This is a genomic window from Ewingella sp. AOP8-B2-18 (assembly GCF_052376015.1).
GTDB lineage: Bacteria > Pseudomonadota > Gammaproteobacteria > Enterobacterales > Enterobacteriaceae > Ewingella > Ewingella allii.
Window position 1 is genome coordinate 173,015 of record NZ_JBQSVB010000006.1, and the last position, 57,671, is coordinate 230,685.

General features: G+C 55.3%; 46 protein-coding genes (1 of these 46 cut by a window edge). 26 read left to right on the forward strand and 20 right to left on the reverse strand.

Going from position 1 to position 57,671, the window contains the following annotated elements; all coding sequences use genetic code 11:
- Both speE and ACT3RR_RS13955 read right to left on the reverse strand, forming a co-directional pair.
- On the reverse strand, nucleotides 1–340 hold the 5' end (the start) of the coding sequence (gene speE, locus ACT3RR_RS13950; RefSeq protein WP_396131712.1) for a polyamine aminopropyltransferase. Its footprint begins 524 nt before the window's first position; 340 of the gene's 864 nt are visible here — the first part of the coding sequence; its start codon is at nucleotides 338–340; its stop codon lies beyond the left edge, outside the window.
- Between the two features lie 225 nt (nucleotides 341–565).
- Complete coding sequence (locus tag ACT3RR_RS13955; RefSeq protein WP_034787248.1) at nucleotides 566–913, reverse strand: YacC family pilotin-like protein; 348 nt, start codon at nucleotides 911–913, stop codon at nucleotides 566–568.
- Between the two features lie 204 nt (nucleotides 914–1,117).
- Between ACT3RR_RS13955 and cueO the strand changes: the two genes are divergently transcribed.
- The 3 genes from cueO to hpt all read left to right on the forward strand — a co-directional run bounded on the left by cueO (nucleotide 1,118) and on the right by hpt (nucleotide 4,460).
- Nucleotides 1,118–2,734, forward strand: a complete 1,617-nt coding sequence (cueO, locus tag ACT3RR_RS13960) for a multicopper oxidase CueO (protein WP_353501017.1) — start codon at nucleotides 1,118–1,120, stop codon at nucleotides 2,732–2,734.
- A 110-nt stretch (nucleotides 2,735–2,844) separates the two neighbouring features.
- Complete coding sequence (gene gutQ, locus ACT3RR_RS13965) at nucleotides 2,845–3,810, forward strand: arabinose-5-phosphate isomerase GutQ (protein WP_496200531.1); 966 nt, start codon at nucleotides 2,845–2,847, stop codon at nucleotides 3,808–3,810.
- 113 nt (nucleotides 3,811–3,923) lie between these two features.
- A complete protein-coding gene (gene hpt, locus ACT3RR_RS13970; protein ID WP_353501019.1) occupies nucleotides 3,924–4,460 on the forward strand; it encodes a hypoxanthine phosphoribosyltransferase in 537 nt (178 codons plus the stop codon).
- 118 nt (nucleotides 4,461–4,578) lie between these two features.
- Here hpt and can read toward each other — a convergent pair whose 3' ends face one another.
- Nucleotides 4,579–5,235 carry a carbonate dehydratase gene (gene can, locus ACT3RR_RS13975; RefSeq protein WP_034787270.1) on the reverse strand — a complete coding sequence of 219 codons (657 nt, stop codon included), beginning with the start codon at nucleotides 5,233–5,235 and terminating at the stop codon, nucleotides 4,579–4,581.
- Nucleotides 5,236–5,383: 148 nt separating this feature from the next.
- Here can and ACT3RR_RS13980 point away from each other — a divergent pair, with 148 nt between their 5' ends.
- Nucleotides 5,384–6,307, forward strand: coding sequence for an ABC transporter ATP-binding protein (locus ACT3RR_RS13980; RefSeq protein ID WP_353501020.1), 924 nt, complete (start codon nucleotides 5,384–5,386; stop codon nucleotides 6,305–6,307).
- Nucleotides 6,307–7,077, forward strand: a complete 771-nt coding sequence (locus tag ACT3RR_RS13985) for an ABC transporter permease (RefSeq protein ID WP_353501021.1) — start codon at nucleotides 6,307–6,309, stop codon at nucleotides 7,075–7,077. Before ACT3RR_RS13980 ends, ACT3RR_RS13985 begins: the two co-directional genes overlap by 1 nt.
- 191 nt (nucleotides 7,078–7,268) lie before the next feature.
- Here ACT3RR_RS13985 and panD read toward each other — a convergent pair whose 3' ends face one another.
- The 3 genes from panD to panB form a co-directional block, all read right to left on the reverse strand.
- The gene (gene panD / locus ACT3RR_RS13990) at nucleotides 7,269–7,649 is read right to left on the reverse strand and encodes an aspartate 1-decarboxylase (RefSeq protein WP_353501022.1); all 381 of its coding nucleotides are present in this window, start codon (nucleotides 7,647–7,649) and stop codon (nucleotides 7,269–7,271) included.
- A 141-nt stretch (nucleotides 7,650–7,790) separates the two neighbouring features.
- On the reverse strand, nucleotides 7,791–8,645 hold the full coding sequence (gene panC, locus ACT3RR_RS13995; RefSeq protein WP_353501023.1) for a pantoate--beta-alanine ligase: 855 nt from the start codon (nucleotides 8,643–8,645) through the stop codon (nucleotides 7,791–7,793).
- Between the two features lie 14 nt (nucleotides 8,646–8,659).
- On the reverse strand, nucleotides 8,660–9,454 hold the full coding sequence (panB, locus tag ACT3RR_RS14000; RefSeq protein WP_485903104.1) for a 3-methyl-2-oxobutanoate hydroxymethyltransferase: 795 nt from the start codon (nucleotides 9,452–9,454) through the stop codon (nucleotides 8,660–8,662).
- A gap of 174 nt (nucleotides 9,455–9,628) precedes the next feature.
- On the opposite strand from panB, the gene qseB reads away from it, so the two are divergent.
- Together qseB and qseC are read left to right on the forward strand one after the other, a co-directional pair.
- Complete coding sequence (gene qseB / locus ACT3RR_RS14005) at nucleotides 9,629–10,303, forward strand: quorum sensing response regulator transcription factor QseB (protein ID WP_396131645.1); 675 nt, start codon at nucleotides 9,629–9,631, stop codon at nucleotides 10,301–10,303.
- Nucleotides 10,300–11,667, forward strand: coding sequence for a quorum sensing histidine kinase QseC (qseC, locus tag ACT3RR_RS14010; protein ID WP_496200532.1), 1,368 nt, complete (start codon nucleotides 10,300–10,302; stop codon nucleotides 11,665–11,667). Before qseB ends, qseC begins: the two co-directional genes overlap by 4 nt.
- 27 nt (nucleotides 11,668–11,694) lie before the next feature.
- On the opposite strand, the gene folK is transcribed toward qseC, so the two are convergent.
- The 6 genes from folK to thpR all read right to left on the reverse strand — a co-directional run bounded on the left by folK (nucleotide 11,695) and on the right by thpR (nucleotide 17,021).
- Nucleotides 11,695–12,174, reverse strand: coding sequence for a 2-amino-4-hydroxy-6-hydroxymethyldihydropteridine diphosphokinase (gene folK / locus ACT3RR_RS14015; protein WP_496200533.1), 480 nt, complete (start codon nucleotides 12,172–12,174; stop codon nucleotides 11,695–11,697).
- Nucleotides 12,171–13,493, reverse strand: a complete 1,323-nt coding sequence (pcnB, locus tag ACT3RR_RS14020; RefSeq protein ID WP_353503899.1) for a polynucleotide adenylyltransferase PcnB — start codon at nucleotides 13,491–13,493, stop codon at nucleotides 12,171–12,173. The genes folK and pcnB overlap by 4 nt, the downstream gene beginning before the upstream one ends.
- Before the next feature lie 511 nt (nucleotides 13,494–14,004).
- On the reverse strand, nucleotides 14,005–14,919 hold the full coding sequence (gluQRS, locus tag ACT3RR_RS14025) for a tRNA glutamyl-Q(34) synthetase GluQRS (protein ID WP_485903108.1): 915 nt from the start codon (nucleotides 14,917–14,919) through the stop codon (nucleotides 14,005–14,007).
- Between the two features lie 76 nt (nucleotides 14,920–14,995).
- Nucleotides 14,996–15,451, reverse strand: a complete 456-nt coding sequence (gene dksA / locus ACT3RR_RS14030) for an RNA polymerase-binding protein DksA (protein WP_034787382.1) — start codon at nucleotides 15,449–15,451, stop codon at nucleotides 14,996–14,998.
- A 286-nt stretch (nucleotides 15,452–15,737) separates the two neighbouring features.
- Nucleotides 15,738–16,457, reverse strand: a complete 720-nt coding sequence (gene sfsA / locus ACT3RR_RS14035; RefSeq protein WP_496200534.1) for a DNA/RNA nuclease SfsA — start codon at nucleotides 16,455–16,457, stop codon at nucleotides 15,738–15,740.
- A gap of 18 nt (nucleotides 16,458–16,475) precedes the next feature.
- Nucleotides 16,476–17,021 (reverse strand): RNA 2',3'-cyclic phosphodiesterase, encoded by a 546-nt coding sequence (gene thpR, locus ACT3RR_RS14040; RefSeq protein ID WP_496200535.1) that lies wholly within the window; start codon nucleotides 17,019–17,021, stop codon nucleotides 16,476–16,478.
- A 79-nt stretch (nucleotides 17,022–17,100) separates the two neighbouring features.
- Here thpR and hrpB point away from each other — a divergent pair, with 79 nt between their 5' ends.
- Both hrpB and mrcB read left to right on the forward strand, forming a co-directional pair.
- Entirely contained in the window at nucleotides 17,101–19,542 is a 2,442-nt protein-coding gene (hrpB, locus tag ACT3RR_RS14045; protein ID WP_496200536.1) for an ATP-dependent helicase HrpB, read from the forward strand.
- Nucleotides 19,543–19,671: 129 nt separating this feature from the next.
- Entirely contained in the window at nucleotides 19,672–22,263 is a 2,592-nt protein-coding gene (gene mrcB, locus ACT3RR_RS14050) for a bifunctional glycosyl transferase/transpeptidase (RefSeq protein ID WP_496200537.1), read from the forward strand.
- Nucleotides 22,264–22,326: 63 nt separating this feature from the next.
- On the opposite strand, the gene ACT3RR_RS14055 is transcribed toward mrcB, so the two are convergent.
- Nucleotides 22,327–23,865, reverse strand: coding sequence for a peptide MFS transporter (locus ACT3RR_RS14055; protein ID WP_353501033.1), 1,539 nt, complete (start codon nucleotides 23,863–23,865; stop codon nucleotides 22,327–22,329).
- Between the two features lie 550 nt (nucleotides 23,866–24,415).
- On the opposite strand from ACT3RR_RS14055, the gene fhuA reads away from it, so the two are divergent.
- From fhuA to fhuB, 4 genes are all read left to right on the forward strand, one after another.
- Nucleotides 24,416–26,644 carry a ferrichrome porin FhuA gene (fhuA, locus tag ACT3RR_RS14060; RefSeq protein ID WP_496200538.1) on the forward strand — a complete coding sequence of 743 codons (2,229 nt, stop codon included), beginning with the start codon at nucleotides 24,416–24,418 and terminating at the stop codon, nucleotides 26,642–26,644.
- Between the two features lie 107 nt (nucleotides 26,645–26,751).
- Entirely contained in the window at nucleotides 26,752–27,579 is an 828-nt protein-coding gene (gene fhuC, locus ACT3RR_RS14065) for a Fe3+-hydroxamate ABC transporter ATP-binding protein FhuC (protein WP_496200559.1), read from the forward strand.
- Between the two features lies 1 nt (nucleotide 27,580).
- Nucleotides 27,581–28,483, forward strand: coding sequence for a Fe(3+)-hydroxamate ABC transporter substrate-binding protein FhuD (gene fhuD / locus ACT3RR_RS14070; protein ID WP_496200539.1), 903 nt, complete (start codon nucleotides 27,581–27,583; stop codon nucleotides 28,481–28,483).
- Nucleotides 28,480–30,468, forward strand: a complete 1,989-nt coding sequence (gene fhuB / locus ACT3RR_RS14075) for a Fe(3+)-hydroxamate ABC transporter permease FhuB (protein ID WP_485903116.1) — start codon at nucleotides 28,480–28,482, stop codon at nucleotides 30,466–30,468. The genes fhuD and fhuB overlap by 4 nt, the downstream gene beginning before the upstream one ends.
- Nucleotides 30,469–30,531: 63 nt before the next feature.
- On the opposite strand, the gene hemL is transcribed toward fhuB, so the two are convergent.
- Nucleotides 30,532–31,812 (reverse strand): glutamate-1-semialdehyde 2,1-aminomutase, encoded by a 1,281-nt coding sequence (hemL, locus tag ACT3RR_RS14080; protein ID WP_396131656.1) that lies wholly within the window; start codon nucleotides 31,810–31,812, stop codon nucleotides 30,532–30,534.
- Between the two features lie 173 nt (nucleotides 31,813–31,985).
- Here hemL and clcA point away from each other — a divergent pair, with 173 nt between their 5' ends.
- Complete coding sequence (gene clcA, locus ACT3RR_RS14085; RefSeq protein ID WP_353501038.1) at nucleotides 31,986–33,452, forward strand: H(+)/Cl(-) exchange transporter ClcA; 1,467 nt, start codon at nucleotides 31,986–31,988, stop codon at nucleotides 33,450–33,452.
- Nucleotides 33,453–33,540: 88 nt separating this feature from the next.
- On the forward strand, nucleotides 33,541–33,915 hold the full coding sequence (erpA, locus tag ACT3RR_RS14090; protein ID WP_072009848.1) for an iron-sulfur cluster insertion protein ErpA: 375 nt from the start codon (nucleotides 33,541–33,543) through the stop codon (nucleotides 33,913–33,915).
- A 109-nt stretch (nucleotides 33,916–34,024) separates the two neighbouring features.
- On the opposite strand, the gene ACT3RR_RS14095 is transcribed toward erpA, so the two are convergent.
- From ACT3RR_RS14095 to mtnN, 3 genes are all read right to left on the reverse strand, one after another.
- Nucleotides 34,025–34,273 carry a hypothetical protein gene (locus ACT3RR_RS14095; protein ID WP_353501039.1) on the reverse strand — a complete coding sequence of 83 codons (249 nt, stop codon included), beginning with the start codon at nucleotides 34,271–34,273 and terminating at the stop codon, nucleotides 34,025–34,027.
- 349 nt (nucleotides 34,274–34,622) lie between these two features.
- The gene (gene btuF / locus ACT3RR_RS14100) at nucleotides 34,623–35,435 is read right to left on the reverse strand and encodes a vitamin B12 ABC transporter substrate-binding protein BtuF (protein ID WP_485903118.1); all 813 of its coding nucleotides are present in this window, start codon (nucleotides 35,433–35,435) and stop codon (nucleotides 34,623–34,625) included.
- A complete protein-coding gene (mtnN, locus tag ACT3RR_RS14105; protein WP_485903119.1) occupies nucleotides 35,432–36,139 on the reverse strand; it encodes a 5'-methylthioadenosine/S-adenosylhomocysteine nucleosidase in 708 nt (235 codons plus the stop codon). Before mtnN ends, btuF begins: the two co-directional genes overlap by 4 nt.
- A 198-nt stretch (nucleotides 36,140–36,337) precedes the next feature.
- On the opposite strand from mtnN, the gene dgt reads away from it, so the two are divergent.
- From dgt to ACT3RR_RS14135, 6 genes are all read left to right on the forward strand, one after another.
- A complete protein-coding gene (gene dgt / locus ACT3RR_RS14110; RefSeq protein WP_496200540.1) occupies nucleotides 36,338–37,858 on the forward strand; it encodes a dGTPase in 1,521 nt (506 codons plus the stop codon).
- A 233-nt stretch (nucleotides 37,859–38,091) separates the two neighbouring features.
- Entirely contained in the window at nucleotides 38,092–39,540 is a 1,449-nt protein-coding gene (degP, locus tag ACT3RR_RS14115; protein ID WP_353501043.1) for a serine endoprotease DegP, read from the forward strand.
- Between the two features lie 186 nt (nucleotides 39,541–39,726).
- Nucleotides 39,727–40,884: a CdaR family transcriptional regulator gene (locus ACT3RR_RS14120; protein WP_496200560.1), complete on the forward strand. Its 1,158-nt coding sequence runs from the start codon at nucleotides 39,727–39,729 to the stop codon at nucleotides 40,882–40,884.
- Between the two features lie 116 nt (nucleotides 40,885–41,000).
- On the forward strand, nucleotides 41,001–41,921 hold the full coding sequence (garR, locus tag ACT3RR_RS14125) for a 2-hydroxy-3-oxopropionate reductase (RefSeq protein ID WP_496200541.1): 921 nt from the start codon (nucleotides 41,001–41,003) through the stop codon (nucleotides 41,919–41,921).
- A 95-nt stretch (nucleotides 41,922–42,016) separates the two neighbouring features.
- Entirely contained in the window at nucleotides 42,017–43,162 is a 1,146-nt protein-coding gene (locus ACT3RR_RS14130; protein ID WP_496200542.1) for a glycerate kinase, read from the forward strand.
- A 129-nt stretch (nucleotides 43,163–43,291) separates the two neighbouring features.
- Nucleotides 43,292–44,653 (forward strand): amino acid deaminase, encoded by a 1,362-nt coding sequence (locus tag ACT3RR_RS14135; protein ID WP_353501046.1) that lies wholly within the window; start codon nucleotides 43,292–43,294, stop codon nucleotides 44,651–44,653.
- Between the two features lie 80 nt (nucleotides 44,654–44,733).
- Here ACT3RR_RS14135 and celB read toward each other — a convergent pair whose 3' ends face one another.
- The 3 genes from celB to barA all read right to left on the reverse strand — a co-directional run bounded on the left by celB (nucleotide 44,734) and on the right by barA (nucleotide 49,660).
- A complete protein-coding gene (gene celB, locus ACT3RR_RS14140; protein ID WP_437342019.1) occupies nucleotides 44,734–46,083 on the reverse strand; it encodes a PTS cellobiose transporter subunit IIC in 1,350 nt (449 codons plus the stop codon).
- Between the two features lie 116 nt (nucleotides 46,084–46,199).
- Entirely contained in the window at nucleotides 46,200–46,550 is a 351-nt protein-coding gene (locus ACT3RR_RS14145; protein WP_353501048.1) for a PTS lactose/cellobiose transporter subunit IIA, read from the reverse strand.
- Between the two features lie 362 nt (nucleotides 46,551–46,912).
- Nucleotides 46,913–49,660 carry a two-component sensor histidine kinase BarA gene (gene barA / locus ACT3RR_RS14150; RefSeq protein WP_485903124.1) on the reverse strand — a complete coding sequence of 916 codons (2,748 nt, stop codon included), beginning with the start codon at nucleotides 49,658–49,660 and terminating at the stop codon, nucleotides 46,913–46,915.
- A gap of 66 nt (nucleotides 49,661–49,726) precedes the next feature.
- Between barA and rlmD the strand changes: the two genes are divergently transcribed.
- The 5 genes from rlmD to eno all read left to right on the forward strand — a co-directional run bounded on the left by rlmD (nucleotide 49,727) and on the right by eno (nucleotide 57,624).
- Nucleotides 49,727–51,100, forward strand: a complete 1,374-nt coding sequence (rlmD, locus tag ACT3RR_RS14155; RefSeq protein ID WP_496200543.1) for a 23S rRNA (uracil(1939)-C(5))-methyltransferase RlmD — start codon at nucleotides 49,727–49,729, stop codon at nucleotides 51,098–51,100.
- A gap of 27 nt (nucleotides 51,101–51,127) precedes the next feature.
- Nucleotides 51,128–53,371, forward strand: coding sequence for a GTP diphosphokinase (gene relA / locus ACT3RR_RS14160; RefSeq protein WP_353501051.1), 2,244 nt, complete (start codon nucleotides 51,128–51,130; stop codon nucleotides 53,369–53,371).
- 92 nt (nucleotides 53,372–53,463) lie between these two features.
- The gene (mazG, locus tag ACT3RR_RS14165; RefSeq protein WP_485903126.1) at nucleotides 53,464–54,270 is read left to right on the forward strand and encodes a nucleoside triphosphate pyrophosphohydrolase; all 807 of its coding nucleotides are present in this window, start codon (nucleotides 53,464–53,466) and stop codon (nucleotides 54,268–54,270) included.
- Between the two features lie 345 nt (nucleotides 54,271–54,615).
- On the forward strand, nucleotides 54,616–56,253 hold the full coding sequence (pyrG, locus tag ACT3RR_RS14170) for a glutamine hydrolyzing CTP synthase (protein ID WP_034787426.1): 1,638 nt from the start codon (nucleotides 54,616–54,618) through the stop codon (nucleotides 56,251–56,253).
- A 75-nt stretch (nucleotides 56,254–56,328) separates the two neighbouring features.
- A complete protein-coding gene (eno, locus tag ACT3RR_RS14175; RefSeq protein ID WP_353501053.1) occupies nucleotides 56,329–57,624 on the forward strand; it encodes a phosphopyruvate hydratase in 1,296 nt (431 codons plus the stop codon).
- Nucleotides 57,625–57,671 lie beyond the last annotated feature (47 nt).

Genomic DNA, 57,671 nt, shown 5'->3' on the forward strand with positions numbered 1-57,671 from the left:
CCACGCCGGCATCAATTTCTACCATAGTGACAGACTCAACCTGCGTATGACGGCACACTTCGCGCAGCATTCCGCCGTCGCCGCCGCCGATAATCAGCACTTTCTTAGCCTTACCGTGAGCCAAAATCGGCACGTGGGCCATCATCTCGTGATAGATGAACTCATCCCGCTCGGTGGTTTGCACCACGCCGTCGAGCGCCATCACGCGGCCCAGCTCGGCGTTTTCGAAAATGATCAGATCCTGATGCTCGGTTTTATCGCGATACAGCTCTTTTTCGACGCGAAAATATTGGCCAAAGTTGGCGTGCAGCGTCTCAAACCACATTTCTTTTTCGGACAATTTCTGTGACGGATTCTGGGACATTGTGCAATCTTCTCCTGAGTATTCACAGCCTTGGAAAATGGGGGCAACATGATAGCCAACATCGCCATTGTATGCACGATTGAATATTACTCAGACGTTTTAGGAATATAAGTGTAGCTGAGGTGGGGAAATACGCTGGAAAGCGGCCCGGCCAGAGGCGAAAGTCAGTGGGAAGATGCTAAAGCCGGGCGAGAGAGGGAGTTAGTTAGAGTAGGCCAGCAGGCTCAGGGAGTCGCGAGCCAGCGCCTTGCACTTGGTCGGCTTGGCGACGGCAATCCCGCTCAGGTCGCGATAGCTATCTTCACCCATCGCCTGCATGTTGAAGCTGCTGTAATTGGTTAAATCCCAACGGTTTTGTTGAGCGAAAAACACAATCGCGCGCTTAATTTGCGCGTTAGGAAGCTGTTCGTAGCCGCAATTATTTTTCAAATACACGAAGACGGCGGTCAAATCCGCCAGGTCTTCAGCCTCTGATTCGCTTAAAGCCTGGCTGGCGGAGGAGAATCCGAGCAGGGCGAGCAACATCAGGGTTAGCGTCGTTTTTTTCATGGAGTGGTTCTTTATAAAGAGAAAAAAGCAGGCTCAGATAGAATGAAACGACGTTAACATATTTGCCCTGAGTCACACTAAATTTCTTTTGTCGGCAATGCTGCTTGACCCTTCCCTTGGTGGAAGGTTTACCCTCTGTGTTATATCTGCCCGTTCTTTGCCAACCCCGACAGAGGCACGGAACATCGCCAAAAGGATCTGAACATGCATCGTCGTGACTTTATTAAATGGACAACACTGATGGGGGCGGCCACTACGCTGCCGGGCTGGAGCCGTCTGGCATTTGCTGCTGACAGGCCAGCATTGCCGATTCCCATGCTGCTCAAACCCAACGCCAAAGGCGTGATGGTGCTGAATTTACAGCGCGGGCAGAGCCAGTTTACGCCGGGCGTGAATACCGAAACCTGGGGCATTAATGGCAATATCCTCGGCCCCGCGCTGCGCGTCAAACGCGGCGAGCCGGTGACGGTCACGGTGAATAACCAACTGAATGTCGCCAGCACGGTACACTGGCACGGGCTGGAAATTCCCGGTCAGGTGGACGGCGGCCCGCAGGGCGTGATCGCGCCGGGTGCCAGCCGCACTGTGCAGTTCTCCCTCGACCAGCCTGCTTCTACCTGCTGGTTCCATCCGCATCCGCATCAGACCAGTGGCTATCAGGTGGCGATGGGGCTGGCCGGTTTGGTACTGATTGAAGATGACGAAAGCAACCAGCTGCAACTGCCGTCGCGCTGGGGCGTGGATGATATCCCGCTGATTCTTCAGGACAAGCGCCTGAACGACGCCGGGCAGATCGACTACCAGATGGATGTGATGACCGCCGCCGTGGGCTGGTTTGGTCAACACATGCTGACCAATGGCGTGGTCTTCCCGCAGCACGGCGTGTCGCGCGGCTGGCTGCGTTTCCGCCTGCTCAACGGCTGTAATGCGCGCTCGCTCAATGTCTCGACCAGCGACGGTCGCCCACTCTACGTGATTGCCAGCGACGGCGGCTTCCTCGCCGAGCCGGTGAAACTCAGCGAGCTGCCGATGCTACCCGGCGAACGTTTCGAAGTGCTGGTCAACTGCCCGGATGCCAAAGCTTTCGACCTCGTCACCCTGCCGGTCACTCAGATGGGCATGACCCTTGCGCCGTTCGATAAACCTCTGCCGGTGCTGCGCGTGCAGCCGACCCTGACGCAGGGCGAGCAGAACATACCGGATAAACTGATCACACTGCCGGAGCTGGTTTCCGTCGATGGCCTGCCAACCCGCTGGTTGCAGCTCTCCATGGATCCGCGCCTTGACCAGCAGGGCATGGCGGCGCTGATGGCGCGCTATGGGCATCAGTCCATGGCGGGCATGAGCATGGACCACGGCTCAGGCGACGGCGGCCACGATATGGCGGGCATGAATATGCAGGGCATGTCCCATGACGACCACGGCAACATGGCAGGCATGGACATGAGTAAGAAGGATGACGGCAAGTTCGACCTGATGACCGGCAACCGAATCAATGGCAAAGCTTATGACATGAACAGCCCGGCCTTCGATGTCAAACAGGGCCAGTACGAGAAATGGACCATTTCCGGTGAAGGCGACATGATGCTGCACCCGTTCCACATTCACGGCACCCAGTTCCGCATTCTGTCTGAGAATGGTAAGCCAGTGGCGGCGCACCGCGCGGGCTGGAAAGACATTGTGAGAGTGGAGGGCGGGCGCAGCGAGGTGCTGGTGCGTTTCAACTATCTGGCGAGCAAAGAGCAGTCTTACATGGCTCACTGCCACCTTTTGGAACACGAAGACACCGGCATGATGCTTGGATTTACGGTTTCCAGTTAAGGCCTCTGTTTGTTGAGTCGATATGTCGATCACTGACATTCGGCTCAGCAGACTGTATGGTAACGCGGCTGAAAACCATGATATTCACATCATTCTGAGGGGAGAATAAGATGAAAAAGTCGCTGCTGGGTTTTGCGCGGGAAACGCTGGAAATCGAAATCGAAGAGGCGCAACGGCTGCTGACTCGGCTGGATGACAATTTCGTCGACGCCTGCCAGTTGCTGCTCAACTGCACAGGCAAAGCCGTGGTGTCGGGAATGGGTAAATCCGGCCACATCGGCAAGAAAATTGCCGCGTCCCTCGCCAGCACCGGCACGCCAGCCTTCTTCGTCCATCCGGCCGAGGCGCTGCACGGCGACTTAGGCATGATTGGCAGCAACGACGTGCTGATCTTCATCTCCTATTCTGGCCGCGCCAAAGAGCTGGATATGATCCTGCCTCTATTAGCCGAAAACCAAACCAAGCTGATTGCTATTACCGGCGGCAAAGATTCCCCGCTGGCGCAGGCCGCCGATGCCATTATTGACGTCGGCGTAGAGCGCGAAGCCTGCCCGATGGGGCTGGCCCCGACCTCCAGCGCGGTCAATACTCTGATGATGGGCGATGCGCTGGCGATGGCCTTAATGCGCCATCGCGGCTTCGGTGCAGAGGACTTTGCTCGCTCACATCCGGGCGGCAGCCTCGGCGCGCGCTTGCTCAATCGGGTTCATCATTTGATGCGCACCGGCGACCGACTGCCGGTTATCGACAGCCAGGAAAATGTCATGAATGCCATGCTGGAGCTGAGCCGAACCGGGCTGGGCCTGATTGCGGTCTGCGACAAACAGCGCCACGTGGTGGGGGTATTTACCGACGGCGACCTACGCCGCTGGCTGGTGAAAGGCCATACTCTCGACGAGCCGCTGATGAATGCCATCACCCGCCCCGGCTTCCAACTGCCGGAACAGTGGCGCGCGGGCGAGGCGCTGGAAGCCCTGCACCAGCAGCACATCAGCGCCGCGCCGGTGGTGAACAGCGACGGCGTGCTGGTCGGGGCGATAAATCTGCATGATTTACATCAGGCGGGCATTGGTTGATCCGACGGCGTTACTCATTAACTGGTTCTTTGTTATAATCCCCGCGCTTTAAGGTCGCCATCACGGTCAGTGGTGGCGATGACTCTTTCAAATTCCAGGTGGTTAGGCTTTATATGAAACACAGAGTAGACGTCATGATTTCCGAGCAGGAAGTCAAAACCCGAATTGCTGAGTTAGGCCGTGAAATCACCGAGCACTACCGTGATAGCGGCAGTGATATGGTGCTGGTCGGGCTGTTGCGCGGTTCATTCATGTTTATGGCTGACTTGTGTCGCACCATTGACGTTTCCCACGAAGTGGATTTCATGACCGCCTCCAGCTACGGCAACGGCATGTCCACCACCCGTGATGTCAAAATCCTCAAAGATCTGGATGAAGATATCCGTGGCAAAGACGTGCTGATCGTCGAAGACATCATCGACTCCGGCAACACCCTGAGCAAAGTCCGCGAACTGCTGCAACTGCGCGGCCCGAAATCGCTGGCAATCTGTACGCTGTTGGATAAACCACAGCGCCGCGAAGTGGACGTGAAAGTCGAATATGTAGGTTTCGCCATCCCCGACGAATTCGTGGTGGGTTACGGCATCGACTACGCCCAGCGCTATCGCCACCTGCCGTACGTCGGCAAAGTAGTGATGCTCGAAGAGTAAGTGGCTGGCTGCCCGCCTTAGTCTTTCTAACGCGGGCAGTACACACAGAGCGACACGCCGGAAAAAGGCACAAAAAAAGGCACATAATGTGCCTTTTGCTTTTTATTCTTTTGTACAGTTACTGCGGATTGCCGTGCAGCAGGGCGGAGACGCCTTGGCGGTAACGTTGTTCCAGCGTTTCGCGGCTGGTGGAGGTCACTTCGAGGTCGCGCAGACGCCCGTCTTGAATGCCGTAAACCCAGCCGTGTAGCGAGACTTTTTGTCCGCGCTTCCACGCGGTCTGCATCACCGTTGAGTGGCCGAGGTTGTAAATCTGTTCCACCACGTTCAGCTCGCACAGCTTGTTCAGACGCTGGTCTGGGGAGAGCTCGCCGAGCAGTGAACTGTGTTTGTACCAGATGTCGCGAATATGCAGCAGCCAGTTGTTGATAAGCCCCAACTCAGGATTCTCCACCGCCGCCTGAACACCGCCACAGCCGTAGTGCCCACAGATAATCACGTGCTCGACTTCCAGCACGTCGATGGCGTACTGCACCACGGACAGGCAGTTAAGGTCGGTATGGATAACCAGATTGGCGACGTTGCGGTGAACGAAGAGTTCACCCGGCTCAAGCCCGGTCAGTTGTTCGGCAGGCACGCGGCTGTCTGAGCAGCCAATCCATAGAAAGCGGGGTTTTTGCGATTCGGAAAGACGTTCGAAGAAGCCTGGATCTTCTTCCACCATGGTTTTTGACCAAAGGGCGTTATTATTTTTAAGTGTTTCAATGTCATTCATGGACGTTAATAGCCTGTAACCGATCAACTGCGATGGGTTAATATAGGGCAACACTCCGCTATTTCATATCGATTCAGCATCCCATTAAGCAACAAATCATAACGCCAGAATTTATAACAAGGTTCTCTACACAAGGTAAGCTCCACTTATGACATACGCATTGGAACTGGAGAAGTTAACCAAGACTTACGCCGGTGGCGTGCAGGCTCTACGCGGCATCGACCTCAAGGTAGAAGCAGGTGATTTCTACGCGCTGCTCGGGCCAAACGGTGCCGGTAAATCGACCACCATTGGCATCATCAGCTCGCTGGTGAATAAATCTGCCGGTAAGGTTCGAGTCTTTGGTTACGACATCGATAAGGATATCGTCAACGCCAAGCGCCAGCTCGGGCTGGTGCCGCAGGAGTTCAACTTCAACCCGTTTGAAACCGTCATGCAAGTGGTGGTCAATCAGGCCGGTTACTACGGCGTTCCGCGCCCGCTGGCTTTACAGCGCGCTGAAAAATACCTAACCCAGCTGGATCTGTGGGGCAAGCGCAACGAGCGTTCCCGCATGCTGTCGGGGGGGATGAAGCGCCGCCTGATGATTGCCCGCGCGCTGATGCACGAGCCGAAGCTGCTGATCCTCGATGAACCAACCGCCGGGGTGGATATCGAGCTGCGCCGTTCCATGTGGGGCTTCCTTAAAGAGCTTAACGCCCAGGGGACCACCATCATCCTGACCACCCACTATCTGGAAGAAGCGGAGATGCTGTGCCGTAATATCGGCATTATTCAGGGCGGCCAGCTGGTGGAAAACACCAGCATGAAAGAGCTGCTGTCGAAGCTGAAATCTGAAACCTTCATTCTCGACTTGGCACCGAAAAGTAATCTGCCGCAGCTCGAAGGCTATCGCCACAAGCTGACGGATACCTCGACGCTGGAAGTGGAAGTGATGCGCGAACAGGGGCTGAACTCGCTGTTTAGCCAACTGAGCAATCAGGGCGTGCAGGTGTTGAGTATGCGTAACAAGGCTAACCGTTTGGAAGAGCTGTTTGTCACCTTGGTGAACGGCAGTGAGGAATCGAAATAATGTCGCAATTGTATTGGGTTGCACTCAAAAGTATCTGGCTAAAAGAGATTAACCGTTTCGGGCGTATCTGGATCCAGACGCTGGTTCCGCCAGTGATCACCATGACGCTGTACTTCATCATTTTCGGTAATTTGATTGGTTCGCAGATTGGCCAAATGCATGGTTTCACCTACATGCAGTTCATCGTGCCGGGCCTGATCATGATGGCGGTGATCACTAACTCCTACGCTAACGTGGCATCCTCTTTCTTTAGCGCCAAGTTCCAGCGCAATATTGAAGAGCTGCTGGTGGCCCCTGTGCCAACGCACGTGGTGATTGCCGGTTATGTCGGCGGCGGCGTGGCGCGTGGTATCTGCGTGGGGATTTTGGTCACCGCGATTTCACTGTTCTTCGTGCCGCTGGTGATCCACTCATGGTGGGTTATCGCGCTGACTCTGCTGCTGACGGCGATCCTGTTCTCCCTCGGCGGCCTGCTCAACGCAGTATTTGCCACCACCTTTGATGACATCAGCCTGATCCCAACCTTCGTGTTGACCCCGCTGACCTATCTGGGCGGCGTGTTCTACTCGCTGACGCTGCTGCCGCCAATCTGGCAGGCGGTTTCTAAGCTCAACCCAATTGTCTATATGATCAGCGGCTTCCGCTACGGCTTCTTGGGGATCACCGATGTTCCGTTGGTGTTCACCATGGGCGTGTTGGTGGCGTTTATTGCAGTGTTTTACTTGCTGGCTTGGTACTTGATTGAGCGTGGCCGCGGCTTGCGTAGCTAATCCACGTCATCCTTTGCGCTGTCTCTGCGTTGGCTGCCTGCGCTCACCCCAGTCACTTACCGATGTAAGCTCCTGGGGTTCGCTTAGTTGCCGCCTTGATACATCACAAATGATTTAGTGGATTCATTGCGGTTAAAAATAAAAAAAACGGGGCCAGTCAGTGGCCCCGTTTTTTTATGCCTGAATCAAGGTTATGCCACTTGAACAGGTACCGCCTTGGCGGTGCGTTTCAGTTGGTTTTCACCTTCGAAATAGGCGACTTTCGGCTGGTGCTTGCGGGCTTCGGCGTCTGACATCTGCACGTAAGAACAGATGATCAGCAGGTCGCCGACGCAGGCGCAGCGCGCTGCCGCGCCGTTCACCGATATAATCCGTGAGCCGCGTTCAGCTGCGATAGCATAGGTCGAAAAACGCTGACCGTTATCAACGTTATAAATGTCGATGGCTTCGTATTCCAGAATCCCTGACGCGTCGAGGAAGTCTTGATCGATGGCGCAGGAGCCTTCGTAGTGCAAATCAGCCTGAGTCACGTGAACTCGATGCAGTTTGCCTTGGAGCATAGTACGTACCATGTAGGTGACCCTTCATTTACCTTTAACTTTCACACTGTTGCTTCATTGCGACAGCGGGAAGGCTTGGGATAACAAATTGATGAAATACAAAAAATCCGATACCCAGATCGACCACATCTTTGCCGATTTAGTACCCGTTGTCTACTGCGTCAAATCAACCTGCTGATTATCAATCAGTCGCGCTTTACCCAGCCACGCCGCCATCAGAATCACGGCCGACGTGCTATCCACATTCAGCTCTTGCAGGGTCTTGGCGTCGCGAATAAACAGCTCGTCAGGGGTGAAGCCGGCGTCGCGTAGCTGCTGCGCCGTCTCTTCCAGCATCTCTTCGACGTGGCGCTCGCCTTGGCTCAGGCGCTTGGCCAGCTGGTTCATGATTTTCGCCAGCTCAGGCGCGGTTTTGCGCTCGTCGTGAGTGAGATAACCGTTGCGCGAACTCAGTGCCAAACCGTCTTTGGCGCGCACGGTCGGCACACCGATAATCTCGATGTCATAACCCATGTCTTCCACCAGCGTGCGGATCAGCGCCAACTGCTGGAAGTCTTTTTGGCCGAAGCAGGCGACGTCAGGCTGCACCAGATTGAACAGCTTGCTGACGATGGTCGACACGCCACGAAAATGCCCCGGACGGCTCGCGCCCTCCAGAATGGTGGAGATAACCGGCACGTCGACCTGAGTCTGGGTGGCCAAGCCTTTCGGATAGATATCCGCCGGCGACGGCGCGAAAACTAAGTCCACGCCGCGTTTGTTCAGCTTCTCGCAGTCTTCCTGCAAGGTGCGCGGGTAGCGTTCTAAATCGTCAGGGCGCTCGAACTGCATCGGGTTAACAAAGATACTTACTACCACCACGTCGCCCCGGGCTTTGGCTTCTTCCACCAGGGTCATGTGACCTTCATGCAGGTTGCCCATGGTGGGAACCAGTGCGATACGTTTGTTGTTCTGGCGGTAAAAACGAATTTCACGGCGCAGCAGCGGCACATTTTCAATAATCAGCACGTCGAAAACCCTTCTTATTTAAAACTGTGTTCTTCGCCCGGATAGACACCCTGAGCAACTTGTTCAACATACAGGCGCACCGCGCCGCGAATGTCGCCAGCCTCGGTGAGGAAGTCTTTGGCGAACTTCGGCGTGTGGCCGCCGGTGATGCCAAAGGCGTCGTGCATCACCAGAATCTGGCCGTCGGTCACGTTGCCCGCGCCGATACCAATCACCGGAATGGCAAGCTCTTCGGTCACGCGCTTCGCCAGCTCGACCGGCACGCACTCCAGCACCATCAGCTGTGCTCCGGCTTCTTCGAGTGCCAGCGCATCTTTCACCAGCTGGTTAGCCGCCACTTCGTCACGGCCCTGCACTTTATAGCCGCCGAACACGTTGACCGACTGCGGCGTTAAGCCCAAATGACCACAAACCGGCACCGCACGCTCGGTGAGCATTTTCACCGTTTCACATAGCCAGCTTCCGCCTTCTAACTTCACCATATTGGCCCCGGCGCGCATCAGCACGGCCGCGCTGGTGAAGGTCTGCTCTGGGGTGGCATAGCTCATAAAAGGCAGGTCAGACAGCAGCAGCGCCTTGGGCGCACCGCGACGCACGCAGCGCGTGTGATAGGCAATCTCTTCGACAGTGACTGGCAGGGTAGAGTCATGGCCCTGCACCACCATGCCGAGGGAATCACCAATCAGCATCACGGGGATACCCTGCTCGGCGAACAACTGCGCGAAGCTGGCATCGTAGGCGGTAATGGTCGCAAACTTGTGGTTCTCTTGCTTCCACTGGCGTAACTGGCTGAGGGTTGTAGCTTTCATGAGATCTTCCTATGAACAATTCATTCGGTGAATATCTTGCCGACATTCTACTGTATGACCGAATAAGCAGGTAGTGAAGTTCCTGCTCAGGGCACGGAACATCTTAAGAACTGCTTAAGGTGGTTGACGTATAATCAAAGAGTGGAGATTTCGGGCGAATATTAAGGAAGAGCAATGCGCATTTTACTGATTGAAGACGACAACATGATTGGCGACGGCATCAAGGCCGGGTTGGGCAAGCTGGGGTTTACGCTGGACTGGTTTACCGACGGTAAAATGGGCAAAGCGGCGCTCGACAGCGCGCCTTATGACGCAGTGATTCTGGACCTGAGCCTTCCGGGCCTCGATGGTATGCAGCTTTTACGGGAATGGCGGCGCGAGGGCAAAGACACGCCGGTGCTGATCCTTACGGCGCGTGACGCACTGGAACAGCGGGTGAGTGGCCTACAGGCCGGCGCCGATGACTATCTGTGCAAACCTTTTGCGCTCGTGGAAGTCGCGGCGCGGCTACAGGCACTGATCCGCCGCCGCCACGGGCAGATCACCCCGATTGTCACCCACGGCAGTTTACAATTCGACCCTGCCTCTCGCAGCGCGACGCTAAATGGCGAAGTCGTGGTGCTCACCCAGCGCGAAATCACCGTCATGGAGCTGTTTCTCAACAACAAAGGCCGGGTTCTGCCTCGCCCGCTGATTCAGGAAAAGCTCTACAGCTGGGACGATGAGGTCAGCAGCAACGCGGTTGAAGTGCATATTCACCACTTGAGGAAGAAGCTCGGCAACGGCTTTATTCGCACCGTCCACGGCGTGGGCTACACCCTGGGCGATGCCACGGAGGAGGGCCAGTGAGAGCTAGATTTGCGCGTCTCAGTTTGCGGCTGCGGCTGATTTTATTGTTCGGCCTTTTGGCGCTGCTCACTTGGCTGGCCGCCTCGGTTATCGCCTGGCAGCAGACTCGCCACAACATTAATGAAGTGTTCGACACCCAGCAGATACTGTTCGCCAAACGACTGGCAGGGGCGGGGCTGGCGGAGATGATGGCGGTGGAGCACGACGTGCGCCTGCCGGAAACCAAGAAAATCCTGCATAAAGGCAATCGCGGCCATACCGACGATGACGCGCTGACCTTCGCCATTTTTGATCGTCAGGGCAAGATGCTGCTCAACGACGGCGAGAACGGCAAGCATATCCGCTTTGACAGCAGCACGCAGGGGTTCACCGACAGCCAGCTGGAAGGGGATGACGACGCGTGGCGACTGCTGTGGCTGACCACCGCCGACGGGCAGTTCCGCGTGGTGGTCGGGCAAGAATATGACTATCGCAACGATCTGGCGTGGACGCTGGTCAGCGGGCAATTAATGCCGTGGCTGGCGAGCTTGCCTATCCTGCTTCTCGCGATGATCCTGCTGATCACTCGCGAGCTAAAACCTTTGCGCCGAGTGGCGGACGATCTTCATCGCCGCGCGCCTGACGACGCTGCGCCCATCTCCACCCAGCAGGTTCCCTCCGAGGTTTTGCCTCTGGTGACATCCCTTAACTCGCTGTTTAGCCGCACCGGCGAGCTGCTGGTGCGCGAGCGCCGCTTCACCTCCGATGCCGCCCATGAGCTGCGCAGCCCGCTGGCGGCGCTGCGCGTTCAAACCGAAGTGGTGCAGCTTTCCGGCGATGACGCCAGCGCGCGGGAACATGCACTGGGGAATCTCACTACCAGCATTGATCGCGCCACGCGGCTGGTGGATCAACTTCTGACCCTGTCGCGGCTGGAGTCTTTTGACGGTTTAGAGGAGCTTGAGCCTATCAGCTGGGCCAGCCTGCTGATGCAGGTGATGGGTGAGCAGGACGCCGCCGCGCACGCCCGCGGCATCGCGCTGCGCTTTGAACCTCTGGGCGAACCGGCGACGATTCAGGGCCAGCCGTTGCTGCTTTCGCTGATGCTGCGCAACCTGATTGATAACGCGGTTCGCTATTCGCCGCGCGGGTCGAACGTCACGGTGTGGCTCGACGAGCAGGGGATTCGGGTTGAAGATCAGGGGCCGGGCATTGATGAAGAGTACCTTGCGAGGCTGGGGGAGAGGTTCTATCGGCCGCCGGGGCAACAGCAGACCGGCAGCGGGCTGGGCGTTTCGATTGTGCAGCGTATCGCCCAGTTGCACGGCTTGCAGGTGAGTTATCGCAATCGCCAGCAGGGTGGCTTAGAAGTCGTAATCAGATAAGCAACGGCCAGATGAACTGGCCGCGAATTACCAGCGTTCCAGCCCGTTCAGCGGCACGCGGGTGAGAACAGTTTGCAGAGATTCGCCGTCAGGGAACACCACGTCTGGCGCGATTTCTGCCAGCGGATAGAGCATAAACTCACGGTTTTTCATGTCGTAATGCGGCACGGTCAGACGTTCGGTGTTGATCACCCGATCGCCATACAGCAGCAGGTCTAAATCCAGCGTGCGCGGTCCCCAACGTTCCAGCTTTCGCACCCGGCCCTGATTCTGTTCAATGGCCTGAGTGCAGTCTAGCAGCTCTTCTGGCGGCAGTTCGGTATCCAGTGCCACCACGGCATTGAGGAAATCAGGCTGATTTTGCGGGCCAAGGGGCTTGCTGCGGTAAAATGATGAGCAGACCACCAGCTGGGTGCGGGGCATGTGCGCCAGAGCTTCCAGCGCACAGTTAACCTGGTCTACAGGCTTGGCAAGGTTACTGCCGAGCGCAATGTAGACCCGAATCATTGCGCATTGTCCTTGCGCGGTGCCCGTTTGCGCGGACGACGCGGACGGCTGCGGCGCGGTGCGGCGTCATCACCCAGCGTACCCAGCATGTTTTTCTGCGAGGCCGGTGTCGCTTCCTGGAACTCACCCCACCATTCGGTCAGGCTTTGCAGTTCGCGATGCTGCTCGACTTCGGCGCGCAGCGCCAGCAGGTCGAAGGCGGCGCGGAACTTCGGATGCTCCATCAGCTTGTGCGCACGTTTACCCTGACGGCGAGACAGTCGCAGTTGCAGCGCCCAGATATCACGCACCAGCGTAGTAATACGTTTTGGGATCGCCAATGTGCGGCACTGCTCGTCGAGCACGTCGTTCATCGCCAGCGAGAAGGCATCGTAATAGGTCAATCCGCCTTCCTGCGCCAGCTTCTGCGCGTGTTCAATCACCGGATACCACAGCATCGCGGCGAACAGGAACGCAGGGTTAACGCGCTGATCGTTTTGCAGACGGAAGTCGGTGTTTTTCAGTACCTGAACCAGAATGCGCTCCATCGGGCTGTCACCCTCTTCGGTGAACTGGCGGGCAATCAGCGGGAACAGCGGCTGGAACAGCTGATATTCACGCAGCTTCAGGTAGGTCTGGTAGCCGTTGCCCGCTTGCAGCAGTTTTAAAGACTCTTCGAACAGGCGCGCCGGAGGGATTTCTTGTAACAAGGTCGCCAGTCGTGGAATAGGCTGTGCGGTTTCCGGGCTGATTTTCATGTCCAGCTTGGCGGCGAAACGCACGGCGCGCAGCATACGCACCGGGTCTTCACGGTAGCGCGTTTCTGGGTCACCAATCAGGCGAATAATGCCGTTTTCAAGGTCACGCAGGCCACCGGTGTAGTCACGCACGGTGAAGTCGGCCACGCCGTAATACAGGCTGTTGATGGTGAAGTCGCGGCGCTGGGCGTCATCTTCGATGGTGCCGAAGATGTTGTCGCGCAGCAGCATGCCGTTGACGGCCTGCTGGGAAGAGTTTTTGTCTTCCACTTCTTCTTGCTGCTCGTGATGACCACGGAAGGTGGCCACCTCAATGATTTCCGGCCCAAACATCACGTGAGCCAGACGGAAGCGACGGCCTACCAGACGGCAGTTGCGGAACAGTTTGCGTACCTGCTCAGGCGTGGCGTTGGTGGTGATGTCGAAGTCTTTCGGTTTCTTTTCCAGCAATAAATCGCGCACGCCGCCGCCAACTAGGTAGGCTTCGTAACCGGATTTATTTAAGCGATACAGCACTTTAAGGGCATTTTCGCTGATATCACGACGAGAGATGTTGTGCTCATCGCGAGGAATAATGGTCATGGCGCGGGTTTCGCCTTCGTAATCAAAGGAGACGCGGGCTTTCTTCGCCGGCTCTTCGGTCACGTAACGTTCAACGAATGGGCGATCGCCGCGTGGCGCTTCGCTGGCTGAACGGCGATTGTCATGGTTTTCGTTCTGACGAGGGGCAGAGCGGGATGGCTGTCTCGCGCCTTGCGCAGCGTTATTGCCGCGTCGATCGCCTCGATTGCCATTGTCATCCCGGCGATTACGGTTATCGCGATTGCCGCTGCGTTCGCGGCGTGGGGATGACGGCGTTCTTGGGTTGCCGTCGGCAACAGAAGCAGAGTCCACGGAGGTTGGGTCGCGGCGGTCTTTATCTTCACGAAGAGGGGCTGGTTCAGGCACCGCGTTTTCTTCACGGATGACTTTGTCTTCACGAACTAGCACCTTACGGCAAAAATTGGCTACTCGGGTAAAAATGGGACACCTCGATAGTGACTGATAAAAATGACGCGACGCAAAAACAGCGGCTAATCATAGCTCACACTGGCTACTTTGAGAATGCCGAAGTCAAATCTGGCGGAGCTTTCGCATGCTGACGCGGCATCTGCGCGGGGGACCAATGTTCAATCGCCCAGCGTAATAATAAATCTAATGGTAAATCCTGCCAGTTTTCCGGCAAGGTTTGACCTAAAAATTGTAACGCTTTCAACAACACGGGGCGCGGATCGCCGGGTGGCAGGCCGGGCGCGTGATTTTGTTTGGAAAGCTTATCGCCACTCTCATTGACCGCCAGTGGCAAATGCAAATATCCCGGCTGCGGGTAGCCAAGATGCTGATAAAGCGAAATCTGCCGTACCGTTGGCTCAATTAAGTCGGCTCCGCGCACCACGTGATTGACTCCCTGATAGTGATCGTCGACCACCACGGCGAGGTTATAGGCGAACAGGCCGTCTCGGCGGCGGATAATAAAATCCTCTTCGGCGAGAGTCTGGCTGGCGTGCAGCTGGCCCTGAAAATCATCGTCGAAGGCGTAAACCGGGCGCGTCTGGCGCAGGCGAATCGCCGCATTCTCAGGGCCAAGGCCTAAGTGCTGACAGTGGCCATCATAGGTGCCGCCGAGCTGGGCGACGCGCTGGCGGGTACAGGTGCAGTAATAGCTCAGGCCATTGTTGTGCAACGAGTCTAGGGCGGCGCGGTAGGCGTCATGGCGTTTCGACTGCCAAACCACTTCACCATCCCAGTGCAGGCCAAAACGTTCAAGCGTGGCAAGAATGCTGTCGGCGGAACCGGCGATTTCGCGCGGCGGGTCGAGATCGTCAATACGCACCAGCCACTGGCCCTGCGCGGCGCGGGCGTGCAAATAGCTACCGAGGGCGGCAATCAGAGAACCAAAGTGAAGTTCACCGGAAGGTGAGGGAGCAAAGCGGCCGATGTAGGGCGACGTGGCGTGGGTATCTGACATAAGAAGTTTGAAACGAAAGAGGGTGCTGCGTTGTTAAGGGAACGCGGTGCGTAATGCACCGCGTGGGACCCGAGACTTAACCTGCCATCTGCTTTTCGCGGATTTCAGCCAATGTCTTACAGTCAATGCACAAATCAGCGGTAGGACGTGCTTCGAGACGGCGAATACCGATCTCAACGCCACAGGAATCGCAATATCCGAAATCCTCGTCTTCCACTTTTTTCAGCGTTTTTTCAATTTTTTTGATCAGCTTACGTTCACGGTCGCGGTTACGTAGTTCAAGGCTGAATTCTTCTTCCTGAGCGGCACGGTCGACCGGATCTGGGAAGTTTGCAGCTTCGTCCTGCATGTGCGAAACGGTACGGTCAACTTCATCCCTGAGCTGATTGCGCCACGCTTCAAGGATCTTCTTGAAGTGGGTCAGCTGAGCGACGTTCATGTACTCTTCGCCTGGCTTCTCTTGGTATGGTTCTACCCCAGCGATGGCGAGAATGCTCAAGGACGATGTCTTACGGGTTTGCCCTTCTTGCATGATGCTTCTCCTACATAAAACGCACTATACTCTTCATCCTTTAAGCTACTGCTGCGTTGTCCGCCTTGCTGTAATTCAACGATGTTGAGTATTTCGATCCCCAAAAGGGGGAAAAAATCAGGCCGCTATAAATACCAGAAGGCAACGAGGTAAGCAATTAATCATCGCAGGGTCTTGACAGACCTGTGAGGAAAAGCGTATTCGCGACTCCTTAATCCTTCAAAAATTGAACAATTTAGAGTCTCTGCCCCCATGTGGTCGCCGCCGATGGCTTTAATAACAGGGGTTATCCGACAAACTGGCGGGTAGCCAGAGGTAAACGTTCTGTGAGGCGGATACCCTCGGCAGAAAGTTTTGCACCGTAACACATCACTTCGACACCGTTTTTCTGTACCTGCGTCAACAATGCTGCATAACGCGGATCAATATGGTGTGCCGGAGAGACGCTTTCAATGCCTGAATGCAATACAGCGAAAAATAAAACGGCTCGCTGTCCCTGTTCTGCCATCGCTTGAAGCTCGCGTAAATGCTTCTGACCTCGCAGGGTCACTGCGTCGGGGAAGAAGCCGCATCCTTGTTGCAACAAGGTGACAGATTTCACTTCAATATAGCAGTCAGAACCGTTATCCGCCTGTAACATAAAATCTATGCGGCTGTTTTCGGCGCCGTATTTAACTTCGCTAGAGATCTTACTGTAAGCAGATAATTCTGGAATGCCGCCTAATTCCAGCGCTTCTCGCACTAGCTGGTTGGCCCGCAGCGTGTTGACGCAAATCCAGTGCCCCTGCTGCGTTTCGGTAAGCTCCCAGCTATGGGCGTACTTGCGTTTTGGGTTGTCGGAGGTGGAATACCAGACGGTATCGCCCGGCGTAGCGCAGCCGGTCATCGCGCCGGTATTGGCGCAATGCAGGGTTAATTCCTTACCTTCTGGGGTGACCACGTCCGCCAGAAAACGTTTGTAACGTTTGATCAGGGTTGCGGGTTGAAGTGGTGGCTCGAAGTGCATGACATTTCCTGATTGAAATTAGTCGTTAGGCGCGGCGGGCGACAGCGGCCAGCTTTGCAACAAGGAGTATCGGGTGCGGCCACTCTCATAAAGGGACTGGTACAGACCAAACTCGGTGGCGTCCAGCGTCCAGTTGGGTGTTGTGGGAGGAATGGCGACCGGACGAGTGGCGGCGCGGAACAGCGAAATATGCGGATGAAACGGCAACGCGCTCTGGTAACAGCCGTTGCGCGCCGCGTGGGAGCGCAGCACCTCGGCCAGTTGCAGCAGCGCGCGTGGCGCACGCCGAGTGCCGAGCCAAACCACGCCGGCTCCGGGCCAGTGGCCCGCGTCATCGATTTGCACGCTGAAAGCTTTGGCATCGATTCGCCCGGCGACGCCGCGTAAAGCCGCCCCTTTTTGTTCGCTCACCTCGCCCAAAAAGGCCAGAGTGATATGCAAATTGGCCGCCGTCAGCGGGCGTCCTGTCTCGGCCGGGAAGTTATCAGCACGCCATTTAATCACCTGTTTTTGTAATTTCGGTGGCAGTGATAAAGCAAAAAACAGACGGCGTTGAGCGGACATTGCAGGTTCCCTTAAGGCAGAAGCAGGCCCAGATGCTACAATGCTGGCGCTTTAAATCAACTCATATGGGGCTTTTTCATTGTCATCTTCTTTGCCGGTCAGTGCCGTACTTGACCCTTTATTAGTCGCGCTAAAAAGCGCGCCGCAGGTACTGCTGCTGGCCCCGACAGGCGCGGGCAAATCGACCTGGCTGCCGCTACAGCTGCTGCAACAGGCTAACCTGCCCGGTAAAATCCTGCTGCTCGAGCCGCGTCGGCTGGCGGCCAAGAACGTGGCTTATCGTCTGGCCCAGCAGCTTGGTGAAACGCCCGGCCAGACCGTCGGCTATCGCATGCGCGCGGAAAGCAAAACCAGCGCCGCCACTCGTCTTGAAGTGGTCACCGAGGGGATCCTGACCCGCATGGTGCAGGCCGACCCTGAGCTGAGCGGCGTCTCACTGGTTATCCTCGACGAATTCCACGAGCGCAGCCTGCAAGCCGATTTGGCGCTGGCGCTGCTGCTCGACGTGCAAAACGCCCTGCGCGATGACCTCAAGCTGCTGATTATGTCAGCCACCCTCGACAATCTGCGACTCACCCCGCTGCTGCCCGACGCGCCGGTAATTGTCTCCGAGGGGCGTAGCTTCCCGGTGGATCGCCACTATATTTCTCTCGCCAGCCACGAGCGCCTCGACGAAGGCATAGCGCGGGTGGTGAGTCGCCTGATGAGCGAAAACGGCGGCTCGATGCTGCTTTTCCTGCCCGGCGTGGCGGAAATCACTCGCGTGCAGAACCTGCTGGCAGGGAGAGTGTCTGACGATATCGACCTCTGCCCGCTGTATGGCGCGCTGACGCTCGATCAGCAGCAAAAGGCGATTCAACCTGCGCCAGCGGGCCGCCGCAAAATCGTGCTCGCGACCAATATTGCTGAAACCAGCCTGACTATCGAAGGTATTCGGCTGGTGGTGGACAGCGGGCTGGAACGCAGCGCGCAGTTTGACCCGCGCTCCGGCCTGACCCGTCTGGTGACGCAGCGGATTAGCCAAGCTTCGATGACCCAGCGCGCGGGCCGCGCCGGGCGTCTGGAGCCGGGGCTGTGCTGGCACCTGTTCGCCAAAGAGCAGGCTGAACGCGCCAGTGCGCAGGGCGAGGCGGAAATTCTGCAAAGCGACCTGAGCAGTTTCTGGCTCGAACTGTTGCAGTGGGGCTGCCAGCAGCCGGAGCAACTGTCGTGGCTTGATACGCCGCCCGCCCCCGCGCTGGCGGCGGCCAAAACCTTGCTGCACTCTCTTGGCGCGACGGATAAGCAGGGCAAACTTACCTCGGCGGGGCAGCGCATGGCCAAGCTCGGCTGCGAGCCACGCCTTGCCGCAATGCTGATTGCTGCCGATGCTCAGGGTGCCGATGCCTTAGCGACGGCGGCGCTGCTGGCCGCCATGCTGGAGGAGCCTCCGCGTGGCGGCATGCCAGATATTGATTACTGGCTCAGTCGCCCACAGGGCAACTGGCAGCGCCGCGCTGGTCAGCTGGCTCAGCGAGTGTCGGCCAAAAAAGGGCAGGTGGATGCGGCACTGGCTCCGTGGCTGTTGGCCGCCGCCTTCAGTGACCGCATTGCCCAGCGCCGGGGAGCCGATGGCCGCTATTTGTTAGCCAACGGCCTCGGGGCTTCTCTACCGCAGGACGATGCGCTAACCCGCGCCGCGTGGCTGGTGGCGCCGCAGCTGTTGCAGGGCAATAACAGCCCGGACGCGCGAATTTTGCTGGCAGTGACGCTGGATGCCAGCCAGTTGGCCGAGCGTTTGCCGCAAATTGTCAAAGAGCAAACTGCGGTCGAGTGGGATGAAGAGAAAGGCACGCTACGCGCGTGGCGGCGCTGGCAGGTGGGGCGGCTGGTGTTGAAAGCTAACCCACAGGCCAAGCCGGATGACGCCGATTTACAACAGGCGCTGATTGACTGGGTTCGGCAGCAGGGTTTGGCGTCGCTTAACTGGTCGGTAGCCGCCGAACAGCTGCGCCTGCGCCTGACTTGCGCCGCCAAATGGATGCCCGAAGCTGACTGGCCCGCGATGGATGACCAAAGCCTGCTTGACGGCCTGGAGCAGTGGCTCTCGCCGTCGCTTAACGGCGTGCGTTCGCTCAAAATGCTGCAACAGGTGGATTTATATGACGCGCTGCTGCGGCTACTGGATTGGCATCAGCGCCAGCGATTAGATAAGGCGCTGCCGACCCATTACACCGTTCCTACTGGCAGCCGTTTGCCAATCCGCTATTATGCTGACCAGCCGCCGATTTTGTCAGTGCGGATGCAGGAAATGTTTGGCGAGGAGCGCAGCCCGATGCTGGCTGAAGGCCGCGTCGCCGTGGTGCTGGAGCTGCTTTCCCCCGCCCAGCGCCCGTTGCAGATCACCGCCGATTTGGCGGCATTCTGGCAAGGGACGTATCGCGAAGTACAAAAAGAGATGAAAGGTCGCTACCCTAAGCACCCCTGGCCGGATAATCCGGCTGTGGAAATGCCCACGCGTCGCACCAAAAAATATCAATGACCAGAAAACCCAAGCCGATAGACGCGAAATTGTCTGATTTTTTTCAGAGATTTCTTCTGGTCATAGCCACAACCGAGGCAGAGAGTAGGCCGCAATTTATGAACACAGCAGTTTTTATGGAGAGTTGTCATGTCTGGCGATGATCGCGAGCCGATTGGCCGTAAAGGCAAACCCGCAGGACGTAAGCCTTCGCGCTCGCGTCCGGTACGTCGCCGTAGGGATGACGATTATGAAGAATTCGATGATGACTATGAAGAAGACCGCGAAACGGATGACGACTATGACGATGAAGAAGAGACCCGTCGGGAGTCGCGTATGACCCGCAAAGCCGCGCCACGCAAAGCGGCGAAATCCGGCAAAGGGGGCAAGCCGCGCAGCAGAAAACGCTGGTGGTTCTGGCTGCTGTTTAAGCTGTTCATCATCTTCGCCATTCTGATGGGGATTTACGGTTTCTATCTCAATACTGAGATCCGTGGCCGTATTGATGGCAAAGTCTGGCAGCTGCCAGCGGCGGTGTATGGTCGTCAGGTCAACCTTGAGCCGGACATGCCGTACAGCAAAAAAGAGATGATTAACCTGCTGGAAGGCACGCAATACCGCCAAGTAACGCGTATTACCCGTCCGGGCGAGTTTACCGTGGCTGCCAACAGCATTGATCTGCTGCGCCGCCCGTTTGATTTCCCAGATGGTAAAGAGGGCCAGATCAACGCGCGCCTGATGTTCGAAGATAACCATCTTTCGGAGATTAAGAACCTCGACAACAACCGCGATTTCGGGCTGTTCCGCCTCGATCCGCGTTTGATCACCATGCTGCAATCTCCGAACGGCGAACAGCGCCTGTTCGTGCCGCGCTCTGGTTTCCCGGACCTGCTGGTGGACACGCTGCTGGCAACCGAGGACCGTCACTTCTATGAGCACGATGGCATTAACTTCTGGGCGATTGGCCGCGCGGTGGTGGCGAACTTAACCGCCGGACACGCGGTGCAGGGCGGCAGTACGCTGACCCAACAGCTGGTGAAAAACCTGTTCCTGACCAACGAACGCTCGCTGAGCCGTAAAGCGCGCGAAGCCTATATGGCGATTCTGGTCGACGCCAACTACAGCAAAGATCGCATCCTCGAGCTGTACCTGAACGAAGTCTATCTCGGCCAGAGTGGCTCAGATCAGATTCGCGGCTTCCCGCTGGCGAGCCTCTACTACTTTGGTCGTCCGGTGGATGAGCTGAGTCTGGATCAGCAGGCGCTGTTAGTCGGCATGGTGAAAGGCGCCTCGCTGTACAACCCGTGGCGTAACCCGAAACTGGCCCTTGAACGCCGCAACTTAGTGCTGCGTTTGCTGGTTAATCAAAAAGTTATCGACCAAGAATTGTATGACATGCTCAGCGCGCGCCCTCTGGGCGTCCAGCCGAAGGGCGGGGTGATTTCTCCTCAGCCAGCCTTTATGCAGATGGTGCGTCAGGAGCTGCAGGCCAAGCTTGGCGATAAAGTACAGGATATGTCAGGGGTGAAAATCTTCACCACCCTCGACCCGATTTCTCAGGATTCCGCCGAGAAAGCCGTGGAAGAAGGCATTCCTTTACTGCGTAAGAAGAGCGGGTTGAACGACATTGAAACCGCGATGGTGATTGTTGACCGCTATACCGGCGAAGTGCGTGCCATGGTCGGCGGCGCCGAAACCCAGTTTGCGGGCTTCAACCGTGCCATGCAGGCGCGTCGTCAGGTCGGCTCTCTGGCCAAGCCTGCGACCTACCTGACTGCCCTGTCGCAGCCGGATAAATACCGCCTGAACACCGTGCTGGCTGACCAGCCGCTGACCCTGAAACTGGCCAATGGCCAGACCTGGTCGCCGAAGAACGATGATCACCAGTTCCGTGGACAGGTGCTGCTGGTGGACGCGCTGGCGCGCTCGATGAACGTGCCAACGGTTAACCTCGGTATGGCTGTCGGTCTGGATAACATTACCAAGCAGCTGATTAACCTGGGTATTCCAAAAGAGTCGCTGAACCAGCTACCGTCAATGCTGTTGGGGGCTATTGCCCTGACGCCGATGGAAGTTGCGCAGGAGTACCAGACCATTGCCAGCGGCGGCAACAAAGCGCCACTGTCCGCCGTGCGTTCGGTAATTGCGGAAGACGGTACCGTGCTCTACCAGAGCTTCCCACAGGCGGTTCGCGTTATTCCGGCTCAGGCTTCTTATCTGACCATGTACGCGATGCAGCAGGTGGTTTCCGAGGGGACTTCACGCGCCTTGGCGAACAAGTTCCCGAACCTGCATCTGGCGGCGAAAACCGGTACCTCCAACGAACTGCGTGACAGCTGGTTCGCGGGTATCGACGGCAATCAGGTGGCGATCACCTGGGTTGGCCGCGATAACAACGGCCCGTCTAAGCTGTGGGGTTCTACCGGCGCGCTGGTGCTCTATAGCCGCTATCTGGATAACGAAACGCCGCAGCCGCTGACCTTGCAGGTGCCGGAAGGCATCACCACCATGAATATCGACGGCAGTGGAAACTTCGTCTGTAACAGCGGTGGCCTGACGGGCGGCGTAGCGCGCAGTATCCCGGTTTGGACCGATTCCCCTGACCAACTCTGTCAGGCGTCGCAAGCCGCGATTCAGCAGCAGCAGCAGCAACAACAACAGCAGCAGCAACAGCAATCTCAACAAGAAGATGGCAAAGGCGTTGCGGGCTGGATTAAGGATATGTTCGGCTCAAGTCCGTAGGATCAGATGCTGAAATGAAAAAGGGCGCGACTCAGTTCGCGCCCTTTTTTTATTAGGAGGGGATTAGCTGTTTTCAGCCGGTTTCTGTTGGTTTTCCATCATGCGACGGATAGGGACAATCAGCAGGATCAGCACCGCGGCACAAATCAGCAGCGCGATGGAGCAGCGCGCGAACAGGTTAGGGAGCATTTCCAGTTGGTCAGCTTTCACATGACCACCAATCAGGCCCGCCGCCAGATTACCCAGCGCGCTGGCGCAGAACCACAGGCCCATCATCTGGCCGCGCATTCTTTCCGGCGCCAGCAGGGTCATGGTCGCCAACCCGATTGGGCTAAGGCACAGCTCACCCAACGTCAGCATCAGAATACTGCCCACCAGCCACATCGGGGAGACACCCGCACCGCCGTTGCTCAGCACGTTTTGCGCCGCCAGCATCATCAGGCCAAAGCCCGCCGCAGCAAACAGGATGCCGATAACAAACTTAGTGATGCTGCTCAGTTGGATTTTTTTACGCGCCAGCGCAGGCCACGCCCAGCTGAAAATCGGTGCCAGTAGGATAATGAACAGGGCATTGATCGACTGGAACCACACCGCAGGGATCTCGAAATCACCAATCATTCGCTGGGTATAGTCATTGGCGAACAGGTTGAACGAGGTCGGTTTCTGCTCGAAGGCGGACCAGAAGAAGGCTGCTGATACTAACAGAATGAAGCAGACCAACAGGCGGGCGCGCTCTTTGCGGCTCAAACCGGCGAACACGAATAGATAGATGAAATACAGCGTGACCGAGGCGGCAATCACGTAAACCAGCATGCTGGCTACGGCCAACGGGTTAATAACGATAATGCCCTGAGCGATAAGCGTAACAATCACTGCCACGCCGACGGCCAATGCCAGCAACCAAGTGCCAACGCCATTCTTCTTAGCAACCGGTGTGTTCCAGGTGGAGTCCAGACCCACTTCTTTGTCATAGCGCTTCATCGAAGGCACGGCAAACAGGCGGAAAATAACCAGCGCCACCAACATTCCGATACCACCGATGCCGAAGCCCCAGTGCCAACCGTGGTCGCGAACCAGCCAGCCGGAGATCAGCGGGGCGATAAAAGAACCCATGTTGATGCCCATATAGAACAGCGAAAAACCGCCGTCGCGGCGGGTATCACCCTTCTTATATAGAGTACCGACCATCACCGAGATACAGGTTTTGAACAGACCCGACCCCAGCACGATAAACATTAAACCGATGAAAAACAGGTTGTCGCCCATTACCGCCGACAGGGCGATGGAGAGGTGGCCCAGGGCAATTAGAATCGAGCCATACCACACGGCTTTTTGCTGACCCAGCCAGTTATCGGCCAACCAACCGCCCGGCAAAGCGGCCAAATACATGCTGCCCGCGAAGATACCGACAATCGCCGAGGCATTCTCACGCGCCAGCCCCATGCCGCCGTCGAACACCGCGGCAGACATAAACAGAATTAATAATGGGCGGATGCCGTAGAACGAGAATCGCTCCCACATTTCAGTGAAGAACAGGGATCGAAGTGGGTAAGGATGGCCGAGGAACGTCCGGCTTTCTTGTTTGTTAACAGAGGATTGCATAATGTATTGCCTATTTGGTTTGCTGTATTAAATGCAGCTTTTATTGTCGATGTATGTGTATCTATAGCCTCGGCAATTTCCCTATTAGCCTTAATTATCCCGGTGCGGATTTAACTCCTTTGAGCCTGCTAAAACGCAGTATCGCGCGGGGGAAGGGCCGTACTGTATTTTGTTTTCACAGGATGCTCAACGTTGTTTTATTGCTCTCTTTAGTCCTTTTAACCATTTCCATACTGTGAAACCGCGATTTTAAACGCTTTTTCACCCCCGCGACGATGCATTCAGCGCTTTGAAATTGGGGCATACATTCAGCAGCTAATTTTTACCCTTGGGTAACATTAAAAATATTTATTCTTCATCGGCTTCACATGCCATTTCGAACATTTACCCATCGTATTTACCCCTGTATTACATAGGGCTATTTTCTATTCGTTCACACTTTGTCCGGTCTTAATGCGCTTGCAGAAGGACATCGGTTGCGCATATCATCCGACGTTCATAATAATAATTATCGTTTACATTCCCATTCAACATCTCCAGAGAACAGCAAATGGCACATCAGCGCACACTTTCAATGACTGCATCAAAAGGGTCTTTTCAGCGTGGAACTTTGGCATTAACTATCGCCGCCGCATTGGGAACGACAGCGTTTCAAGCCACCGCGGCTGAGACCAGCACCACCCCAGCGAAAAGCGATACTATCGTGGTTACCGGCAACGCCGCGGCTAACGTAGCGCCGGAATCAGCCTGGGGGCCTTCGCCGACCATCGCGGCGAAACACAGCGCCACCGGCACCAAAACCGACACGCCGATTGTTAAAACCCCGCAGTCAATTTCTGTTGTGACCCGTGAAGAGATGGACATGAAGCAGCCAACCACGGTGAAAGAGGCGCTAGGCTACACGCCGGGCGTGTTCGCCAGCCGTGGCAGCTCTGCTACCTATGACGCGATTGCCATTCGCGGGTTTACATCAGTAAACACCAACCAGTATCTGGACGGGATTAAGCTTCAGGGCGACAACTACTCTGAAGTTTCCATGGATCCGTACTTCCTTGAACGCGTTGAAGTGCTGCGTGGCCCATCTTCCGTGCTCTATGGCAAAAGTAATCCGGGCGGCGTGGTGGCAATGGTCAGCAAGCGTCCAACAACTGAGCCATTGAAAGAAGTGCAGTTCAAAATGGGTACAGACAATCTGTACCAAACCGGTTTTGATTTTAGCGATGCCATTGATGACGCGGGCATTTATTCCTACCGTTTGACCGGCGTCGCGCGTAGCCAAGATACTCAGCAGGTGATGTCGAAAGAGCAGCGTTACGCGATTGCTCCGTCATTTAGCTGGCGTCCGGATGATAAAACTGATTTCACCTTCCTGAGTAACTTCCAGAACGACCCGAATACTGGCTTCTATGGCTGGCTGCCGCGTCAGGGCACCGTGGTGCCTTACTATGATGCCAACGGCAAGCCACACAAGATTTCTACTGACTTCAACGATGGCGAAGCGGACAACAAACTGTCGCGCGATCAGAAGATGGTGGGTTACAGCTTCGCCCATGAATTTAACGATACGTGGACCGTGCGTCAGAACCTGCGCTATACCACGATCAGCAGCGATTTCCGTGGCGTCTATGGCAATGGCTATATTGCACCGGGCCAAATGAGCCGCGCATTTGTGCAGTCGAAAGAAGAACTTAACAACTTCGACGTTGATACTCAGGCGCAGGCCAAGTTCGCGACGGGTTCAGTGGATCACACCTTGCTGACCGGCGTGGACTACATGCGTATGCGTAATGACATCGACGCCTACTATGGCAGCGCGAACCCGCTGGACTTGGGCAATCCACAGTACGGCAATGCCGGCGTGAAGTTGAACTTCCCGTATCAGATTCTCAACCGTCAGGAGCAAACGGGTCTTTATGCACAGGATCAAGCTGAGTGGAATAACTGGATCCTGACCTTAGGCGGCCGTTACGACTTCGCTAAAACCTCAACGTTGACTCGCAGTGCAAACACCACTGCTGAGATTAACGATGAGCAATTCACTTGGCGTGGTGGTCTGAACTACCTGTTTGATAACGGTATTTCACCGTACTTCAGCTATAGTGAATCCTTCGAGCCAAACCCAGGTGCTTCCGCTGAAGGTAAACCTTTCGACCCTTCGATTGGTAAGCAGTACGAAGCTGGGATCAAATACATTCCTGACGATCGCCCAATTAGCCTTACTGCGGCGATCTATCAGCTGACTAAAACTAAAAACCTGACGGCCAATCCGGATCCAGCCTTCTCTTCCTTCAGCGTGCAGTCGGGAGAAATCCGTTCTCGCGGTGTTGAGTTGGAAGCCAAAGCTGCGGTAAACGCCAATATCAATTTGACGGCGTCATACACCTACACAAATGCGAAATACACCGAAGACACGGCTTATCAGGGCAAGCGTCCGGCAGAAGTGCCACGCAACATGGCTTCTCTGTGGGCTGACTATACATTCCACGAAACGGCACTTAGCGGCCTGACTGTTGGTTCCGGTGTGCGTTATGTGGGTGATAGCTCCAGTTTCTATACCACGGGTGCGCAAAACAATCAGACTTTCGACGTGGCATCCTACACCTTGGTTGATGCGACCATTAAGTATGACTTAGGGCGCTTCGGCATGCCGGGCTCGTCTGTTGGCTTGAATGTGAACAACCTGCTGGATCGCGAATATGTCGCCAGCTGCTATCGTGATTATGCCTGTTATTGGGGTTCTGACCGTCAGGTCGTTGCCACAGCAACATTCCGCTTCTGATAGCCTGACGTAGTCATGAAAAGTGGGCACGGAACCTCGTGCCCTTTTCCATTTTTGTTTCTTCGAATCTGACGTAAAGAGCTGCTAACTGAATGTCTGAAAATATTATGCCAAACCACGCCGTTAATCATTCTGCCGCGCAAACTGGCTCTCATGCTAATGACAGTACGTTCAGCCTGAATGAGGTGAGTTTCACCGTGCCCGGACGCACGCTGCTTGCGCCGCTGTCGCTGACTTTCCCGAAGGGAAAAGTGTGCGGGTTAATTGGTCATAATGGCTCGGGCAAATCCACGTTGCTCAAAATGCTAGGTCGCCATCAGTCTGCTTCTGCCGGGCAAATTCAGTTGAATGACACTCCGCTCGAGCAGTGGGATAGCAAAGCCTTTGCGCGTCAGGTCGCTTATTTACCGCAACAACTTCCCGCCGCCGAAGGCATGACGGTGCAAGAGCTGGTGGCGATTGGCCGCTATCCGTGGCACGGCGCGTTGGGGCGTTTCAAACATCAAGATCGTGAGAAAGTCGAAGAGGCTATTTCACTGGTTGGCCTGAAGCCTTTCGCCCATCGTTTGGTGGATAGCCTGTCCGGCGGCGAACGCCAGCGCGCATGGTTAGCCATGATGGTGGCGCAGGACAGCCGCTGCCTGCTGCTCGACGAACCCACTTCTGCGCTGGACATCGCCCATCAGGTTGATGTGCTGGCCCTGATCCATCGCCTCAGCCAAGAGAAAGGGCTGACGGTGATTGCCGTCTTGCACGATTTGAACATGGCGGCGCGCTACTGCGATTATCTGATGGCGCTGCGCGGTGGCGAATTAATTGCCCAAGGCACGCCGGAAGAGATGATGCGCGGCGATGTGCTTGAGCAAGTTTATGGTATCCCGATGGGCATCCTCCCGCACCCAGCCGGTGGCGCACCGGTAAGCTTTGTCTATTGATATGTCTACGATTTTCCCTACACCTGACCTAAATCGCCGCCGTCTGCTACAGGCGTTGGCGCTCTCTCCGCTGCTGGCGGCTATTCCTTCTTTCGCCGCCACGCGCCCTGATTTGAGCAAAATTATTGCCCTTGAATGGCTACCGGCCGAGCTGCTGATGGCGCTGGGCGTCACGCCAATGGGCGTGGCGGATATCCGCAATTACAACCTGTGGGTGAATGAGCCAAAACTTCCAGCGAATGTGATTGATGTCGGCCAGCGAATGGAGCCGAATATGGAGCTGATGCAGCAGCTTAAACCTTCGCTGCTGCTGGTGTCTCAAGGCTATGGCCCGAATGCCAAACAGCTGGCGCCGATTGCGCCGGTGCTGGGTTTAACGGCCAACGACGGCAGCCCGAATCCGCTCCAGCAGGCGATTCGCTCGCTCAACAAGCTGGCGAGTTACCTCGACTTACAGGAGCACGCTGCCCAGCACCTGAAGATTTACCATGACCTGCTGGACACTACGCGCACTCAGGTGCAGCCCTTCGTGCAAAAGCCTATTCTGCTGTTCTCCTTCCTCGACACGCGCCACGTTTTGGTTTTTGGCAAGGGCAGCCTGTTTCAGGAGATCATGCTCGATTTAGGTTTGACCAACGCATGGCAGGGTGAAAGCAGCTTCTGGGGCAGCGTGAGTGTTGGCATTGAGCGTTTGGCGGCGGTTAAAAACGCCCATGCCATCTGCTTCGGGCACGGCGACGCCGATGTCTATGCGCAGGTTTCTCGTACGCCGCTGTGGCAATCCATGCCCTTTGTGCGCGAAAAACAGCTGAGCATGGTGCCCGCTGTTTGGTTCTACGGCGCGACCTTCAGCGCCATGCGTTTTTGCCGCATCCTGACGGCTACGCTGGGGAAAGCCTCATGAATCGTCGCTCTCTCAGCCTGACCTTCATCTTATTAATCCTACTGGCGCTGGTCAGCGCGGCCCTCAGCCTTTACAACCTGCGCCAGCAACTGCCGTTCGATCAGTGGAGTCAGGCGCTGTGGCAGCCGAGCATCGATAACGTCAATCAGATGATGTTCCATTACAGCACGCTGCCGCGCGTGGCGGTGGCGCTGCTGGCCGGTGCGTCCTTGGGGCTGGTCGGGCTGTTATTCCAACAGGTACTGCGCAATCCACTGGCGGAACCCGCCACCCTCGGCGTTTCGGCGGGTGCGCAGCTCGGCCTGACGGTATCCATTCTATGGGCACTGCCCGGCGGCGAGCTGACACAGCAATTTGCCGCAATGATTGGCGCGATAGTCATCGGGCTGCTGGTGTTTGGCATTGCGTGGGGCAAACGCATGTCGCCGGTGACGCTGATCCTTGCCGGATTGGTGCTCGGCCTGTACTGCGGCGCGATTAACGGCCTGTTCGGGCTGTTCAATTACCAGCGGCTGCAAAGCTTATATATGTGGAATACCGGCTCGCTGAATCAGCAAGACTGGAGCGTGGCGAGTTTCCTGCTGCCCCGGCTGATTATCGTTTGGGTGCTGGCGTTTGTGTTGCAACGCCCGATGACGCTGCTGGGTTTGGATGACGGCATTGCCAAGAATCTGGGGCTGGGGCTGAACGTCGCGCGCCTCAGCGTGCTGGCGCTGGCGATTCTAATGAGTGCGCAGATTGTTAACGCCGTGGGCATAGTTGGCTTTATCGGCCTGTTCGCGCCGCTATTAGCGAAGATGCTCGGAGCGCGCCGCCTGACGTCAAGGCTGATCCTCGCGCCGCTGATTGGTGCTCTGCTGCTGTGGCTGACCGACCAAATCATGCAATATCTGACACAGGTGTGGATGGAAATCCCCACCGGGGCGGCCACCGCGCTGGTCGGCGCGCCGCTGCTGCTCTGGCTACTGCCGCGTCTGCGCAACAGTATGTCGCCGCCGCCGATGGATCAGGGCGACCACGTTCCAGAAGAGCGCCACCACTTGGTGCGCTGGGTCGGGCTGGCGCTATTACTGCTGGTCGTGGGCGTTGCCGTCGCGCTGATGGCCGGGCGCGATGCTAATAGTTGGAACTGGTCCACTGGCGCGCAGCTTGATGCGCTGCTGCCTTGGCGCACACCGCGCGTGGTAGCTGCACTTTCTGCCGGGCTGATGCTGGCATCGGCCGGTGTGCTGATTCAGAAGCTAACCGGCAATGCCATGGCGAGTCCTGAAGTGCTGGGGATAAGCTCCGGCGCGGCCTTCGGCGTGGTGCTAATGCTGTTCCTCGTCCCCGGCGACGCCTTTGTCTGGCTACTGCCAGCGGGAAGCGCGGGCGCGGCCATTACGCTGCTGGTGATTCTGGTTTCATCCGGGCTGAAAAGCTTCTCCGCCGAACGCATGCTGCTGACCGGTATTGCGCTCAGTACGGCCTTCAGCACGCTGATGGCGCTGCTGCTGGCCAGCGGCGATCCGCGCATGGGCGGCCTGCTGACGTGGATCTCCGGCTCGACTTACTCGGTGACCATGGCACAGGCGTGGCGCACGGCGGCCATTGCTGCCGTATTGCTGGTGTTGGTGCCTTTCTGTCGCCGCTGGGTGAGTATCTTGCCGCTGGGCAGCGTGACGGCTAAATCGGTGGGCATGGCGCTGACGCCTTCTCGCTCGGCGATTTTGCTGCTGGCTGCGGTAATGACCGCGGCCGCGACGCTGACCGTCGGGCCACTGAGCTTTATCGGCCTGATGGCGCCGCATATGGCGCGGATGCTAGGCTTCCGCCGCGCTATTCCTCAGTGGATGGTCGCCAGTATTTTGGGTGGACTGCTGATGGTGTTTGCCGACTGGTGCGGGCGAATGATTATCTTCCCCGACCAAATTCCTGCCGGGCTATTGGCCACCTTTATCGGCGCGCCGTACTTTATCTATTTGCTGCGGAAGCAGGGAAGGTAGTATCCAACTCAGAAATACAAAAAGGGGCCAATTGGCCCCTTTTTTAATGCTGTTTTGCAACAATCAAAGCTTAGCGAAGCAGCGGCGCGCCGCGTCGATGGTGCGCTGAATGTCTTCCTGAGTGTGAGCCAGAGACATAAAGCCAGCTTCGAAAGCAGAAGGAGCCAGATAGACGCCTTCTTCCAGCATCAGGTGGAAGAACTTCTTGAAGCGCTCGACGTTGCACTTCATCACGTCCTGATAGCTGGTGACGGTTTCTGATTCGGTGAAGAACAGGCCGAACATGCCGCCAACGTGGTTTACCACGAACGGAATGTTCTCTTTCTGCGCGGCATCCACCAGACCTTCGGCCAGACGGGTAGTCAGCTCGGTGAGGGTTTGATGCACGCCCGGCTGGGAAACCTGCGTCAGACAGGCGATACCGGCGGCCATGGCAATCGGATTACCTGACAGCGTACCTGCCTGATAAACCGGGCCGGTTGGCGCCAGCGCGTCCATCACTTCACGGCGTCCGCCGAATGCGCCGACCGGCATGCCGCCGCCGATGATTTTGCCCAAGCAGGTCAGGTCAGGCATCACGTTATAGTGCTCCTGAGCGCCACCCAGCGCGACGCGGAAGCCGGTCATCACTTCATCGATAATCAACAGCGCGCCAAACTCGTCGCACAGCGCGCGCAGGCCCGGCAGGAATTCTGGCAGTGGCGGCACGCAGTTCATGTTACCGGCCACTGGCTCAACGATGATACAGGCCACGTCGTCAGGGTATTGCTCGAACACCGCGCGGACGGAATCCAGATCGTTATAGGTACAGGTTAAAGTATGCTTGGCGAAATCAGCCGGTACGCCCGGCGAATTTGGCTGGCCCAGCGTCAGTGCGCCAGAACCGGCTTTGACCAGCAGGCAGTCGGCATGGCCGTGATAGCAGCCTTCGAATTTGATGATTTTGTCGCGATGGGTGAAGCCACGGGCCAGACGAATGGCGCTCATGGTGGCTTCGGTACCGGAGTTCACCATGCGCACCATGTCCATGCTCGGCACCAAATCGGTGACCAGCTCGGCCATTTTGACTTCCATCTCGGTTGGCGCGCCGAAGCTTAAACCGCGCTGCGCCGCTTCGATCACGGCGTTGCGGATCTCGGCGTTGTTGTGGCCAAGCACCATTGGGCCCCATGAGCCGACATAGTCGATATACGCCTTGCCATCGGCATCAAACAGGAAAGCGCCATCAGCACGCTCAATGAATAAAGGGACGCCGCCCACGCCGGAGAACGCGCGAACCGGTGAGTTTACGCCACCTGGGATTAGCGCCTGCGCCTGCGAAAACAGGCTTTCTGACTTACTCATATACGGCTCCTGGATTGTGCTGCTGTTGTAGAAAAGGGAAATAATGCGCCCATTCTAAAGAAGTGGGGCGCGTTATGAAATCGCTTCGCGCCGTTGGTCTGGTATTCCGTTTTCCGAAATTGGGATTTTTGTGGTTAAATCTGCCCATCTTATTAGCCTATTCCTGCAAACTCATGACTGATACCTCGTCCCACGACTCTGCTAAAGATGCTGCTCTGCGCGGGCCCCGCAAGCGCAGCGATGTTCTGCGCTATTTTCTGCGTCGAGATAAAACGCCGGTGGCGATTCTGGTGGTCGCGGCGATAGTCGGCACCGTCGCCGGTCTGCTTGGCGTGGCTTTCGAAAAGGCGGTGGATTGGGTGATCCACCTGCGCCAATCGGGTTTAGGCGTGTTTAGCGATCATTGGATCTTGCTGCTGCCGGTAGCCTTTATCGCCTCGGCGTTACTGGCCATGCTGGGCTATTTTTTGGTCCACCGTTTTGCGCCGGAGGCCAGTGGTTCAGGCATTCCTGAGATAGAAGGGGCGCTGGAAGAGTTGCGGCCGGTGCGCTGGTGGCGGGTGATCCCTGTGAAATTTATCGGCGGTATGGGCACGCTTGGCGCAGGCATGGTGCTGGGTCGCGAAGGGCCGACGGTGCAGATGGGGGCCAATATCGGCAAGATGATGGTGGATATTTTCCGCCTGCGCAGTGCCGAAGCGCGCCACTCGCTGCTGGCAACCGGTGCGGCGGCGGGCCTTTCCGCAGCCTTCAATGCCCCTCTGGCGGGCATTCTCTTTATCATCGAAGAGATGCGTTTGCAGTTCCGCTACAGCCTGATTTCCATAAAAGCGGTGTTTATCGGCGTGATTATGTCGAGCATCGTGTTCCGCATTTTCAACGGCGAAGGCGCGGTGATTGAAGTTGGCAAGCTGGCCAACGCGCCGCTCAACACCCTGTGGCTCTATCTGGTGCTGGGCATGGTGTTTGGCATGGTCGGCGTGGCGTTCAACGCGTTGATATTCCGCACTCAGGATATGTTCGCCAGAATGCACGGCGGCAAGCTGCGCAAAGTGCTGATCATTGGCGGCCTGCTGGGCGGTTTCTGCGGAGTCTTGGGGCTGTTCCTGCCCGAAGCCGCCGGAGGCGGCTTTGCGCTGATCCCCCTCGCGGCGGCGGGGAAATACACGCTGGGCATGCTGCTGTTTATCTTTCTTATACGAGTTGCGACCACGCTGCTGTGCTTTGCCTCAGGCGCGCCCGGCGGGATTTTTGCCCCGATGCTGGCACTCGGCACATTGCTCGGCACGGCCTTTGGTAGCGCCAGTCTGGCGATGTTCCCGCAGTACGGCATTGAGCCTGCCACCTTCGCGATTGCCGGCATGGGCGCGCTTTTTGCCGCCAGCGTCAGAGCGCCGCTGACCGGGATAGTTTTGGTGTTAGAAATGACGGATAATTATCAGCTGATTTTACCGATGATTATTACCTGCCTGGGTGCCACCCTTCTGGCACAGTTCCTTGGCGGTAAGCCCTTGTATTCCGCCATTCTTACCCGCACTTTACAGCGGCAGGAGCGGGAAAATGCTGCCAAGGCGGAGAGTAAAGAAGCTGACCAGAGCATAAATAGACAGGACGACGGCGCGAAAACCGCTCATACTTGAACCATAACGCTACCTATTAGATAATTAGGTCATTATTCAGACAGTCAATCCGGCGGCCTGAACAGAATACGGATTGGGAGTAAAAAAGATGAGTGAAGCAACAATGAGTGATCCAACCGAAGTGGAAACCAGTGCCTTGCCTCTGCAATTCACCGAAGCGGCTGCCCACAAGGTTAAAAACCTGATCTCTGACGAAGAGAATCCGGATCTGAAACTGCGTGTTTATATCACTGGCGGCGGCTGTAGCGGCTTCCAATACGGTTTCACTTTCGATGACAAAATCAACGATGGCGACATGACGATTGAAAAATCTGGCGTGGCGCTGGTGGTTGACCCGATGAGCCTGCAATATCTGGTGGGTGGCTCGGTTGATTACACCGAAGGTTTGGAAGGTTCACGTTTTATCGTGACTAACCCGAACGCTAAAACCACCTGTGGTTGTGGTTCATCGTTCAGTATCTAACGATTTGCTCATTTCTGAATCTGATTCGGCAAGAATTAAGAAGCATTAAGAAGAATTAAAAGTTTAAAAAGCCCGTTTGCCTTTCAGGTGAAACGGGCTTTTTTGTGCTTTACCATTCTATGGTCACTAACTTCGAGCCTACCGAAACCCCCGGAATAGCCTCTAATTGACTCTCACTGATGCGCGGCTGACCAAAACTCTGCTGCGCGCATCTTACCGAGGGTTGTGCATTTGCCACGCTGACTTCACAGGTTGGCAGGATGGTTAAACTGACTTGAATCTCTCCACTGGTCATGCCCGCCATCGCCGCGATAGGGCTCAGTATAATCAGCGTACTCAGCAATATTTTTCTTATCATGGTTCATTCCAGGTGTGTGTCGTCATCAAAATCTAAAAAAAACATCCAAACGCTGAAAACAGTTATCGGCCACTTACCCCGTCATCTTTAAATTTATTAAAGAAATACAAGGTTTTGGCATCAAGTTATAATGGGTTCTTGTGATGCGTATAATGAGGTGTTTTTAGAGTTATCTTTTTGAAATTTATAAATATTTAAAAAATATTTATTGCTGTTTCTGGCAATTAATTTCAGGGCGACATCATACCAAATGCAGCGAATGATAATATTGATTTTGTGCAACAAATAATCAATTCAGAAAGGGACTACAGAAGGCGAGGAAGGGGACTACAAGTGAGTGAGCGGACACTCACTCTGGAACGATGGGCTGTAGCGTGCTACAAAGTTGTTGCGCTGCCAGGATGATGCGCGGGGCTGCGCGGCTAAACCAGTCGGCATTGAGGTTGACCACCGGGACATTCAGCGCGGGCTGCCAAAATTCGCTAATAGTTTGTTTTTGCTGTTTATCGCCGGTTATCACGATTGCGTGAGGCTGACGCACTAAAACCTGCTCTCTGCTCACTTGCGGCCAAGGCGCACGGCTATCTTCAAAAATATTTTTCCCACCACATAGCGAAACCACTTCACTTTGCAGCGTAGCTTTTGAAACGCTAAACAGCGGCTGGGTGCCAAACTGAATAAATACCGGCAGGGGCTTGGTTCGCGCATATTGCTGCTTTAACCGATCGCGCTGTTGGCGAAGCTGAGCCGCGGCGTTCTGCGCCAGCGTGGGATTTTCGCTGTAATCGGATAACTGTTCGAGAGTTTGCGCTATCTGTTCGATGCTTTCTGGGTCGAGATACAGTACGCGAATCCCCAATGAGGAGAGCTGATCGAGAGGGCGCTGCGGATTGCCGCCTCGCCAGGCTAAAACCAAGTCCGGCTTGAGGGCTAAAATTCGTTCGACATTGACACCTTGCCAGCTGGCGACCTGTTCAATGCTTTTGGCCTGCGGCGGGAAGTCGGAGTAAGCGCTCACGCCGACCAGCTTGTCACCCAGACCTGCGGCGTAAGCCAGTTCAGTCAGGTTAGGTGCCAGGCTGATGACGCGCTGGGCAGGCTGTGCAATGGCCACCGTCGGCAGCCATAAGCACAAGATTATGCACAGAAACCTTGGGATCACGCGCGGTCGCTGTTGGCCAGAGAGGTCAGCATCGCGTCGATCATCAGGCTTGATTGCTCAGCCGCAACAACTAAGAACTCTTCGAAGCTCAGGTGTGATTCAGCATCCGCCACGTCGGAGATCGCGCGAACCACCACGAACGGCGTACCGAACATATGACAGACGTGGCCGATAGCGGCGGCTTCCATTTCGACCGCGGCAACGGACGGGAAGGTTTCACGAATACGAGCCAGTGGCGCTGCACCGTTAATAAAGGCATCGCCGCTGCACACTAAGCCGCGCACTGCGTTAAGGTCTAACTGGCGAATGCAGGTTTCAGCCAGTTCAATCAGCTCTGAGTCCGCGACGAAAGCCGCCGGACAGCCCGCCATCTGGCCTGGCTCATAGCCAAAAGCCGTCACGTCAGCATCGTGATAACGCACTTCTTCGGAAACCACGATATCGCCCACTTTCAGCGTTTTCGCCAACCCGCCCGCAGAACCGGTGTTGATCACCACGTCCGGCTTGCAGTGTTCCAGCAGCAGCGTGGTGCCCATGGCGGCGGCAACTTTACCGATTCCTGATTTCAACAATGCCACTTCGACGCCATTTAGCTGGCCGGTGTAGATTTCACAACCCGCGCGCTCGATGGTTTTACGATTAGTGATTTTGTCGCGCAGCAGGGTGACTTCTTGTTCCATTGCGCCAATGATGCCAACTTTCATAGTAATACTCGCAGATGAGGTGGAAGGGGGCCGCTATACCCTGCAACTTGAATGATTTTGGGTACATATGTGCGGAATTGAAGCTTTTATAACAAGCACATTAAGCGATAGTCTATCATGGCTAGTGGCAAGATAATGCGTTTGGGAAGCTGGTAGGATGTCAGGTTGACACGTGAGTGGCTGAAAAGGGTAGCAAATATGTCCGGGATAGATTTTAAGAGCAAATTCAATTTCCAGCGTCCTTTCAGTCCGCCGGTTGCTGAGGCGCGTGATGAATATGACGTAGTTCGCCACTTTGAAAGCGATCGCGGCAGAATCATTAACTCTGCCGCCATCCGCCGATTGCAGCAAAAAACGCAGGTTTTCCCGCTGGAGAAAAACGCCGCGGTGCGCAGCCGTTTGACTCACTCGCTGGAAGTGCAGCAAGTGGGGCGGCACATTGCCAAAGAGATCCTGCACCGTCTGCGCCGTCAGGGCAAACTTGACAAGCTTGGTCTCACGGAATTCACCGATCCCTTCGAAAGCGTGGTCGAGATGTCCTGCCTGATGCACGACATCGGCAACCCGCCTTTTGGCCATTTTGGCGAGTCCGCCATTAATAACTGGTTCGCCAAACGTATGGATACTGCCAGCTGCGGCACTGTGCCGCAGAGCAGCGACAACTGTACTTTCGACTTCTTACGGTTGCAGGAAGGCGAGGAGCAGGAGAACCTGCTGCGCAGCAATATTCGCCACGATCTGTGTAACTTCGACGGCAACGCGCAGGCCATTCGGCTGGTGTTTACTCTGCTCAAACTCAACCTGACATTTTCGCAAACCGCCTGCATCTTAAAGTACACCCGCCCTGCCTACTGGGCCGCGCCAATCCCGCAAGAACAGGCATACCTGATGAAAAAGCCGGGCTTCTATTTGGCCGAAGAGCCTTTCATTGAGCGGCTGCGCGGTGAGCTAAACATGGGCGAGTTCAGCCGATTCCCGCTGACTTATATCATGGAGGCCGCCGACGATATCTCTTACTGCATCGCCGATTTAGAGGATGCCGTCGAGAAGAATATTTTCACCGTCGAGCAGCTGTTTGAGCATCTGGAGCGCGAGTGGGGTGAGAGCGAAGAGAATGATTGGTTTGAGAAAGTGGTGCGCACCGCCTTTCAGAAAATGGACCGGGCTAAGACTTTTCGTAACCCGGTAGATTATTTCTTTATGGAACTGCGTGTCCAGACCGTGAAGCAGTTGGTCCCTCACGCCGCCATTCGTTTCATTGATAATCTTCCTGCCATATTTGCCGGTAATTTTAATCAGGCATTATTAGAAGATGTAAGCCAAGCTAATAGATTGTTAAAAACATATAAAAGTGTGGCATTTAAACAGGTGTTTAATCATCACGAAGTCGAAGAGTTGGAATTACAGGGCTATCGGGTAATAAGTGGATTGCTGGATATTTACAGCCCGATTCTGGATATGCCTTTGGATGAATTCCGCCAGTTGGTTCGCGATGACACCCATCGCAAGTACCCCATTGAAACCCGACTGTTCCACAAATTGTCCGCCAAGCACCGTCTGGCCTATAATGAGGCGATTACCAAGCTGGAGTCGCAGTCTGAAAGTCAGAAAATTATTAGCGAATTTTATTATCGTGCGCGCATGATTCAGGACTATATCAGCGGAATGACAGATCTTTACGCTTACGATGAATATCGACGGTTGATGGCCGCTGAATAATATATTTAGCCGTATTTACGGGGTGGTTAAGGTAAAGAAATCTCTATTTTTATAATGGACTGGTTAAAAAATAGGCTTTTGTAAATAACCACAATATTTTTTTACCATTGTCATTTCGACCTTAATGAACTTCCCGCTTTTAATTAAATCTCAGTATCACGACTACCGAGCAAGGTGATGCTTTCGTGTCACCATAAATAATTTTAAAAGCATATTTAAAGAGAATTCGACTGATGAAAAAAACTACTCTATTCCTGAGCGCTTTGGCGTTAAGTGTTGGATTGGCTGTGGCCCCTGTTTCATCGGCATTTGCCGCAGAAACGGCGTCTTCCAGTACCACTCAAGTTCCAAGTCTGGCACCTATGCTGGAAAAGGTGATGCCTTCCGTTGTTAGCGTAAACGTTGAGGGTAGCGCACCAACTAAAACGCCACGCATGGGCCAGCAATTCCAGCAATTCTTTGGTCAAAACTCGCCGCTGTGTCAGGACGGCTCGCCGTTCCAAGGCTCTCCGGTCTGTCAGGGCGGCCAAGGGGATGACGACTCTCAGCCAGCGCCTGAAGCGCAGAAACAAGAGTTCCGCGCACTGGGGTCAGGTGTGATCATCGACGCCGATAAAGGCTATGTGGTCACCAACAACCACGTGGTGGATAACGCCACCAAAATCAGCGTTCAGCTCAACGATGGCCGTAAATTTGAGGCGAAAGTGATCGGTAAAGATCCGCGCTCAGATATCGCAGTGATTCAGCTGATTGATGCCAAAAACCTGACCGCGATTAAAATTGCTGACTCCGAGCAGCTGCGCGTGGGTGACTACACCGTCGCCATCGGTAACCCATATGGTCTGGGCGAAACCGCGACTTCGGGCATCGTTTCCGCACTTGGCCGTAGTGGTTTGAACATCGAAAATTACGAAAACTTTATCCAGACCGACGCTGCCATTAACCGTGGTAACTCAGGCGGCGCTCTGGTGAACCTTAACGGTGAACTGATTGGTCTGAACACCGCGATCCTTGCGCCAGACGGCGGCAACATCGGTATCGGTTTTGCTATCCCAAGTAACATGGTGAAAAACCTGACCAAGCAGATGATCGAATTCGGTCAAGTGAAGCGTGGCGAATTGGGCATCATGGGGACCGAGCTGAACTCTGAACTGGCGAAAGCCATGAAGGTCGACGCCCAGCGCGGTGCCTTTATCAGCCAAGTTATGCCGAAGTCTGCCGCTGAAAAAGCCGGTATCAAGGCGGGTGACGTGATCCTGAGCATGAACGGCAAACCAATCAGCAGCTTCGCCTCCTTCCGCGCTGACATCGGCACCCTGCCAATCGGCACCAAAGTGACGCTGGGCCTGCTGCGTGACGGCAAGCCGGTCAATGTTGAAGTGACTATTGAACAGAGCACGCAAACCGCCAAAGTTGACTCCGGTAATATCTTCACCGGTATTGAAGGGGCTGAGCTGAGCAATGGTCAGGTTGGCGATCAGAAAGGCGTGAAAGTCGATGCCGTGAAGCCGGGCAGTAAAGCAGCACGCATCGGCCTGAAAAAGGATGACGTGATTCTGGGCGTTAACCAGCAGAAAGTCGGCAATTTGGGCGAGCTGCGTAAAATCCTCGACAGCAAACCTTCCGTGCTGGCGCTGGATATTCAACGCGGTGACACTTCAATCTACCTGTTAGCGCAATAATCACGCGCTGATAAATCAGTCTATAAAGGCACGCTTCGGCGTGCCTTTTTTATTGGCGGCGGTGCAACGATGAAAGTTGGCGGAGTTCTGCGCGACGTCTCGCATTTCGCCGACATGAACCTGCCCATCGCCCGACGAATAAGTATGCTGGCAGCCAAGGGAAAACACGCAGGAGAGCGCAGGGACATGGCGGCATATTTATTCGATCAACCTTTGGCGCAGCAAATCGTTGATCGCACAATGAAAATCATTGATAGCAACGTCAACGTGATGGACAGCCGGGGAAGGATTATCGGCAGCGGCGACGCCGAGCGCCTTGGCGAACTGCATGAAGGCGCGCTGCTGGCGATTTCCCAGCAACGCATAGTGGACATTGATAACGAAGTGACGCGCCATCTGCACGGCGTTCGTCCCGGCGTTAACCTGCCGCTGCGGGTTGACGGACAGATTGTCGGCGCCATTGGGCTGAGTGGTGACCCGACGCGGCTGCGGCAATATGGCGAGCTGGTCTGTATGACGGCGGAAATGATGCTCGAGCAGGCGCGCTTGCTCAATATGCTGGCGCACGACAGCCGCATTCGCGAAGAGCTGGTGCTGAATTTGATTCGTGCCGAGCAGCCCCCTGAGGCGTTAGCGAAGTGGGCGCAGCGGTTGGGCATCGACTTGCACCAGCCGCGCGTTGCCGTGGTGGTGGCGGTAGACGGCGGGCAGCTTGGCGTCGAGCAGGCTATGGCAGAGCTGCAACAGTTACAGGTTTTGCTCTCAACCCCGGAGCAGGACAATCTGATTGCCAGAGTTTCTCTAACCGAAATTGTGGTACTCAAACCCGCACTCGGTGCGGCCAAACGCTGGGACCCACAGGCTCAGCGTCAGCGGATAGACGCCCTGCTGTTACACATGCAGCAAAACAGTGACCTGCGAATTCGCGTTGCGCTCGGCAACTATTTCACCGGGCCGGGCAGTATCGCGCGGTCCTACCTCACGGCCAAAACCACCCTGGCGGTGGGGAAGCGGCGCGCGCCGGAGCAGCGCAGCTACTGCTATCAGGACCTGATGCTGCCAGTGCTGCTAGACGGTTTGCGCGACGGCTGGCAGGCTGATGAACTGGCTCTGCCGATGGCCCGCCTGAATGCCGAAGATAGCAGTGGCCTGCTGCGCCGCACGTTAAACCTCTGGTTTGCTCATAACGTTCAGCCCATCGTCACGGCTAAAGCTCTGTTTATTCATCGCAATACTCTCGAAAATCGTCTAAACCGCATCTCTGGCCTGACCGGGCTGAACTTGTCGAATTTTGATGACCGCCTGCTGCTGTATATCGCCCTGCAACTCGATAACACGGCCTAAACCTGCATAACGGGATAGGCCTCACAGAGCATTGTGCAAATGCCAGACGAAAGAGGCGAACTTCGCCGTCGGCTTTGGGCTTCTGTCCACTGCCAGCGGGAAGGCCGTTTTTTATAATGGCTATCTTCTTGATACTCAACGAGGCTCGCAGCATGAAAATTGGATTTATTGGTTTAGGGATAATGGGCAAGCCCATGAGTAGAAATCTGCTCAAGGCGGGTTATCAACTGGTGGTATTGGACCACAATCATGAGACGACGCAGCAGCTGGTGAAAGCCGGAGCCACCAGCGCCGTGACGCCAAAAGCCGTGGCCGAGCAGAGCGACATTGTTATCACCATGCTGCCGAACTCTCCACAGGTAAAAGAGGTGGCGCTGGGTGAAAATGGCGTCATCGAAGGTGCGCGTGCCGGGCTGGTGTTTATCGACATGAGCTCTATCGCGCCGCTCGCCAGCCGGGAAATCAGCCAGGCGCTGGCGGAAAAGCAGGTCGCGATGCTTGATGCGCCGGTGTCCGGCGGTGAGCCAAAGGCCGTAGACGGCACGCTGTCGGTGATGGTTGGCGGCGATAAAGCCGTGTTCGAAAAATGCTATGAACTGATGAAAGCCATGGCTGCCTCGGTGGTGCATACCGGTGACATAGGCGCAGGTAATGTCACTAAGTTGGCGAATCAGGTGATCGTGGCGTTGAATATCGCCGCCATGTCCGAAGCGCTGGTGTTAGCCACCAAGGCGGGCGTCGAGCCGGAGCTGGTTTTTCAGGCCATTCGCGGCGGGTTGGCGGGAAGTACGGTGTTAGAAGCTAAAGCGCTAATGGTGATGGATAGAAACTTCAAGCCTGGGTTTCGTATTGATTTGCATATCAAAGACTTGGCTAACGCGCTGGACACTTCACACAGCATTGGCGCGCAGTTGCCACTCACAGCTCAGGTGATGGAAATGCTGCAAGCTTTGAAAGCCGATGGGTTGGGGCAGTCTGACCACAGCGCAATTGCACGCTATTATGAAAGCTTAGCGAAGGTAGAAGTGACCCGGTAGTTAACCGAGAAAGCGGCGCTAAACTGGCGCCGTTTGCTTGTGTGACTAGATACATTCATCAACAGGACGCTTTTCTCGAGCGGCGCGTGTCGTGCATGAAGATAGTTATCGCACCTGATTCATTTAAAGAAAGCTTATCGGCGCTGGAGGTAGCGAAAGCCATTGAAAGCGGTTTTCGGGAAATTTTCCCCGACGCCCAATACGTCAAATTGCCGGTCGCCGACGGCGGCGAAGGCACGGTGGAAGCCATGGTGGCCGCGACTCATGGCAAAGTGGTGAAAGTCAAAGTGACCGGCCCATTGGGAGAGCCGATTGAGGCATTCTTTGGCCTGTCTGGCGATAGTAACGTCGCCTTTATCGAAATGGCGGCGGCCAGTGGCTTAGAAAGCGTGCCGCAGGCGAAACGCAACCCGCTGAAAACCACCTCTTTCGGTACCGGCGAGCTGATTCGCCATGCTCTGGACCATGGTGTCAAACATTGCATCATCGGCATTGGCGGCAGTGCCACCAACGACGGCGGCGCGGGCATGGTGCAGGCGCTGGGAGGGAAGCTGTTGGATACGCAAGGCCAGCAGATTGGTCAGGGCGGCGGCGCGCTGGAGCAGCTTAGCAGTATTGATATCAGCGAACTGGACCCCAGAATCAAAGATTGCCGATTCGAAGTGGCCTGTGACGTGACCAATCCGCTGACGGGAAAAAATGGCGCATCGGCGATTTTCGGCCCGCAAAAAGGGGCGACGCCAGAAATGGTCATGCAGCTTGATGGCTATCTTGCTCACTTCGCCAAGCTGATTAAACAGAGCCTTGATATCGACGTAGACAGCCTGCCGGGGGCGGGTGCCGCCGGAGGTATGGGGGCCGGGCTGCACGCCTTTTGCGGGGCGCAGTTACGTCAGGGGATTGAGATTGTTACCGAAGCGCTGGGGCTAGAGGCGTTAGTGAAAGACGCCACGCTGGTGATCACCGGCGAAGGGCGCATTGATAGCCAAAGTATCAATGGCAAGGTGCCAATCGGCGTCGCGCGGGTGGCGAAACGCTATAACAAGCCGGTCATTGGTATCGGCGGCAGCCTGACCAAAGATGTAGATGTGGTTTTCGACCATGGCTTGGATGCGGTGTTTAGCGTGCTTTCTTCTATCTGTACCTTGGAAGACGCGCTGGCGAATGCCGCCGAAAACCTACACAACACGGCGCGCAATATCGCCGCCACCATCAAGCTGGCGCAGACGCTGCCTGAATGAGTGCCCGCCAGCCAGCCCCTGAATTGGCACCTGATAACTCGGCGTGCCGATTTTTGGGCTTTACCCCAGACCTGCGCGTGCGCTAGGTTTGCACTATTGATTCGCAGATAACGCCAAACGAGAGCCATCATGTCCGAGCCTGACTTCTCCCAGCCGTATGATTTTTCAGAACTCTATGATTTATCTTCGCTTTATGACTTCTCCTCCCAGCCGGTGAATACCCAAACCAAAGGCTTAGGCACCTTGCCGGATGAACCGCAGATGGCGGACATCGGCCAGCAGGGTTGGAATATTCTGCGAGAAGAGGTCAGCCTGCCGGTGGCGGTGCTGTTGGATGAGCGCATAGAGCATAATTTGGCGTGGATGAGCGAGTTCATTAGCCGCTACCACCTCAAGCTGGCGCCGCATGGCAAAACCACCATGAGCCCCGAGCTTTTCCAGTTACAGCTTGATAGCGGCGCGTGGGGCATTACGCTGGCGACGGCACCGCAGGTCAATGTGGCGTTTCAGCACGGCGTGCGCCGGGTCATCATGGCTAATCAGCTGGTCGGCAAAGCCAATATGGCCGTGATCGCCGGGCTGTTGGCACAGGACAGCGAGTTTGATTTCACCTGTATTGTGGATTCGGCGGCCAACGTCGACGCCCTCGGCGAGTATTTTACTTCTCGCCAGCAGACGCTGCGGGTGCTGTTGGAATATGGTCTGGCCGGCGGGCGCACCGGCGTGCGCAACGCCGAGCAGGAGCTGGAGGTGTTAGAGGCTATCCAGCGCTGGCCGCGGGCTATTTCGCTGGTGGGGGTAGAAATTTACGAAGGGGTGATTAATGAAGAAGCGCCCATTCGCGCTTTCCTGCAACACGTGATGCAACGCACCGAGGCTCTGGCGCAGAACGGTGCCTTTGCCGAGCCTACGGTGATTCTCACCGGCGCGGGTTCTGCATGGTTTGACGTGGTGGCCGAAGAGTTTAGGCGTGATAGCCAGTATCTGGACAGCCAGCAGCGTTTCACGCTTGACGTTATCCTGCGTTCAGGCTGCTACTTGACCCATGACGCCGGTATTTATCAGCAGGCTAATCAGCGAATTCAGGCCCAAAATCCGGTAGCGCGCCAGATGAACAGTAGCCTGCAACCCGCGCTACAGGTATGGGCTTACGTACAGTCACTGCCTGAGCCGGGCAGGGCGATCATCGGCCTGGGCCGTCGCGACGCCGGGCCGGATGCGGGTTTCCCGGTCGCTGCCGGGCATTTTCGCCCGCAAAGCAGCCATTCGGCAGGCTACACTACGGTTGTGCCGGTAGATAAGTCATGGGAAATCATCAAGATGATGGACCAACACGCCTTTATGACCGTGCCCGCAGGGGCCGATATTCAGGTCGGCGACATGCTGATTTTCGACATTTCCCACCCTTGCCTGACCTTCGACAGATGGCGTCAGCTGCTGCGAGTGAATGAACAGTGGGACGTGACCGGCGCGGTAACTACCTGGTTCTAACAAGTTTGAAACCTAAAAGCCCGACGCTGGCAGACAGTCGTCGGGCTTTTTTGTTTCTTCAGTTTGCTACAGCAGTAGTATCAGCGGGCGGTTAATTGCCCTGCGGCGGTTTGCGCTTTCTCCGCTTCTAACTGCGCGGCCTGATGCTCTTCTTTATACTTCAACTTGTCCCAGGCGCGGAAGAACGGATAGTAAATCACCAGCGAAATCCCCAAATTCACCACCTGAATCACTGTGCCAGAAATATGCCCGCCGGTGGCCAGATAGCCACTGATGAAGATGGGTGTCGTGAACGGTAGCGCAATCCCTACCGGCGGCGTCACCAGCCCAGTAGCCATTGCGGTATAGGTGACAATCACCAGAATCACCGGGGTCAGAATAAACGGAATGGCGAAGTACGGGTTCATCACCAGCGGAATACCAAACACCATCGGCTCGCTAATATTAAACAGGCAGCCCGGCGCGGCAATTTTCCCCAGCTGTTTCATCTGCGCGCTGCGGGCGCGCAGCAGCATGAAGATCACCAGTCCCAGCAAGGCTCCGGTGCCCCCCGGCGCTATCCATAAGTCGTAAAACTGCTGAGTAATAATGTGCGGGATCGGCTGGCCGTTCTGGAAGGCCGTCAGGTTTTCGGACATGTTAGACAGCCACACCGGCTGAATAAACACCAGCACGATGGCATCGCCGTGCAGCCCTACCATCCACAGCAAACCTATCAATATCACCGAGAAAATCATCCCCGGCAGCGTGCCGCCAATATGGTGCATCGGGATGCCGATAAGGGTGGCAATCATATTGTTGATGTTGCCAAACGGCGTCGCTTCAACCCCCAAACGCAGGGCCAGCACCACCGCCATGACGGCAAAGCCCGGGATCAGCGCCAAAAAGGATTTCGCCACCGCCGGTGGCACGCCCGCAGGCATGTTGATCACCAGATTGCGGTCGTGGACGAAACGATAGATTTCAGTCGAAAGAATCGCGATGACAATAGCTACAAACAGCCCCTGACTGCCGATGAAATTCATTGGCAACACGCCTTTGACGATCTGTTCAGTCGCGCCATTCAGTGGCTGGAAAAGGGTGTTTTGCGGAATGGTCAGAATGAACGCCACCAGCGAGACGGCGCCGGTGGTCAGCGGGTCCAGCGTTTTGTATTTCTCCGCCAGTCGGTAGGCGATGCCGAAGCTGGAGATAATCGCCATGATGTCGTAGGTCGCTTTCACCGGATAAAGCAGCTTTTCACGCCAAGCCGCGCCAAACACGTCGCCCATCATGTTGGCGTAACTTGGGATTGGCAGGTACGCAAAAATCAGGAAGAACGAGCCAATCAGCATAAATGGCATGTTCAAAATAATGCCGTCGCGCACCGACAGGACGTGCTTTTGCGAGGCTATCTTCAAAGCAAAAGGCAAAACATAACGTTCGAGCAGGACATTCGGTTTAGACACTACACACCCCCGAGCGGATTATTTCCGCATTATTATTTGTTAATGGCTATTTTTGTCAGTGCTTGGCTAATTAAAACGATGTATTGCGTGAGGTCAGGCTAGCAATGGCTGGCCTGAAATGTGTTTACCCGAGTTGCAGGTGCTGGCGGTAAACGGCGGTAAAGCTCAATCATATCAATGGCTAAATCCTGAATGACCATCGCATTCATCAGGTGGTCCTGCGCGTGGACAGTGATCAGATTGACCGGGATTTTGCCGCAGCCTTCATCCAGACCGATAAGCTCAGTTTGCATGCCGTGGGCTAAAGATACGGCCTGACGCGAGTCGCCCATGGCCTGCTCTGCGGCAGGGAAGTCACCACGGCGGGCGTGTTGTAACGCCATCATGGCATGGCTACGGGCGCTTCCTGCGTGAACCAACAACTCCATGATTGTGTTTTCCAGATCCATGCGTTTTTCCTCTACTTAAATCAGAGACAGTCATCGGTGGGATTGTCTGGTTTCAGGTCTCGTCGTCAGGAAGACAGACTACGATTTGCGCCTCATAAATAAAAAGAGAGCGCTCTCATTTTTGAATCAAAAAAAATCAGCTCGCGCAAAAATACCGACTTCAGCCCAGAAATAGAGTGACGGAAAACTGCGCAACTGATGAGTAGAGTTAAACCAAAGTGATCGGGAGTTGTAAATACCTCCCGACCATAGGATTTTTATATGAGGAATAAATAACGCTTAATTTCAGTGAGTTAGTGTGGTCGCGAACAGAAACTATTTTCCGTAAGTGAGATCTCAAGCAAATGTTGGTGCCGCATAATTTACCGTTTCAGGTGCAGCTGCGCTTCGCGGGTCACATTTTCAATTTCGTCCAGCAGCTCGAACCATTCCGGCTCCAGGTCGCTCGCCGGGATGTTTTTACGCAGTTGCTGTTCAAGGTAAAAACAGAGCTGTTTCAAACGCGGCACGCCGCTGTAACTACAGCTGCCGTGCAGCTTATGGATTAGCGACAGAATATCTTCGTCCGGCTCACCCTGCGCCACGGCGTTCACCCGCTCAGTGACCTGCGGGAGAAAATCGACCAGCATTTGCAGCAGATCGCGCGCCAAATCCTCTTTGTTAGCAGACTGGCGCAGGGCCAGTTGCCAATCCAGCGTGCTCATCGGCATGCTGCCGCTCTGCTGATTCAGCGGGGATTCCTGCGGCGTCTGGTGGGAGTAATGGCGCGCCAGCACGCGTTTTAGCATGCTCTCATCAATAGGCTTCGCCAGATAATCGTCCATGCCCACTTTGAGCAGCTGTTCACGCTCGCCACTCAGCGAGTGGGCGGTGACGGCGACAATAGGCGTTTTTGCGTGGTGCGGCATCTGGTGAATGATTTCACTGGCGCGAATACCATCGATGTTTGGCATCTGAATATCCATCAGGATGATATCCAAATCGTTATTACGTGCCATGTCGATGGCTTCTTCGCCGCTATGGCAGAGCAGGGTGGTTTCCACCAATTCTTCCAGCAGAGTCCCAATCAGCTTGAGGTTCGCCGGGTTGTCATCCACCGCCATGGCCGTCAGGGGCAGGCGGTCAGAACGCGCGCCGTCCACGTTCAGGAGTGGCGGGGAATAAGGCGTTGCAAGCAGCAGCGGCAGCAGGCGAATACTGGATATAGGCTTGATTAAACAGGCTCGTACCCCACGATTTTTAAGGGACTCAGCATCAACCTGGAATTCGCTCGGCAGTGCTAACATCAGCCTGTCAGTCATCTTTAACACTTTCTGCAGGCGCTCGTCGTAGTCAGAAAGTTGGTGGTCGAGTTTCACCGGAATGCTGCACAGCATCAGGTCGTAATAAGGGTCCGGCAGTGCTTGAATGGTCGTGCGATGCACCACGTCGAGCGGCGTAGATTGCAAGATTTCCAGCGTGGCTTTCGCCGCCGCTGGGTTGGCTTCCACATAGGCCAGGCGCTTACCTTCCAGACAGGACATGGAAAGCGGCGTGATGTGTCGGTTGTCATTCAACTCAAGGGTGATGTGGAACCAGAAGGTCGAACCGCGATTAATTTGGCTGTAGAAGCTGATGTCGCCGCCCATCTCCTTGACCAGCCGCTGAGTGATAACCAGCCCCAGCCCGGTGCCGCCGTGGCGACGGGAAATACTGGCATCGGCCTGACGGAATGCCTGGAAGAGCTGCGACTGTTGGCGCTCAGATATTCCGATCCCTGTGTCATGAATTTGTACTTCCAGCTCCACTTGCAAATTGTTCTGCGAGCGAACTTCCACATTGATATCAATGTTGCCATTTTCGGTGAACTTGATGGCATTACCGAGTAAATTAGTGACAACTTGCTGCAAGCGCATCGGGTCGCCAAGGACACTTTCCGGCACGTTATTGTGCACATTGAGCGTCAGCTCTAGCCCTTTTTCATGGGCAGTGTGTGCCAGCAATACCACCACTTCATCCAGCATTTCACGCAGGGAGAACGGGATATGCTCCAACACCAGTTTGCCGGCTTCCAGTTTCGAGAAGTCGAGCACGTCGTTAATAATTGTCAGCAGGTTATTGGCAGAACGTTCAATGGTTTGCAGGTAATCGGCCTGCGTCGGCGACAGCGGCGTTTTCAGGGTCTGGCGAGTGAAGCCAATCACCCCGTTGAGCGGGGTACGCAGCTCGTGGGACATATTGGCGAGGAACTCGGACTTAATACGGGCAGCTTCCTGCGCACGCTTTTTCGCCAGATCCAGTTCCACGTTTTGGATCTCCATCTGCTCCAGCGTCTCTCGCAGATCCGAGGTGGCCTGATCGATGTTCTGTTGCACCTCTTCATGGTAGGCAGTCAACGACATGGCCATCGAGTTTATGCCGTTTTTCAGCATGCTGAGCTCACCCAGCATGTTGCCTTCGACGCGGCTATCGAGCTGGCCGCGACGAATACGGTCAACAGTATTGACCATGTTGCGAATTGGGCCAGTCACGTCGCGCATCAGGCGGTAAGCGAACAGCGTGGCGATACCCAGACAGAGCAGCAGCAACATGGTGGAGACAAAGGCCTCCTGATACTGCTGTAGGCGAACAGAGCTGAGATCCAGATCAATAGCGATGTAGCCGAGAGTGCGCGCAGGCGAGGTGTGGAAGGCGTCGTCATCCGCCGCCGTGTGGTTTTCCGCCAAAATCGGCGTGCGCAAAATCAGTGAGTCTCCCATGCGTTTTTGGGTGAGTTCGCGCGGAATATCGCTAACTGAAGCCACCTGCAACTTGTTGCCTTCGCGCAACGAGTTTGAGGTAGCAAAGAGTTTGTTTTGCCCGTCGAACACGCTGATGGCGCGAACAATCTCTGAATGGTTGCGATGCAGGCGGCTGATTAAACGCGTTACTGGCTCTCGCTCTCGGAAGGTCATGCCATATTCACTGGCGACGGCCAAAGGCTCAATAATGCTGGATCCGGAGTCCGTTAATTGCTTCTGCAACTCGTTATAACGATGCACCACAAAGAAGGTGCTGAGCAGCAGACCAATCATCAAAGTCGGTGCCAGAATTAAAATCATCATCCGTGCGCGAAGGCTATATTTGGTCATGAGGTTCCAATGTGGGAGAATCAGCAGCTGAAAGACCTTAATTGACTCAGCGTGCAATCAACAATAATGGCCCAATTCTACTCTCCGAATCGTCGCGTGACGACCCGGCAAACAATAACTGTGACTGCCACCGACCTTGATGCATTTGGTCAGGGTGTGGCGCGCCACAATGGTAAGGCGATATTTATCAGCGGCTTGCTGCCCGGCGAACAGGCCGAGGTGACGCTCACCGAGGATAAACGCCAGTATGCCAAAGGGCGTGTAAAACGCCTGCTGACCACCAGCGAACAGCGCGTGAAACCGGCCTGCCCACATTTCACTACCTGCGGCGGCTGTCAGCAGCAACATGCCAGTGAAGTATTACAGCAACAGAGCAAATCTGCGGCCTTATTACGCCTTATTTCACGCGAAACTGGGGTAGAAGCGCAACCTCAGCCGGTGATCGCTGGCCCGCAATATGGCTATCGTCGTCGCGCGCGACTGGGTTTACAGATTGCCGGAAGTGGGAAAGGCGGCGGGAAAGGCAAAAATAAAATGGCGTCTTCCTCATCTTCTTCTACGCTGGTGATGGGTTTTCGTCAGGAAGGCTCGAATGATCTGGTGGGGATAAATCGCTGTCCGGTGCTGCGCTCTGAGCTGGAACGTCTGTTGGTGCCTTTGCAACACTGTCTTTCTCACCTCTCCGCGGCCCAACGTTTGGGGCATGTTGAACTGGTGCTGGCCGAAAATGGTCCATTAATCGTGTTGCGCCATCTCGATCCGCTGAAAGAGCAAGACCGCGCCAGCCTGTTGGCCTTCGGCGCTGAACATGGCGTGGCCTTATGGCTGGCGGCAGAAAGCGACAGTTTAGCGCTGCTGTGCGGCGAGCCGCCGTTCTATCAAATTGATGGCCTGACGCTGAAATTCAGCCCGCGTGATTTCATTCAGGTGAATGATGACGTCAACCAGCAAATGGTGGCACAGGCGATTGAATGGCTAGATCTCAATTCCGACGATCGCCTATTGGATTTATTCTGCGGCGTGGGTAATTTCACCCTGCCTTTAGCCAAGCGTGTAAAGCACGTCACTGGCGTAGAAGGTGTTGCCACGTTGGTGGCGAATGGGCAAGATAATGCCATTCGAAATAATTTGAACAATGCTGAATTCTTCCATGAAAATCTGGAAGAGGATGTCAGCCAGCAACCTTGGGCGGCACAGGGCTTTAATAAAGTGCTGCTGGACCCTGCAAGGGCCGGTGCTGCTGGCGTTATGACACATATTATTAAGCTGAACCCGCAGCGCGTGGTGTATGTCTCATGCAACCCCACGACTTTGGCGCGGGACAGCAAAATTTTGTTGGAGGCGGGTTATCGCTTAGCTCAGGTTCGCATGCTGGATATGTTCCCGCACACTGGGCATCTTGAGTCGATGGCTCTGTTTATCAACCCGTCTGTCGCCTGAATGGCAGCAGAAATGTAGGGAGAGGGTATGGTTGCGGTAAGAAGTGCACATTTGAACACGGCAGGCGAGTTTGCGCTCGACGACTGGATAACCAGTTTAGGCCTTTCTAGCCAGCAGTCATGTGAGCGTTTAGCCGAAACCTGGCGCTACTGCGAACAACAGACACAAGGCCATCCGGATGCCTCGCTGCTTTTATGGCGCGGGCTGGAGATGGTCGAGATCCTCTCTACCCTGAGCATGGACAACGACAGTATGCGCGCCGCGCTGCTGTTCCCCCTGGTTGATGTTGGCATTATCGATGAAGACACGCTGACCCAGCAGTTTGGCAAAAGCATCACCGATCTGGTGCATGGCGTGCGCGATATGGACGCCATCCGCCAGCTAAAAGCCACGCAAAACGACTCCATGGCCTCCGAGCAGGTGGATAACGTTCGCCGCATGCTGCTGGCGATGGTGGAAGATTTCCGCTGCGTGGTGCTCAAGCTTGCCGAACGTATCGCTCACCTGCGCGAAGTGAAAGACGCGCCGGAAGAAGAGCGCGTGTTGGCGGCGAAAGAGTGTACCAACATCTATGCCCCGCTGGCTAACCGTCTGGGCATCGGCCAGTTAAAATGGGAGCTGGAGGATTTCTGCTTCCGTTACCTGCATCCTGACGAATACAAAAGAATCGCCAAACTGCTGCACGAGCGTCGCATCGATCGTGAGCAGTATATTGACGATTTTGTCTCCACCGTGCGCGGTGCGATGGCCGAAGAGGGCATCAAAGTTGATGTCTATGGTCGTCCGAAACACATCTACAGCATCTGGCGTAAGATGCAGAAAAAAGCGCTGTCATTTGACGAGCTGTTTGACGTCCGCGCGGTGCGTATCGTGGTCGAGCGCCTGCAAGATTGCTACGCGGCGCTGGGTATTGTTCACACCCATTTCCGCCATCTGCCTGACGAGTTTGATGACTACGTCGCTAACCCGAAACCTAACGGCTATCAGTCCATTCATACCGTGGTTCTCGGGCCACGAGGCAAAACCCTTGAAGTGCAAATCCGTACCCGCCAGATGCACGAAGATGCCGAACTGGGCGTGGCCGCGCACTGGAAATACAAAGAGGGTACTGCCGTGGCCGGTGGCCGCAGCGGTGGCTACGAAGGCCGCATTGCATGGCTGCGTAAACTGATTGCGTGGCAGGAAGAGATGGCCGATTCGGGCGAAATGCTCGATGAAGTGCGCAGTCAGGTGTTCGACGATCGCGTCTACGTGTTTACCCCGAAAGGCGACGTCATTGACTTGCCGATGGGCTCCACGCCGCTCGACTTCGCCTACCACATCCACAGCGATGTCGGTCACCGCTGTATTGGGGCTAAGATTGGCGGGCGCATCGTGCCGTTCACCTATCAGCTGCAAATGGGCGATCAGATTGAGATCATCACCCAGAAGCACCCGAACCCAAGCCGCGACTGGCTGAATCCGAACCTCGGCTATGTCACCACCAGCCGTGGGCGGTCGAAGATCCACAACTGGTTCCGCAAGCAGGATCGCGACAAAAACATTATTGCCGGCAAACAGATCCTCGATGACGAGCTGGACAGGCTGGATATCAGCATCAAAGATGCCGAGAAACTGCTGCTGCCGCGCTACAACGTCAACTCGCTGGATGAAGTGCTGGCGGCCATCGGTAACGGCGATATTCGCCTGAACCAGATGGTTAACTTCCTGCAATCTCAGTTGAAAAAGCCGAGTGCGGAAGAGTTAGACAAAGAGGCGCTGCGCCAGTTGACGCAGAAAACCTCTGCGCCGCCGCCGCGCAGCACTGGCAAGGACAATGGTCGCGTGGTGGTGGAAGGCGTGGGTAATCTGATGCACCACATCGCGCGCTGCTGCCAGCCGATTCCGGGCGATGAGATTGTGGGTTATATCACTCAGGGTCGTGGGATTTCGATTCACCGCGCCGACTGTGACCAGTTGGAAGACCTGCGCCAGAATGCGCCGGAGCGCGTGGTTGACGCCGTGTGGGGCGAAAGTTATTCCAGCGGTTACTCGCTGGTGGTCCGCGTGGTCGCCAATGACCGCAGCGGCCTGCTGCGCGACATCACCACCATTCTTGCCAACGAGAAGGTTAACGTGCTCGGCGTTGCCAGCCGTAGCGACACCAAGCAGCAGCTGGCGACTATCGATATGGACATCGAAATCTACAACCCGCAGGTGCTGGGGCGCGTAATAGCCAAGCTCAACCAACTGCCGGATGTGATTGACGCCAAGCGCCTTCACGGCAACTAAGCATTGTGATTTTACTGGCCCGCTTGTCGGGCCTTTATTTTTACGGCTGGCGCTCAGACGCCCGCCGCTCAATAAGAAACGGACAGCCCGCCATGACAGAATCAGCCCTGCAACGTTTGCTCACCATCATGAAAACCCTGCGCGACCCGATTGCCGGATGCCCTTGGGACAAGGAGCAGACCTTTGAAACTATCGCGCCTTACACTTTAGAAGAGGCTTACGAAGTGCTCGACGCTATCGCTCGTAAGGACTACGACGACGTGCGCGACGAGCTGGGTGACTTACTCTTTCAGGTGGTGTTTTATGCCCAAATGGGCAGCGAGCAGGGGCTGTTTGCCTTCGACGATATCTGCAATGCCATCTCCGACAAGCTCGAGCGCCGTCATCCTCACGTTTTCGCTAATGCCGGCAGCCCGCAAAAGGAGAAGAGCAGTCAGGATGTGTTAGCGAAATGGGAAGCGCGCAAGTCGCTGGAAAGGGCCGAGAAGTCGCTGCATTCCGCGCTCGATGATATTCCACAGGCTTTGCCTGCCCTGATGCGGGCGCACAAAATCCAGAAGCGCTGCGCCAATGTCGGCTTCGACTGGACCACCCTCGGCCCGGTGCTGGACAAAGTCTACGAAGAGATAGACGAAGTGATGCACGAAGCGCAACAGGCGGTTATCGATGAAGAGAAGCTGGGCGAGGAGATTGGCGACCTGCTGTTTGCTACCGTGAACCTGTCGCGCCATCTGGGACATAAGGCCGAAGATGCATTACAGGCCGCCAACCGTAAGTTTGAGCGCCGCTTCCGTCAGGTTGAACAGATTATTCGTGAGCAAGGCTTAACCATGGAGGGCGCAACCTTGGATCAAATGGAAGAGGCGTGGCAGCAAGTGAAGCAAGGCGAGGCGCACTGACGTCCGCTCGGACTTTGATCGGCGACAATATCTGTCAGTGCTGAAACGGTTAAGCTCAAACTTAGTCAACCAAGTATTGTTTGGCCTGAGAGAGCAAAGTCCAACAAATTGAAATCTAAGAGATTTTATTGGGCTACGGCAGCAAGTTAGCGAATCACAATGGTTAACTTGTTGTTTTTAAAAGAATCAGAGGCAGGGGCTTGAAGAGTTAACTCTTCTGAACTGAGGCGAAGAAAACGATGATAAACAGCAAAACCTTTATTTGTGGCGCGCACAAGGTTCCGGTATACTGTTTTCCCGTCTTGGTTATTCCATCGTCTTTAAACCTAACCTCTCAGGTTCAGCATGACAACTAATTATATTTTTGTGACCGGCGGGGTCGTATCCTCTCTGGGTAAAGGCATTGCCGCAGCCTCTCTGGCGGCTATTCTCGAAGCCCGTGGCCTCAACGTGACCATCATGAAACTGGACCCGTATATCAACGTGGATCCGGGCACCATGAGCCCAACTCAGCACGGCGAAGTGTTCGTCACCGAAGACGGCGCTGAAACGGATCTCGATTTAGGTCACTACGAGCGCTTCATCCGCACCAAAATGACTCGTCGCAACAACTTCACTACGGGCCGCATCTACTCTGACGTACTGCGCAAAGAACGCCGTGGCGACTATTTGGGCGCGACTATTCAAGTTATCCCACACATCACCAACAACATTAAAGAACGTATCATCGAAGGTGGCGAAGGCCATGATGTGGTTCTGGTTGAAATTGGCGGTACCGTTGGCGATATCGAATCTCTGCCATTCCTGGAAGCTATTCGCCAGATGGCGGTAGAAGTCGGCCGTGAGCACACGCTGTACATGCACCTGACTCTGGTTCCGTACATGGCAGCCGCCGGCGAAGTGAAAACCAAACCAACCCAGCACTCTGTTAAAGAACTGCTGTCGATTGGTATTCAGCCAGACGTGCTGATCTGCCGTTCAGACCGTGCCGTACCGGCCAACGAACGCGCGAAAATCGCCTTGTTCTGTAACGTGCCAGAAAAAGCGGTTATTTCACTTAAAGACGTTGATTCCATTTATAAAATCCCAGCCCTATTGAAATCTCAGGGTCTGGACGACTATATTTGTAAACGATTCAGCTTGACCCCGCCTGAAGCTAACCTGTCCGAATGGGAGCAGGTAGTGTATGAAGAAGCGAACCCAGGTGGCGAAGTGACCATCGGGATGGTGGGTAAATACGTTGAGCTGCCAGATGCTTATAAGTCTGTTATCGAAGCGCTCAAGCACGGCGGGCTGAAAAATCGTCTGACCGTCAACATCAAACTTATCGACTCACAAGATGTCGAAACGCGTGGTGTAGAAATTCTGAAAGGGTTGGACGCTATCCTGATCCCTGGTGGCTTCGGTTACCGTGGTGTGGAAGGGAAAGTGATGACCGCCCAGTATGCGCGCGAAAACAACATCCCTTACCTGGGTATTTGTTTAGGTATGCAGGTCGCGTTGATGGAGTTTGCCCGCCACGTTGTTGGCATGGAAAACGCCAACTCAACCGAATTTGTGCCAGACTGTAAGTTCCCGGTTGTGGCATTGATTACCGAATGGCGTGATGAGAACGGCAATGTAGAAGTCCGTTCTGAAGAGAGTGATTTAGGCGGCACCATGCGTGTCGGTGGGCAACAATGCCACCTGACTGACGGTAGCCTGGTTCGCGAGATGTACGGCGAGCCGACGATTGTAGAACGTCATCGTCACCGTTACGAAGTAAACAACATGCTGCTCAAACAGATCGAAGCCGCGGGTTTACGCGTTGCAGGACGCTCTGGCGACAAGCAACTGGTGGAAATTATCGAGCTGCCAAACCACCCATGGTTTGTGGCTTGCCAGTTCCACCCGGAATTTACGTCAACGCCGCGTGATGGTCATCCGTTGTTTGCAGGCTTTGTTAAAGCTGCCGGTGAGTATCAGAAGCGTCAGGTAAAATAAATATAGGAGAAACAGCGTGCCATTTGGCACGTTGTTTGTCTGAAGCTTTAGTTAACTTGTACTGAGGAAATCCTAATGTCCAAAATCGTTAAAGTGATCGGTCGTGAAATCATCGACTCCCGTGGTAACCCTACTGTAGAAGCTGAAGTTCATCTGGAAGGCGGTTTCGTAGGTTTGGCAGCGGCTCCATCAGGCGCATCTACTGGTTCTCGTGAAGCGCTGGAACTGCGTGACGGTGATAAATCACGTTACCTGGGCAAAGGCGTTACTAAAGCCGTTGCTGCAGTAAATGGCCCAATCGCTGACGCTGTTAAAGGCAAAGACGCGAAAGACCAGGCAAACATCGACAAGATCATGATCGATCTCGACGGTACTGAGAACAAATCTAAGTTCGGTGCTAACGCGATTCTGGCTGTTTCCCTTGCTGCGGCTAAAGCTGCTGCTGCCTCTAAAGGCATGCCGCTGTACGCGCACATCGCTGAACTGAACGGCACCCCAGGCAAATACTCTATGCCTCTGCCAATGATGAACATCATCAACGGTGGCGAGCATGCTGATAACAACGTTGATATCCAAGAGTTCATGATCCAGCCTGTTGGCGCGAAAACCCTGAAAGAAGCCATCCGTATGGGTTCTGAAGTTTTCCACACTCTGGCTAAAGTTCTGAAATCTAAAGGCATGGGTACTGCTGTTGGTGACGAAGGTGGCTACGCGCCAAACCTGGGTTCTAACGCTGAAGCTCTGGCTGTTATCGCTGAAGCTGTTAAACAGGCGGGCTACGAGCTGGGCAAAGACATCACTCTGGCGATGGACTGTGCTGCGTCTGAATTCTACAAAGACGGCAAATACGTTCTGGCTGGCGAAGGCAACAAAGCTTTCACTTCTGAAGAGTTCACTCACTTCCTGGAAGACCTGACTAAACAGTACCCAATCGTTTCTATCGAAGACGGTTTGGACGAGTCTGATTGGGATGGCTTTGCTTACCAGACTAAAGTTCTGGGCGACAAAATCCAGTTGGTTGGTGACGATCTGTTCGTAACTAACACCAAGATCCTGAAAGAAGGTATCGAAAAAGGTATCGCTAACTCCATCTTGATCAAATTCAACCAGATCGGTTCTCTGACCGAAACTCTGGCAGCGATCAAAATGGCGAAAGATGCTGGCTATACTGCAGTCATCTCTCACCGTTCAGGCGAAACTGAAGACGCTACCATCGCTGACCTGGCTGTTGGTACTGCTGCAGGCCAGATCAAAACGGGCTCTATGAGCCGTTCTGACCGTGTTGCTAAATACAACCAGCTGATTCGTATCGAAGAAGCGCTGGGTGATGCAGCACCGTTCAACGGTCTGAAAGAAGTTAAAGGCCAGTAATTACTGCGCTTTATAACACTTTCCTAAAAACCCGCTTCGGCGGGTTT

Excerpts from the sequence above, each read along its gene's own strand:
- ACT3RR_RS13955 (WP_034787248.1), bottom strand. The coding sequence starts at position 913 with ATGAAAAAAACGACGCTAACCCTGATGTTGCTCGCCCTGCTCGGATTC.
- cueO (WP_353501017.1), top strand. The coding sequence starts at position 1,118 with ATGCATCGTCGTGACTTTATTAAATGGACAACACTGATGGGGGCGGCC.
- gutQ (WP_496200531.1), top strand. The coding sequence starts at position 2,845 with ATGAAAAAGTCGCTGCTGGGTTTTGCGCGGGAAACGCTGGAAATCGAA.
- hpt (WP_353501019.1), top strand. The coding sequence starts at position 3,924 with ATGAAACACAGAGTAGACGTCATGATTTCCGAGCAGGAAGTCAAAACC.
- can (WP_034787270.1), bottom strand. The coding sequence starts at position 5,235 with ATGAATGACATTGAAACACTTAAAAATAATAACGCCCTTTGGTCAAAA.
- ACT3RR_RS13980 (WP_353501020.1), top strand. The coding sequence starts at position 5,384 with ATGACATACGCATTGGAACTGGAGAAGTTAACCAAGACTTACGCCGGT.
- ACT3RR_RS13985 (WP_353501021.1), top strand. The coding sequence starts at position 6,307 with ATGTCGCAATTGTATTGGGTTGCACTCAAAAGTATCTGGCTAAAAGAG.
- panD (WP_353501022.1), bottom strand. The coding sequence starts at position 7,649 with ATGGTACGTACTATGCTCCAAGGCAAACTGCATCGAGTTCACGTGACT.
- panB (WP_485903104.1), bottom strand. The coding sequence starts at position 9,454 with ATGAAAGCTACAACCCTCAGCCAGTTACGCCAGTGGAAGCAAGAGAAC.
- qseB (WP_396131645.1), top strand. The coding sequence starts at position 9,629 with ATGCGCATTTTACTGATTGAAGACGACAACATGATTGGCGACGGCATC.
- folK (WP_496200533.1), bottom strand. The coding sequence starts at position 12,174 with ATGATTCGGGTCTACATTGCGCTCGGCAGTAACCTTGCCAAGCCTGTA.
- pcnB (WP_353503899.1), bottom strand. The coding sequence starts at position 13,493 with ATGACCATTATTCCTCGCGATGAGCACAACATCTCTCGTCGTGATATC.
- gluQRS (WP_485903108.1), bottom strand. The coding sequence starts at position 14,919 with ATGTCAGATACCCACGCCACGTCGCCCTACATCGGCCGCTTTGCTCCC.
- dksA (WP_034787382.1), bottom strand. The coding sequence starts at position 15,451 with ATGCAAGAAGGGCAAACCCGTAAGACATCGTCCTTGAGCATTCTCGCC.
- sfsA (WP_496200534.1), bottom strand. The coding sequence starts at position 16,457 with ATGCACTTCGAGCCACCACTTCAACCCGCAACCCTGATCAAACGTTAC.
- thpR (WP_496200535.1), bottom strand. The coding sequence starts at position 17,021 with ATGTCCGCTCAACGCCGTCTGTTTTTTGCTTTATCACTGCCACCGAAA.
- mrcB (WP_496200537.1), top strand. The coding sequence starts at position 19,672 with ATGTCTGGCGATGATCGCGAGCCGATTGGCCGTAAAGGCAAACCCGCA.
- ACT3RR_RS14055 (WP_353501033.1), bottom strand. The coding sequence starts at position 23,865 with ATGCAATCCTCTGTTAACAAACAAGAAAGCCGGACGTTCCTCGGCCAT.
- fhuA (WP_496200538.1), top strand. The coding sequence starts at position 24,416 with ATGGCACATCAGCGCACACTTTCAATGACTGCATCAAAAGGGTCTTTT.
- fhuC (WP_496200559.1), top strand. The coding sequence starts at position 26,752 with ATGCCAAACCACGCCGTTAATCATTCTGCCGCGCAAACTGGCTCTCAT.
- fhuD (WP_496200539.1), top strand. The coding sequence starts at position 27,581 with ATGTCTACGATTTTCCCTACACCTGACCTAAATCGCCGCCGTCTGCTA.
- fhuB (WP_485903116.1), top strand. The coding sequence starts at position 28,480 with ATGAATCGTCGCTCTCTCAGCCTGACCTTCATCTTATTAATCCTACTG.
- hemL (WP_396131656.1), bottom strand. The coding sequence starts at position 31,812 with ATGAGTAAGTCAGAAAGCCTGTTTTCGCAGGCGCAGGCGCTAATCCCA.
- clcA (WP_353501038.1), top strand. The coding sequence starts at position 31,986 with ATGACTGATACCTCGTCCCACGACTCTGCTAAAGATGCTGCTCTGCGC.
- erpA (WP_072009848.1), top strand. The coding sequence starts at position 33,541 with ATGAGTGAAGCAACAATGAGTGATCCAACCGAAGTGGAAACCAGTGCC.
- ACT3RR_RS14095 (WP_353501039.1), bottom strand. The coding sequence starts at position 34,273 with ATGATAAGAAAAATATTGCTGAGTACGCTGATTATACTGAGCCCTATC.
- mtnN (WP_485903119.1), bottom strand. The coding sequence starts at position 36,139 with ATGAAAGTTGGCATCATTGGCGCAATGGAACAAGAAGTCACCCTGCTG.
- dgt (WP_496200540.1), top strand. The coding sequence starts at position 36,338 with ATGTCCGGGATAGATTTTAAGAGCAAATTCAATTTCCAGCGTCCTTTC.
- degP (WP_353501043.1), top strand. The coding sequence starts at position 38,092 with ATGAAAAAAACTACTCTATTCCTGAGCGCTTTGGCGTTAAGTGTTGGA.
- ACT3RR_RS14120 (WP_496200560.1), top strand. The coding sequence starts at position 39,727 with ATGGCGGCATATTTATTCGATCAACCTTTGGCGCAGCAAATCGTTGAT.
- garR (WP_496200541.1), top strand. The coding sequence starts at position 41,001 with ATGGCTATCTTCTTGATACTCAACGAGGCTCGCAGCATGAAAATTGGA.
- ACT3RR_RS14130 (WP_496200542.1), top strand. The coding sequence starts at position 42,017 with ATGAAGATAGTTATCGCACCTGATTCATTTAAAGAAAGCTTATCGGCG.
- ACT3RR_RS14135 (WP_353501046.1), top strand. The coding sequence starts at position 43,292 with ATGTCCGAGCCTGACTTCTCCCAGCCGTATGATTTTTCAGAACTCTAT.
- ACT3RR_RS14145 (WP_353501048.1), bottom strand. The coding sequence starts at position 46,550 with ATGGATCTGGAAAACACAATCATGGAGTTGTTGGTTCACGCAGGAAGC.
- barA (WP_485903124.1), bottom strand. The coding sequence starts at position 49,660 with ATGACCAAATATAGCCTTCGCGCACGGATGATGATTTTAATTCTGGCA.
- rlmD (WP_496200543.1), top strand. The coding sequence starts at position 49,727 with ATGGCCCAATTCTACTCTCCGAATCGTCGCGTGACGACCCGGCAAACA.
- relA (WP_353501051.1), top strand. The coding sequence starts at position 51,128 with ATGGTTGCGGTAAGAAGTGCACATTTGAACACGGCAGGCGAGTTTGCG.
- mazG (WP_485903126.1), top strand. The coding sequence starts at position 53,464 with ATGACAGAATCAGCCCTGCAACGTTTGCTCACCATCATGAAAACCCTG.
- pyrG (WP_034787426.1), top strand. The coding sequence starts at position 54,616 with ATGACAACTAATTATATTTTTGTGACCGGCGGGGTCGTATCCTCTCTG.
- eno (WP_353501053.1), top strand. The coding sequence starts at position 56,329 with ATGTCCAAAATCGTTAAAGTGATCGGTCGTGAAATCATCGACTCCCGT.